The following is a 57,671-nucleotide window of genomic DNA, read 5'->3' on the forward strand; positions in this document are numbered from 1 at the left end:
GCCCCTTTCCCTGCTTTAGTGGGACTCACCCTGCGGCGTGAATCGCAGCTCAATCAGCGCGATGGCTTTCTGGATCGCACGAAGCGTAACCGGGTCAGCGGCAGCAGGATGGCTGGCGAAATCGATATTTTTCAGCTGCGTAGACATCTTCTCGCGCACTTCAACCGGCGCAATCACGTCCAGAACATCAAGGATTTGTTTGATAACCAGCTGACAGGCAACAACGTCAGAGACCAGTTCCTGATCGGCGCTCAGGTTTTGTGACATGGGTTTTCTCCTTATTTAAAGGCCGCCATAGTAGCAAAACACGCCCCCTGACATCTTCCCTTCATCGCCTGCAGGTACAAAAAAACCCGCCGAAGCAGGTTTTTTTATCAGAACATGGCGCCTGGCGGCACGTCTTTGAACGTGCGGCAGTAATTGGCCCACATGCTTTTCAGGATTTTGCGCAGTTTCACGATGATGCTCCATTAACTTGTTATACAACTTTATTGTCAACGTGCTTATAATATGACCACCATCACAAAAATCAATCATTTTGTGATGCTAATCACATCCTTATCAGGATTTGGCCTGATAGCGCTCCCCTCTCACCCGTTGCGAAGAGTGAGGGCAGATTGTCCGGCTATTCCAGGCATTGCAGCGGGCATCTGCGGGTACGATAAGGTATTTCCATCCACTCAGAGCAAACCATGAAAAGAGTCATTGTAGCCGGCACAATCCTGCTGCTCGCGGGGTGTAGTATCAACCGCCAGGCTGAAGTCAGCAGCCGCGACGCGCCGAACGGCATCGTCCGTCTCGACTACGGCCAGGCAGCGCTGCAAAATGCGTATTCCGATGAGTATGTGAATAACGGCACGGCAGCAAAAGCGTGTCAGAGCATGGGGTATGCCACTGCCTCAGCCTATGGTCAGCCCATTAAAACCTGCACCCTGACGAGCGGCTCTTTGTGCCTGAACGAGAGCGTGACTATCCAGTATAAATGTATGGGTTACGCCGTTAACCCTAAGACAAATAATCCCTGGTATTAATCAACGCTGCCAGCGTTTGCTGGCAGTTTATTTCATTACGAACAAAAACAATTCTCATTAATAAATTATAAAAATCGCCAATGCGTTTTATTCCCATTCGTATTTTAAATAAATAAAATAAAAAATTTACGTTTTGCAAATAATTAAATAACAAATTATAGTGTCGCTCATTGTGAACCAGAAATAATAATCCGGAGCGTCACCATGCTGAAAACTGAAATGATCGACAAGCTCAACGCACAAATGAACCTTGAGCTTTTTTCATCCCTGCTCTACCAGCAGATGAGCGCCTGGTGCAGCTATCACAGCTTCGAAGGTGCGGCCGCGTTTTTGCGTCGTCACGCTCAGGAAGAGATGACCCACATGCAGCGTCTGTTTGATTATCTTACGGATACGGGCAGCCTGCCGCGCATTGAAACCGTGGCTTCACCTTTTGCTGAGTATAATTCTCTCGATGAACTGTTCCGCGCCACCTACGAGCACGAGCAGCTGATCACGCAGAAAATTAACGAACTGGTCCATGCCGCGATGACCAGCCAGGATTATCCAACCTTTAATTTCCTGCAGTGGTATGTCGCTGAACAACACGAAGAAGAGAAGCTGTTTAAATCCGTACTGGATAAATTGTCTCTGGTGGGGAAATCCGGCGAAGGTCTTTACTTTATTGATAAAGAACTTTCCACCCTCGATACGCAGAATTAATTTCAGCGCGGTGCCGAAAACCGGCACCGCGTTAATTTACATACACCCCGCACAGCTGGTGCAGCGCCAGTCATGAGGATTCACCGCCTGGTAAAAATAGCGGTAGCTGGACGTCTCCAGCGGAATACCCACCTCGAAGAACATATCCGTTAACCAGTCGACATTCTCAACTATCCACTCATCTTCATGTAAGCCTTGTGCAAAGGTTTCATCTTCAGGATCGATAACCGAATAGATTGCCCAGGTGCCCATATCCTTTTCGCGGCGGGACTCGGGAAGTATCAGGGGTTGGTTCTGCCAGCTGATTATCCAGTGCCCATGGCACAACAGGTTACCTCCCCGACTCCATGCCGCGGTAAAGGGATTCTCTCCAGCCATAAAACCCTCACTTAATTTGATAATTTATATTTATTGTTTACGTTACGCCGGAATATCGCCCAGCAATATTGCCCTTATGAAGTAGGCATCCACCTAAAAAGGATCAGAGCACCAATAATCCGTAAATTATTCATTACACTACTTGTAACGGTGATTTGACGAATTACGGCTTTTCCCTTACTCTGCGCCGCAGATTTTGTCGCGGTTAAGCATCGTTGTAGAGGAAAGCGTGAAAAACAGAACCCTGGGAAGTATTTTTATCGTCGCCGGAACGACAATTGGCGCAGGAATGCTGGCCATGCCCCTGGCGGCCGCGGGCGTGGGATTTGGCATGACCCTGCTGCTGCTGGGTACGCTCTGGGCGCTGATGTGCTACACCGCCCTGCTGCTGCTTGAGGTTTACCAGCACGTCCCCGCCGACACCGGTCTGGGTTCGCTTGCGTCGCGCTATCTGGGACGCTACGGCCAGTGGATAACCGGCTTTAGCATGATGTTCCTGATGTACGCCCTGACCGCCGCCTATATCAGCGGCGCCGGGGAACTCATCGCCTCCAGCGTCAACGACTGGTTTGGCTCTGACATTACCCCGGCGACGGGGGCTATCTTCTTTGCGCTCATCGGCGGCGGCGTGGTCTGCGTGGGTACATCGCTGGTCGATCTGTTTAACCGCTTTCTGTTCAGCGCCAAAATTCTCTTCCTGATTATCATGCTGGTGCTGCTGGCCCCGCACGTGCACAAGGTCAACCTGCTGACGCTGCCGCTGGAAAAAGGGCTGGCGCTTTCCGCGATCCCGGTCATTTTCACCTCGTTTGGCTTCCACGGCAGCGTGCCGAGCATCGTCAGCTATATGAACGGCGATATCCGCAAGCTGCGCCGCGTCTTTGTTATCGGCAGCGCGATCCCGCTGATCGCCTATATTTTCTGGCAGCTGGTGACGCTGGGCAGCATTGACTCTTCGACCTTTATTGGGCTGATGGCGCAACACGCTGGCCTGAACGGTTTTCTGCTGGCACTGCGCGAGGTTGTTACCTCCCCGCACGTGGAGCTGGCGGTACACCTGTTTGCCGACCTGGCGCTGGCAACCTCGTTCCTGGGCGTGGCGCTCGGCCTGTTTGATTACCTCGCCGACCTGTTCCAGCGTCGCAATACCGTAGCCGGACGGTTACAGACGGGGGCGATCACCTTCCTGCCGCCGCTGGGTTTTGCGCTGTTTTACCCGCGCGGGTTTGTGATGGCGCTGGGGTATGCGGGGGTGGCGCTCTCTATCCTGGCCCTGCTGCTCCCTTCCCTGCTGGCATGGAAGAGCCGCCAGCAGCATCCGCAGCAGGGTTACCGCGTGGCGGGGGGAAAACCGCTGCTGTGCGTTGTGTTTGGCTGTGGGGTGGTGATTATTCTGGTGCAGGTATTGATTGCAGCCGGGATGCTGCCGGAAGTGGGTTAAATAAAAAAGGGGCTATCATCAGCCCCTTTTTTTATCAGTGCAAACAGCAGCTCTTAAACTTCTTCCCGCTGCCGCAAGGACACGGATCGTTACGTCCGACCTTCGTGCCGTTCACCGTCGGCTTCTTCACTTCCGGCTGCTGCGGATTGTTTACCCAGTATTGATATAAACGCAGTGCCGCAGGCTGGATACGCTCGATGCTGGCAATATATTCCTCTTCGGACAGTTCATCCAGCTTTTCGCTGTTCTCTTCCGTCCCGTGCAGCGCAACCACGTCAAGATCGGCCTTCAGGGCTTCCGGCAAGGCTGACCAGTCCGTCAGCGCCACGCCGCGCATGTAGCCATAACACCACTCTTCCACCACGGTATAGCTCTCACCGTCCACGTCGTTATAGCCGAACATAGGTTCAAACTGATCCGGGTACTCGCTCAGGCGCTCGGCAATATCGTTCATGTGCTTAAAGCAGAGATCGATAAAACGGTTCATTTCCCGATCGTTTTTCCAGCGCGGGATATATTTCTCGCCGCCCCACACCGCCACCAGCCAGGCATCTGGCTCAACGACAACAGGACCGGAAAGCACCGCGGTTAGCATGCCGTCCAGTTCGGACACGTCAATCACGGACGCATCATCATGACCGTAAGACATTAACGTCTCTTCAAGCCACGCCATTTCGCTTTCATTCAATGGGCCTTCAGTCATCGCTGACACTCCTGCAAAAGGAAACGATCCTAACACATATCTCACGCCTCTCCGGGCTGAAGTTTAGGTCTTTATTGCTGCAAAAACGTGCAAATCGTGACCTTTGCACAACTTATGGGCTTTATTGTTAACGATATGTGATCTCCGCTGTAATTTCTTCTCCTCCCGCAAGGCGGCATAACGCGGCGCTCTATACTCAGACATGTCACAAGCCCGTCAAAGGGTTAACCATTCTGGCAACGTTTTTGCTTAATGTTCTTCGCGCGACGCTGCGCAGGGATACCTCGCCGTACATGCAGGATGCCGTCTGTATCTTGTTCGTTTAGTGCATTTTGTTCTTGCTCGTGTTTCGGATTGGCTGCGCCGTCGGGCGTTCGGGTTTACGCCGTGGTGCAAAAACCTCTTTGCTAAGGAACATAATAATGTCGCTGAAATTTATCAGAACTCCTCTTTCTCTTGTGTTGGCCGGTTGCCTGGTGACGGCGTTTTCCGCCCGGGCAGATATTGTGATTGGCGTGGCCGGGCCGTTCACGGGTCCTAATGCCACCTATGGCGATCAGTACTGGCACGGCGCAACGCAGGCCGCTGAAGACATTAATGCCGCAGGCGGCATTAACGGCGAGAAAATCAAACTGGTTCAGGGGGATGATGCCTGCGAGCCCAAGCAAGCCGTGGCCGTGGCCAACCGTTTAGTTGACCAGGATAAGGTCAACGCCGTGGTCGGCCATTTCTGCTCCTCTTCCACAATGCCCGCCTCCGAGGTGTATAGCGACGCGGGCATTATTTCGATTACCCCCGGCTCAACTAACCCGCTGATCACCGAACGCGGCATGAGCGATATGTTCCGCATGTGCGGACGCGACGATCAGCAGGGTCAGGTGGCCAGCGACTTCATCATCGACAAGCTAAAAGCCAAACGCGTGGTCATCATTCATGATAAAGACACCTATGGTCAGGGCCTGGCTGACGCCACCAAAGCGGCGCTGGCGAAGCGCGGGGTTCAGGACGTGATGTATGAAGGGTTATCCCGCGGTGAAAAAGACTTTAACGCGCTGGTGACCAAGATCGGCGCGCAAAAACCGGACGTCGTATTCTTCGGTGGCTGTCACCCGGAAGCCGGTCCGCTGGTTCGCCAGATGCGTGAACAGGGCGTGCAGGCGAAATTCTTCTCCGGCGACTGTATTGTCAACGAAGAGATGGTGACCGCCGCGGGCGGCCCGCAGTACACCAACGGCATTTACATGACCTTCGGTAAAGATCCGCGCCTTATTCCGGACGGTAAAGCGGTTATCGAGAAATTCCGCGCTGGTAAATTCGAGCCGGAAGGTTACACCCTTTACTCCTATGCCTCCGTACAGGCGATTGCCGCAGCCTTCAAGGCCACCGGCGGCAAGGACTCTGCCAAAGCCAGCGAGTGGCTGAAAGCCAATTCCGTCGACACGGTGATGGGCAAAAAAGCCTGGGACAGCAAAGGCGATCTGAAAGTGTCTGACTACGTGGTTTACCAGTGGGACGACAAAGGAAAATATAAGGAAGTGCAGTAACGGGACGGAGTCACGCTCAACGTCGGCGGGCCTGCCCGTCGGCGCGTAATAAACATCCGGCTGCGCGCATCGCGCAGCCTATAAAACGAGCGCGCTAAGATGAGTACATTCTTCCTGCAACAGTTAATCAATGGCTTAACGCTGGGCTCCGTCTACGGTTTAATCGCCATCGGCTACACCATGGTGTACGGCATTATCGGGATGATCAATTTCGCCCACGGCGAAGTGTATATGATTTCCGCCTATCTCTGCGCCATCGGCCTGGCGCTGCTGTCGTTCTTCGGTCTGCAGTCGTTCCCGCTACTGATCCTTGGGACGCTGGTGTTCACCATCGTGGTCACCGGAGTGTACGGCTGGACCATCGAACGTATCGCCTACAAGCCGCTGCGCAACTCCACGCGCCTGGCGCCGCTGATCTCCGCCATCGGGATGTCGCTTATCCTGCAAAACTACGCGCAGCTTAGCCAGGGCCCGCGCCAGCAAGGGGTACCGACCATGCTGGATGGCGTTATTCGCCTGCATCTGGGCGACGGGTTCGTGCAGATAACCTACACCAAAGTGTTTATTCTGGTTGCCTCGTTTGCCGGCATGCTGGTGCTCACCTGGATTATCAACCATACCCGGCTGGGCCGGATGTGCCGCGCGGTACAGCAGGATCGTAAGATGGCCTCCATTCTGGGCATTAACACCGACCGGATTATTTCGCTGGTCTTTGTGATCGGCGCGGCGATGGCCGGTCTGGCGGGGGTGTTGATTACCATGAATTACGGCACCTTTGATTTCTACGTCGGGTTCGTGATCGGCATTAAAGCCTTTACTGCAGCGGTACTCGGCGGCATCGGCTCCCTCCCCGGCGCCATGCTCGGCGGCCTTATCCTGGGCGTGGCGGAAGCCCAGTTCTCGGGCATGGTGAATTCGGACTATAAAGACGTCTTCTCGTTCGGCCTGCTGGTCATGATCCTGATTTTCCGTCCTCAGGGGCTGCTTGGGCGCCCGATAGTGGCCAAAGTGTGAGGGAGAGAATGATGACATCACACGGTTTTTCACTTAAACGTTGCATCCAGGACGCGATTTTTTCCGGGCTGATTGCACTGATTATTTTCGGCCCCATTGCGGGCGTGGTGCTGGACGGATACAGCTTTAACTTCGCCGGGCAGCGACTGGCCTGGATGGTTGGCATCGTCATGCTCGGGCGTTTTCTGTTGAGCGCTTTTTTAGGTACCGCCGCGGGCGCCCGTTTTCAGGCGCGCTTCGAAGTCGATAGCGCGGGCGTATATGTCCGGCCGCCGGAATATAAAAGCCGCATGCGCTGGATTATTCCTCTGGTGATCGCCCTTGCGATTTGCTTTCCATTTGTCGCCACTAAATATGTGCTGACCGTCGCCATTCTCGGACTGATCTACGTGCTTCTCGGCCTGGGGCTGAATATCGTCGTGGGTCTGGCCGGCCTGCTGGATCTGGGATATGTCGCTTTCTACGCAATTGGGGCGTACGGTCTGGCGCTGGGATACCAGTATCTCGGCTTAGGGTTCTGGAGCATGCTGCCGCTGGCGGCCATCATGGCCGCCGCCGCAGGCGCCCTGCTCGGTTTCCCGGTACTGCGCATGCACGGTGACTATCTGGCCATCGTCACCCTCGGGTTCGGGGAGATCATTCGCCTGATACTGAACAACTGGCTGACCTTCACCGGCGGCCCAAACGGCGTCTCGGCCCCTCCCCCCACCTTTTTCGGCCTGGAATTTGGACGACGCGCGAAAGAAGGCGGCGTGCCCTTCCACGAATTTTTCCACCTGACCTACAACCCGAACATGAAGTTTATTTTTATCTACGCGGTGCTGTTCCTGGTGGTGATGCTGGTGCTCTATATCAAGCACCGCCTGACGCAGATGCCGATTGGTCGGGCGTGGGAAGCGCTGCGTGAAGACGAAATTGCCTGCCGCTCGATGGGGCTGAATCATGTTCTGGTTAAGCTCTCCGCCTTTACGCTGGGCGCGTCGACCGCGGGCATTGCCGGGGTGTTCTTCGCCACCTATCAGGGGTTCGTGAATCCCACCTCCTTTACCTTCTTTGAATCGGCGCTGATCCTCGCCATTGTGGTGCTGGGCGGGATGGGCTCGACGCTTGGCGTGGTGCTGGCCGCCTTTGTGCTCACGGTCACGCCGGAACTGCTGCGCAGTTTTGCCGAGTACCGCGTCCTGCTGTTTGGCATGCTCATGGTGGTGATGATGATCTGGCGTCCGCGCGGTTTGATCCGCATTAACCGCAGCGGGTTTGCCGTGCGTAAGGGCGTCGCGCCATGAACGGAACGATATTGCGCGTTGAACATCTGATGATGCACTTCGGCGGGATTAAGGCGTTAAACGACGTCAACCTGGACGTGCAGCGTGGCTCAATTACCGCCCTGATTGGGCCAAACGGGGCGGGAAAAACTACCGTGTTTAACTGCCTGACGGGCTTCTACAGGGCCTCCGGCGGCAACATTTTATTTAATACCCGCCATAAAACGACCAACGTTATTCAGGTGCTCGGACAAAAATTCCAGCCGGGAGACTGGATTAACCCCGCGCAGTTCGGGCAGCGTCTTTTCTACAAAATGTTCGGCGGAACGCATCTGGTCAACCGCGCAGGGCTGGCGCGCACGTTTCAAAATATCCGTCTTTTTCGCGAGATGTCTGTCGTAGAAAACCTGCTGGTTGCGCAGCATATGCGCGTTAACCGCAATCTGCTTGCCGGGATCTTAAATACGCCGGCATACCGGCGGGCGGAAAGCGACGCCCTGGACAGGGCCTTCTACTGGCTGGAAGTGGTGGATCTGGTGGAGTGCGCCAATCGCCTGGCGGGAGAGATGTCGTACGGCCAGCAACGGCGTCTGGAAATTGCGCGAGCAATGTGCACCGGGCCGGAAATGATCTGTCTGGATGAACCCGCCGCCGGGCTTAACCCGGTTGAAACGCATAAGCTCAGCAGCATTATTCGCTTTCTGCGGGATCATCATGACATCACGGTACTACTGATTGAGCATGATATGGGGATGGTGATGGAGATTTCGGACGACATTATCGTGCTCGACCACGGGGATGTTATTGCCAGGGGAAAACCCGAGCAGATCCAGCATGATGAAAAGGTTATTGCCGCCTACCTGGGTACGGATGAAAGCGAGGTCACCCTATGAGCGAACCGCTGCTGGCATTTCGCGAGGTGGACGTGTTCTACGGCGTCATTCAGGCGCTGAAGCAGGTTTCCCTCGAGGTCAATAAGGGTGAAACCGTGGCGCTGATTGGCGCAAACGGCGCGGGTAAATCGACATTGCTGATGTCCATCTTTGGCCAGCCCCGTATTCGCAGCGGACAGATCCTTTTCGGCGGCGAAGATATCAGCCATAAATCCACCCACTACGTCGCGTCCGGAGGCATTGCGCAGGCGCCGGAAGGCAGACGAATCTTCCCGGATATGACCGTTGAAGAGAATCTGCTGATGGGGACCATCCCCCTCGGCAGCCAGTTTGCCGCTGAGGATATGCAAACCATGTTCGACCTCTTCCCGCGCCTCAAGGAGCGGCGCAAGCAGCGCGCGATGACCATGTCCGGCGGGGAACAGCAGATGCTGGCGATCGCCCGGGCGCTGATGAGCCGTCCGAAGCTGCTGCTGCTGGATGAGCCCAGCCTGGGCTTAGCCCCGATTGTGGTGAAACAGATCTTCCAGACGCTGCGCGAGCTGGCCCGCAACGGTATGACTATTTTTCTGGTGGAGCAGAATGCGCACCATGCGTTGAAGCTGTCTGACCGGGGGTATGTGATGGTTAACGGACAGATCCGGCTGAGCGGCAGCGGTGAAGAGCTGCTGGGGAATCAGGAGGTGAGGAAGGCGTATTTAGGTGGGGTGTGATTTGATATCTGCCAAATGGGCTGATTCCGTGATGGATCATTTCGGCACATATGGGATAGAAGAACTGGAGTATACGTTAGTCGATATCGCCTCTTTGTTTGGATTGCTTCCGGCAATTCTTACAGGTTTCTTAGTAAGAAACGTAGTAAAAAGAATGTGATTTATGAGCCTTCAGGCTTAGCCGCGAAGGCTTTTTTGACCCGGAAACGCAAAACCCCGAAAGTTGGATACCTAACTTTCGGGGCTCACTTCATTTCGGTGGTTACACGATAACGTCGTTAAATAAAACTATCGTCGTCATTGCTGTAGTCGTCATCTACATCGTCATTCTGCCAGACGTCGTTATTACTGCCTAACGGATCGTTCTGGTTGAGGAAACGGGTGTCAGAGATGTTATTAACCTCGCCGTATTGATTACCGACAAACGGTTCGCCACCGACGGGCATTGTCGGTTCTTCGATGATGTTCACGATCTCTTCCGGCCGCGACTGATGGAACATGCTGGTAAGCATCTCGGCAAGCGCTATGCCACCGGCCACGCCAGCGGCTGTCTGGAGCGCGCCAGCCATAAAACCGCCGCCGCGAGTAGCTGGCGCCCGAGAGTAATCCTGCGCCGGTGGCTGTTGCGGCTGGGCATTCCAGCTGTTGTCAGGCTGCGGGTTATTTTTCCCGCCACCAAACAGGCCGCCGAGGAAACTGCCGCCCGTCAAGGGTTTACTTTTTTGCGCGGCTAATTCGCTTTCAAGCTCCTGAACCCGGGCCTGTAGGCGTTTCAGCGCCGCTTCCTGAATCAAAATCGACTGCGCCATATAGTAGGGGGCCGCAGGCTGCTGTCTGACAAATTCAGCGATCTGACGCTCTGCATCTGCATCCCGTTGGCTGTTTTGTTGTCCGGTCTGTTTTAGACGCTCGAAAAGGCCGTTGATAAGCTGCTGTTCTTCATATTGCATGACAATAACCTTCCGCTCTCCAGGGTGGATACCAACCAGTTTATCAGCGGCGGCAACCTGTGTCTGGCGAGTGAAATGTTTGTTTAAGATTGGTTGCAGGTTAGCTGAAAATCGCCCTGCTTTCTGGGCTTGTTATTAGAGAGTCAGGCTTAACCTTCTGGTATAACAGCAAATTCTCGGGCACAGCAGGATCGGGACGATGATGAGATACGATCACTTCGCCCTAAGCCAAAGGCACAAAAAAACCACCTTTCGGTGGTTTCACGACACTGCTTATTGCTTTGATTATTCTTTGTTTCCCATGGTACCCGGAGTGGGACCTGAACCCACACAGCGCGAACGCCGAGGGATTTTAAAAACTATAAGAGAGCCTTACGCATCATAAGCTTATGATACGTAAGACTCTTTTATATGGTAATCGCAGGTAATCACTGGTGATGGTTGCACTTCTGCTGCCACTATTTTCGGAGAGCTAAATCCAGTTTTTCTCACAATCCAGCGGAAGATCAAGCGTTTGAATGGCTGCTTCAAAATCCGCGTCTACATGGCGTCGACGCTTCGACAAAAGTGTAACTCTACAATTCACCATCAACTCGGTGGGGCTTTTGCATTTTCTTTTTCGTAGTATCCTCATTATCATTCTGTCTGTTTCACAAGCAAAACCATAAGGAAGGTTTGAATTGGACAGCGCGAAATCTCTGGCAAAAAGGATGCTGAAAAGTCTGGATGTTGGCGATTCCGGTTTCCTGGCTTCTGTAGCCCAAGGAATGCTCTCTTTCCCGGTCAGTATGTATTACCTCGGATATGACTTCATGGACACGACTCATCGTCATTCTAATTTTGATGATCGAGTGAGGATGGCTAACATGCTCAAACGAGGGATATCGGTTCATCAGGAAGCTCAAAAAATAGTTAATGCCGTAATCAGAGAGTTCATGTCAAAAGTTAACATGGACAGTATTAAGGGTATTGCACAAAATTTTACAGGCGTAATGGCTGGTAAATTCATATTCGCTGAGCTAACCGGAGTAAAGCTAGGTGCTGCCGTATCGACACGTATTATGACCTCGTTCGCCGCTGGCGTAGTCATCGGAAGTGCTCTGACGATTGGCGCAGAAACATCGAGAGCTATCTATACGGCCAGAAAGCTTGAAAACCAAAACCCTGCACTCTACTACCGACTTAAAAGTATGGGTGATTTGGATCTTCTGTATTTTCTTGTTGAAGATAAATTGAAACCTTTTCTTGACGCATGCAGCGTAGCAGATGTAAACAAGCATGAATTTAACGAAGTGTGTAAATACTTTTTTGGTGGATTATGAACACTCAGGACATTATCAAACTAATAGCATCCAGAATTCTGCGCGGGTTGGGGATGGGAATTGCTTCTGCGGGCCTATTGTCCTGTATTTATTTCTTTTCATTTTCAAAAGACGAATCCCGTTTTATCTGGGGCGCAGCGTCTGGTGCTCTCATTGTACTTGGTTACTTTATATACCGAATTGCGATACTCAAGGTATTTGACGAACGTTGAAGACCTCAATTGCTCTTACTCCAGCAAAAAGCCCACCGATTGGTGGGCCTGGCGTTAGAGGGTCAGGCTTGACTGCTTCCTGCCATAATTAGATCATGGAAAAGCATCTGATGGGATGAAATCAGCTGGTAACCTATAGCGTGGTACGCGTTTGGTTGGTGTTCGAGGGACAGTAATACCCTCTTTCTCTGGCGAAGCCGAATGGCGAAACAATGGCAATGGCGAAAAACAGATAATAAAAAACCACCTTTCGGTGGTTTATACGACACTGCTTATCATTGATTTTATTCTAGTTTTCCCATGGTACCCGGAGTGGGACTTGAACCCACACAGCGCGAACGCCGAGGGATTTTAAATTCTACGCAGGATCAATGTGTTACATAGCAACTCATTGCAACACTATGCGGAGATTGACTATCCATCTTTGCAGTAACATGCACAAAATGGATAGTTGTGGATAACGTTGAGCTCAGAAACAGCACAGATAGATAGAATCACCCAAATAGTTCGTTATATCTGTGACCCGTTCCTCGTTGTCTCTCCTAATTGCTGCCAGTTTACCTTTCCGCTCAGTAGGTCGATCAAGCCCCCTCACAACCAGACAGGCAGAAGAGAGACATTCATCTCAATGGCCTGCACGTCATGATTAAACTAATTGATAATATTAAAAAATTGATGAGCAACCGACTGATAGTTAGTTATATCTGAAACATTACTTACTGCATACAGGCTGAATATCCAGCCCCTGGTAAGCATAGCGCTCCAAGGGGGACTTTGCGATGAAGGATATTATTACAGCGTAAATTCGTTTCCAGGTTCAGTGCTCAGGTTATTTACTATATAAGCATCTATTCTCTGATCATTAAATCGCCAGCAGTCAATGGCAAGATCCATCAGCAGGCGTTGCCTTGCTGTGATGCTTTCCGCGGACCAGTCTTGATATTCATAACCATATTTCAGCTTAAAGCGATTTAATGCAGTGTTATCACCAATTGAGTACTGGGAGTGGAGTAATCGAGTCATGATGATTTCAGAGTTTAAATATTCTTTTTGTTTTTTCAAAAACCAGTCTTCACTCAAATCATTGCAGTTATTGACGGACTGGTTAATTGTACCCTCTAATAATGTTACATTACCAAGCTTGTAGAGATAACTTGTTCGATTTGCATCAGAGAACTCCCCATCTTCAGGGACGTTCCGTACCGTCTGAGGAAGAATATGCTCAATTTGCATCTGCTGAATAGCCTGCTGGCTCTTTTCCGGAAAACCGCAAAGATGGCGGATGTGATTCTCTAATCTACCCAATACATAACGTTGGCGATACTGAGGGGTAAAATTATAGTCATTAATAATTGAGAATCGTTCTTTAAATTCATCTAAACGCTCCACAACAAAAGGTATAAGTGTTGCTGAAACAACATTTGCAATCTCTGCTTTCGTTTTCACATCCCGAAGCTTTACAGCCCATTGAGTAAAGCGTTGCTCATACGTCTTCGATTGAATAGCCATTGTATTTGTAAAGAATAAAAAGCTCTCAAGTTGAGCACCTAAGAAATCCATTACATCATCAGAACAACTAATGTCCAATGCCATTAGTAAAACCAAATGCTGACGTGAGCGATATTTATTAATATATCCAATGTTACTTACATTTGGAAAACGGGAATTTTCGCGCCAGTAGGCTGCTTCATTTGTTGCATTGACCAGGTTAGCGTATCGTTCTGATAATTTTTCCAATTCTTTGACGAGAACCATAGGGTGTGTCTTATACTGCAACGACAGTTCCCCCTCAGCTGAAATGATCCATTTATATATATCATCTTCACGCAAAATCCCGTGATGATATCGTGCCATCAGAAAGTAACGTAAAAAACGAAGCGGGTTATCACTTTCGCCGCAAGATTCAAGGTTATTAGTGATGGATTTCCATGTTGTCTTTATTGCCGAAAACTGTTCTTCTTTTATCTGACTGAAAATCAAATTTTTAACAAGATCCATAGCATTAAGGCTGGCACCACGCTGATTGATCGTTTCGAAGATCTTTAATGCGCTACTTAAGTTCTCTGATTCAATGACAACCAGCTCAACTTTTGTTAAAAAAAAGCGAGCGAAGGAGATTAATCCATTCAAGCTATCTTGCAATTGGTATTTAAGATAATCACGAATGTGATCATACGCGTCAGCCATTTTTTTTACTGAAGCTGTTTCCGCAAAGGTATTGGTTTGCCCTTCAATTAACCGCGAAATAAACCCTCGACTTTCTTCATATTGAAGATCTAGTCTAATTAGATTTTCCTCACTATTAATATCATAACTAGAGAGCCATTCCTCAATAGTTTTCAGATATTCCAGCCCTTTTTTGTCAAGTGTATCCAATCTATCTTTTAATAGATCCCGTAAGGCACACATAGTGATGACAATAGTGGTCAACCGCTGCTGTCCGTCAATAACATCATGCTTTTCCCCATTCTTGACGATAATAACAGAACCGAGAAAATAACCATTTTGATCTTTCTGCTCTGGTTGGTATTCATCGTCTAAATCCATGATAAACTGTTCAACCTGATCATCAACCTTCCATACATACTCACGTTGATAATCGGGAACTAAAAAATAATAATCGCTTAATTTTGATATGTTTTTTACATCAGCTTCTATTTTCATTTTATATCCTTACATAGCTGGATGAATACCACAGATCATACTGATCCCAGATCCAATTCACAAACGAACAGGAGAGTAGACCCCTTCTACATTACAGCTATCTCCGTCATCAAAAATCAACTCTCCTGCACTATAACCATCCATGGACAAAATAGCCTTTTCATTGAGAGCCAGACTAAGGCACATTGATGTTTTTATCATATTATCTGTACCATAAACCTCATACCAGTTATCTTCTTTTTTAGAAACCTCTACCTCATACTTTCCTGAGCCAATATTAACCATGCTAAATACATTATCTACATCACATGAATCCTTGCTATCTGTAAAAATTATTTTTTTATCATAGCCATCAACCCTGAGATATGCGTCTTCAGAATAAGCATAAACATAACAATATTTAGTATTAACAAAAGCATCCTTCCCAGTAATTTGATATAAATTACTATCCTTTCTTGTGACATTTATTTCCCACGTATTGGCATGAACATAACCTGGAGTCAAAAACAGGGTTAATAAGAACAGTCCAATCTTGGCTTTAAAGTTTCTAACAATTTTGAAAAACATAAAACCCCTTCTTATATAGTTCTGTAATATTTTAATTTAGCTGGGCTCTTACTACATATCAGCCAACAACATCCCCGCCATTCCGTCGAGCCGTTTCTTGACCTTTTCCCACCCCGGCATAACCTGCCCCATCAAGCGGTAAAACTCCTCGCTGTGGTTGTGCTCAGCCACATGGCATAGCTCATGCAGCAAGACATAATCGATGCATTCTGAGGACGCTTTCACCAGCCATGGATTCAGGGTCAGACAGCCTTTTGCAGAACAGTTACCCCATTGCGTTTGCATCGCCCGCAGACGTATCGGCGGACGCTCACTGACCCAAAGGGTCTGGGGTATCAATAAATCAAGCCTGCGTTGAAAAACATCTCTGGCACGTTCCCGATACCATTCGGCCAGCAACGCTTTTACCTTTTCTGCCGATTTGTGTCTGACAGTCACTTCCAGACGCCCACGCAACATTTTCACTCGTTGCGGTACAGTAGCGTCTTCTGTCACTTTCAACTGATATTGCTTACCGAGATAATAATGGCTTTCTCCGCTGACATACTGACGCGGAACAATGTGTGTCTGTTGCTCCCTGAAATCACGCAGTTGCTGGTATATCCAGCGACTTCTTTTTTTCAGCGCAGACAACAGCTCGTGCTCCGGTGTTTCTGGAGGTACAGAGACAATAACCCGGCAGTCCGGATGCACCTTGATGAGCACCCTGCCCTTAACGACCTGACGCGAAACACACTGTACGACGATGACCTCATCACCATAGACAATGCGTAACGCTTTCATTGATGGCGATTCTTTTTCACTCATGATTTCATCAAACCAACGCGCAGTATCTGGATGATGGTTTCCACAATACGGTTAACCTGATTCATTCCGGCACCAATTTCCCGGCAGGCCGTAAACAGCAGTGGTAGCAGACTTGTCTTAACGACTTTCTCAATGTCCTGGGGGTTCAGGGAGTTTTCTGCCACCGCTTTGACGATAATGTTGTCCACTTCAAAAGCCAGCTTCGTCCACTTATCCTGCACCTGAACGTCGTTTACCGCAAAAACCTCAGGTAGCTCTTTTTTAAATACACCGTAATACGCCTGAGCATGCTTGTTTACCGCCAGTGCATCCGGGATATCGCTGAGCTTACGGGCTTCAACCTGTTCTTCAAATTCACGGAATAAGAGGTATTGTTTCAGTGGATGGTCGAACAGTTTTTCTGCTTCTTCGATAGCCATGCGCAGGAGTTTGGAAAATGCCTCCTGAGCGTACGGGTCATCACTCAGCTCCTGCTCAATCATCTTCGTCACACGGGTTTTAATGATGTCGGTTTCATTGCGGGTCTTATTGTTATCCCACTCTTCGGGCTTTTCGCTCTTGCCCATTTTACCGACTTCATACACGCCATCCGGTTCACGAACCTCAACGCCGGTGACATGCTTATCCAGTAGTTTTTTCACCTGCTCAGCGTAGTCGTCATAATTGACCTGCTCTCCACTGACCTGCATCGCCCACTGGCGCAGGCTGGACATCTGTTTTACGGTTTCTTTATAGAGATTTCGGTCTTGTTCCGTAAAGCTCTTGTCGGTGAAGAAGGTAGCGGACTGCAGTGCCACTTTCAGGCATCCGGCAAAGGCCGTTAACGCCTCGAAGAAATCATCACGGGTTTTCTGATGGATATCGACCATCTCTCCGTCACGTTCTTCCATTTTAGGCACCAGTACCGCACGTAACTGCTCAGTATCATTTTTGTTTTTAACACCGGCAAATATGGCCCACAGCTGGTTATACAGATGCGGTAGACGCTTGTATTCAGAGCTCATGGCGCTGTACAGCCCGTCAATATCTTTGATATCGTATCCGCCCTGAGTTCGGGAGGCGAGGTCCTGATATTTGCCGATAGTCGTGTCCAGCTCAGCCAGAATACCGCGATAATCAATCAGCAGACCGAACTTTTTTAGTGGATTCAGTCGGTTCACCCGCGCAATCGCCTGGATAAGGTTGTGGGACTTAAGCGGCTTGTCGATATACAGCACGGTATTCTTCGGCTCATCAAACCCGGTGAGCAGTTTATCAACGACTATCAGCAATTTGAGCTTCTCATCGGTATCGAAACGACTGATGACATTACGGGTATACACAGACTCATCCTGCGTGCCGACATTATCCTTCCACCATTTCGTCACTTCCGGCAGTTTGCTTTCATCCACTTCGGTATTCCCTTCCCGGGTATCCGGCGGGCTGATAACTACTGCTGACTCAAACAACCCGGCTTCATCAAGATACTTTTTATATTTGATGGCGGAAATCTTGCTGTCGCAGGCAAGCTGGCCTTTCAGCCCCTCATCAATATTCTTCGAGAAGTGTGTGGCGATATCGAGTGCGATCAGCCGGATGCGGTCATCTGCACTGTAAACCTCACCCTTTCGGGCATATTTACGCTTAAGGTCGGCTCTTTGCGCTTCGCTTAATCCATCGGTAATACGGTCAAACCAGGCATCTATTGCCCGGTCGTTTACCTCAAGATCAGGAATACGTTCCTCATAGAGCAGAGGCGTCACGGCCTGATCTTCTACCGCCCGCTGCATGGTATAAGCGTGGACAATCGGCCCGAATTTATTGGTGGTCTTATCTTCTTTCAGCAATGGCGTACCGGTAAACGCAACAAAGGCGGCGTTCGGCAGAGCCAGTTTCATACGAACATGGTTCTCACCCCCCTGGCTACGGTGTCCTTCATCAATCAGAACGATGATGTCGGGGCTGGTATTGACGCATTCAGGCAATTTTGTCGCTGAGTTAAATTTCTGGATAAGGGTGAAGATAATGCGTTCTTTACCAGAGCCAATCTGCTGTGCCAGTTTCTGGCCAGAGGTCGCCATTGCTTTGGCCTTATCATCCTTTCCGGCCAGTTCGCCACCAGAAGCGAAAGTGCCGCTGAGCTGCCCTTCAAGATCGACACGGTCCGTCACCACCACAATGCGACACTGCTTCAGGCTGTCATGAAGAATCAGCGCCTTACTGAGGAACACCATGGTGTACGATTTACCGGACCCCGTGGTATGCCAGATCACACCACCTTCTCTGCCCCCGTCCGGTCTGCGGGTGCTTATGCGTTCCAACAGCCTTTTAATCCCGAACACCTGCTGATAGCGGGCGACAATTTTCCCGGTCTTTTTATCAAACAGGGTGAAAAAGCGGGTCATCTCCAGCAGACGTTCCGGTGAAAGCAGGCTGATGAGCAGCTTATCCTGCCCGCTGACGGCCAGTTCACCAGCAGCTATTAACTGTTGGTACCAGTCGAGATCGGCTGAAGGACGATGATCAAACAACGCATGAATTTGTTCAGTCGATAACTTATGGTTGCGCAGCGCATACATCTGCGCGTAAGTAATATCTTCTTCGCGCCATGCCGCCCAGAATTTCATTGGTGTATGACAGGTACCGTAGCGCCCGTCATGCCCGTTAATCGACAGTAATATCTGGCTGTAAGCAAACAGCTGCGGGATTTCGTCGTTGAGCTGATTGCGGATACTCTGGGATATCCCTTCGTCAATGGTTGGCCCTTTCTTGCCGTGACCCGCCGGGCTTTTCGCTTCAATGACGGCCAGCGGGATACCATTCACAAAACAGACAATATCCGGTCTGCGGGTTTCGACGCCGCCTGACCGCAATACCGTAAACTCTTCAGTAAAATGGAACTGGTTATTTCCCGGGTGCTCCCAGTCAATCAGCGCAATCGTGGAGTTCACCTTTTTTCCATCGACAAACTCGGTAACCGCGATACCGTAGAGCAGATGGTTATACATCCGCTCATTCGCTTTCAGCAGTCCTTCATTCAGCGCCGGTGAACAGACTTGTGATATCAGGTTATCCAGTGCTTTTTCCGATAACTGGCAGGTTTTGCCACTCGCCATAAAGGAACGCTTCGACAACACCTCACGCAGAACCGGACGCAGTATTACTTCATCCTGTTTATAGCCCCGGTAATCCATAATCTGTTTCGGGGGTATAAACGTCCAACCTAGGCTGGACAGTAGCGTCAGCGCCGGGATTTTGGCGCTGTATTCTTCCTGGAATTTTGGCGTGTACGTCTGGTTCATTAGCTTTCCTTGTTCTTAGCGTTAAGCGCTCACGGCTTCTTCAGCGTCTACTTTGACACGCCGTTTTCCGGTCAGTAACTGCTGCATCAGCGCTTTTTTCTCGTCTTTGAGGCAGGCGAGTTTTTTCTCCAGGATGGAGATTTCAGCATCGGCAGCGGACAGGACGGAGGCGATTTTTTGTTGTTCTTCAATCTCTGGCGCTTCAAAAACCATTTTTTGAAACATTGGTAACCTTAAGGATTTTACCGTTGACCCTACTGCTTGACTAAGAAAGTAAGCCTTAAGATAATCGATCATATAGAACAGGAACTTCCCCGAATAACCATCAAAATCCATTATGGCGTAGGTTCGTTGATGAAGATCGAATTTACCAATGAAGTATTTTGGTACAAACCTCTGCCCCTCACCTGGAACTATAATTGCTTCAGAGTCAAATAGATAAATGCTGCTTGTTCTAATATCCTCAGAACGATCGAAGAAAGTATATTTTCCATCCAAAGTGGAATCCTGCCTATTAGAATTACCGGTTGTAATTTTGGCAATATCTCCCAGAGTAGTTTCTTCCCATTTTTTAGTAAATCTCCCCCCATTATCACGCATTAAACGTTTCTTCCCGGTAAGCAATTGCTGCATCAGGGCTTTTTTCTGCTGCTGACTGTTGGCGAGCAGCTTTTCCGTCACCGAAATCGCCTTATCCCAGGTTAACAGAATTTGAGATATTTTATCTTGTTCATAAATAGCAGGAGTTTTTATGTTTAACGCTCTAATATCAGAAAGGTTAATTCTAGAAAAGGTAGAACCACCTGCACTTTTTGCTATCTGTCGCTGGACTAAATCTGATTGTAATGTGTAGTAAATAAACCGCCAATCTGCATGGATTGGTTTAATTAAGACAGTGTCTTGCCCTAATACAAATGGCTTTTTGGAATCCACATAGCTAACAACACCGACAGACTGGTTACGACTCATAACCAAATCACCTTGTTCAACAACACAGTGATCCATCAGAGAGCGATATTCTTCTTCTGTAACTCTTTTTACAGGTGAAATCAGATCTAAGGCTCCCCATTTTATCGTCCCCGGTGAGACAAGTGGTATTCCCGATTTAACGTACTCAGGAGTCCTGTGTTTGCAATCGATTATCGACGCAACCGATGAGAGTTTCTGAGATGACCACCCCTTAGGAATCATAACCCAACTCCTTCAGATACCCCGCCATCTCCGTTTCCAGCTTCGCCAGTTCCGCCTTCAGTTGCTCGCGTTCGGCGCGTACGGCCAGCAAATCGACCTCGTCTTCTTCTTCAAAGGTATCGACATAGCGAGGGATGTTGAGATTGTAATCGTTGTCCTGAATCTCTTTCAGGCTGGCAAGATAGGCGTATTTCTCGACGTTATCGCCATCACGGTAGGTCTTGACGATTTTCTCAATATTTTCTTCGCTGAGCTGGTTCTGGTTTTTACCTGCCTTAAATTCGCGGCTGGCATCGATAAACAGCACCTTGTCATCCACTTTCTGTTTTTTGAAAATCAGAATCGCAGCAGGAATACCCGTACCGTAGAACAGTTTTTCAGGCAGGCCAATTACCGCATCGAGTAGGTTTTCATCAATCAGTTTCTGGCGAATTTTGCCTTCGCTGGAGCCACGGAACAGTACGCCGTGTGGTACCACTACCCCCATACGACCCGTTCCCGGTTTAAGGGTTTCTATCATATGCGAGATAAAGGCGTAATCGCCTTTAGTCTTCGGCGGCACACCGCGACGGAAACGACCAAACTTATCGTTCTCGGCCTCATCATGGCCCCACTTGTCCAGACTAAACGGCGGGTTAGCGGTCACGATATCAAACAGCATCAGGTCGCCATTTTTATCGAGCAGCTTCGGATTACGAATGGTATCGCCCCACTCGATTTTATGGTTGTCTTCGCCGTGAAGGAACATGTTCATTTTCGCCAACGACCATGTAGACCCAATCGCCTCCTGACCGAACAAGGCATAGTTACGACTATCATGCCCGGAGACAATTTTACGTCCGCACTTCATTAACAACGAACCAGAACCGCAGGCCGGGTCACTGATGGTGTCACCGGGTTGAGGATCAAGTAACTCAGCAATCAGGTCAGAAACTTCCGGCGGGGTATAGAACTCCCCGGCTTTCTGCCCACCGCTGGCGGCAAAGTTTTTGATCAGGTATTCGTAAGCATTACCGATAACGTCCAGCGTACCGACACGACTCGGCTTCAGGTTGAGATCTTCACCGGCGAAGTCTTCCAGTAGCTGACGCAGGATTGTGTTTTTCTGTTTTTCTTCGCCAAGACGATCGGTGTTAAACGAAATATCCTGGAACACGCTTTTCCCGGCATCTTTCAGTTTGGTTCCGTTAGCTTCTTCGATTGCATGCAGAGCCTGATCGATACGCTCACCGTTACCCGGCTCATGGCGACGTTCGTACAGCGCATAAAAGCTGGCATTTTTTGGCAATTCAAAACGCTCGTTAGCCATCATCGCTTCAATTAGTTCCGGCGCATCGCCATACTGTTCTTTGTATTCGTCATAGTGATCCTGCCAGACATCTGAAATGTACTTAAGAAACAGCATGGTAAGGATAAAGTCTTTATAGGCATCAGCACTGATGGTGCCACGGAACGTATCACACGCGGCCCACAGGGCTTTGTTGATCGTGTCCTGACTGATTTTGTCGTTCATGAATCATCCTGGTATGAAGAAAAGCTGGCGATGCAGGGCTTAGCATCGTAAAAAACTGCGTTAAATGATACCTCAAGACACGCCCCTGAACACACCAGAATCGCAGTATCTTGAAGGGAATTGTCCACTTGATACCGACAGATGACTTACGGTGCCCTCATGTTTACAAGTTAATAAATTCTAATAATATTAGCATGATAGACAAGATTTGAGCTATGGTGTAAAACTGCCGTTGGGGTAAATAGCCTACTCATGCTCTTGTAATCACAGCACCACCTTGCACACATCCATCAGTAAAAGGGTATCTAACCTGAATAACAGAGGCACATTATGTTTGAAGACTATCTTGAACACCCCGACCGGCATCCTAAAAATGCTCAGCTCCTCGCTAAATATCAAAATGATATTGATAAATTATCCGAAATTTTTACTGAGGATGATTTACTACATCTGATGACACAGGAACAACCGGATGGCATCCGTAAGATGCGTCCCTCATTAGCATCTATCGAGATATTCGCAATATCCGCATCAATGTCCAATCAGATTAATTTTTTTCAGAATACCGATTATCTTGAGAAATGGTGCGCACTACAATGTAAGGAATTCGAAGTGCTGGCTATTAATATCTACGGTCGTACATCGATTAAACAAAATAAAATACCAGATAAAACACTAAAGGAAATTGATGTATTTCTGGAGATATTGCTGGATAAGGCATCAAAAGACTCGACATATCCGTTTTCCACATTTCTAACCACCCTCAATACTCTTGTGGATGAAAAAACATATCAAAATAGTGAACTCGTCCATTGTGATGGAAAGGCTTCAGTGCTCAGCCATAACAGCACCCTCAAGGATACATGTGAAAATATCACTAAATATATCACCTCGTCAGATTTCATGAATTCTCTCCCGAAAGTTTCAAACCTGGCCCCCAGGGATACTGCCCTCCTTTTCTTTGCACGATTTTGTGATGAGTTTTATTTCACTTTCCTATTTAAAACAATAGACCTAATGAAAAATGATGGACTTATCAAAAATAACTATCTCAACCACCCTAACATGATTCAATTGATTACTCTTGCAATGATACCCTGTGAGGTTATGCGACCTGTTATTAATGAAAAGGGCTATACAGCCACTTTAACCAGCCCTGATAAGTTCGTTTTTAATGAAACCATTCCCCGAAACAAAGAAAACCTGACAGGGATCCAAAAAAACATAAACCAGATCTTATACAAAACCTATATTTACATTGCACTGCTTATCTTCCCAGAATGGAAACCCACAGCCAAAGAAATCATCCTTTTTCTTGAAGGAAAGAGCCTCGCTGTTAAAAAAAATGGCCCAACTATTAAAGGATTATTGGACTTAAAATCGACAGCGCTTGGACTACCTTCAAAGATTAACGATGTAGGTCGTCTCAGCAAAGAGGAATATGTCACCCGATTACTATCACTTGCTCAGACTAAATGAACTCATAGCGTCACGGCCCGCAGAGAAAGGCCATCTGTAGATAAAAAAACACAGTTCTAAATTGAAATGATGAACTGTGAAAACGACAACTCGCAATTATCTCACCTGACATCGTATTTTTCCTGGCACACATTCACAGGAGAACTACGATGTCCATTATTAATCTGCGTTTCAGCACTAAATCACTTCAACAACTGCCACATCCGAAGACAGGTTGTCAGGAATACCGTGATATTCACTGCCCCCATCTGCGGGCACTTGTTTATCAAAAAAGTATCACTCTGGCATTTCGGGCGACCATCAACAATCAACGTATTTATGAAACACTGGGCACTTTTCCACTCATCGGTGTAGAAGATGCCCGCCTGCATACTATGACTCTACTCGGTCGCATAAAGCGCCTTGCCATACAGTCCCGCCGTTATACCGTTGAACAGGCTATCAACGACTTATGGCTTCCTGATATGCAGCTATATAAGAAAAGCCCTCAGTCTGAACTGTCGAAGCTCAATCGTTACATCCTTCCCTTCTGGGGACAGCGTCGCCTGCGTGATATTACTGCCGGTGAAATCGAAAAATTCGCGGCTGACCTGCGTTCAACATTACGTCCGGCAACCATAAACCGCCTCCTGGCACTGCTCTCTAAGATATGCTCTCTGGCTGTACGTGCTGAATGGATAAATCATTCTCCGATGACCCACGTTCGTTATCTGAAAGAGAACAACGTCCGGTATCGCACCCTCTCTGCCACTGAAATCCCATTATTTATTGCTGCCGCTGAAGCACTGAATACGCCCGCTGCTGATGCCATATTGCTCGCACTTTATACCGGCATGCGCATTGGCGAAGTTTGTACCCTGAAATGGGATTACTGGCATCCTGATGCACAGCAGTTACTTCTCCCGGATACGAAATCAGGGCACCCATTCACCTGCCCGCTTGCAAAGCCCGCAGTGTCCATTATTCAGCGACAGGAACAACTGGCACTCAGTACGAGCTGGATTTTCCCTCGCCTTACTGACGCCACTCGTCAGTTGAGCTATCCGCGTGAAACCTTTGCCCGTATCTGTCGGGATGCCGGTATAGCAAACCTGCGAATGCACGACCTTCGCCGGACGTTTGCAACCCGCGTGCTACAGGCAACCAGCGATATCGCCATGGCCTCCCGGTTACTGAATCACCATTCACTCACTGCCACCCGCCGCTATGCCTTTCATAATACAGCGGACGCTCAGGCGGTAGTGTCACAAGTGGTTGATACATTTAAATAAAAAATCTGACGGCATGAGCTGTGAGTTTTATGCCGTGTCATCACACTGCGCCGCTCGTATGGTTAGAGCACACCACTGACTGACAGAACCTTAACTATTTTTTGCTCAGAGGAGCCCCGTTATGTACATCACCAGTAAACAGCTTGCTCTCCGCTGGGGCATTTCACCCAGCACGATTGCCAGCGATATCACCCGAAATCCGGCGAAACTCCCTCCGTTTATCAGGCTGGGCCGTGCTATTCGATTTCCAGTATCTGAGGTGGAGGCCTGGGAACGGCAGCAACTCACGAACATCCAAATTTCACGTTAATAACATTACTTCCTGATAAGGCGAAAAAATTATGACAACCTCAACAACACTCAGCACTGATTACCTGGTGAACTCAAGCGATAAGATCATCCCTGTCTCTGATGTCAGTGGCATCGGTATCGTTGAAAACCGCCTGTACTTTATTGGCCGGGCAAGCCGCGCACTGCACATTGAGCATTTTGATTCGGACGAGGCTGCGAAAGCCGCATTTACCGTCTATGCCAGCATTTTCAAAAGCGGTCTGTCTGACGAGGCTATTTACGAAGGTAATCACTGCATTGCCCGACTGAGATTCGTATACGGCATCAGCCTGTTTCAGAAAGACGAGCAGGCTATCCTGATGCTGATTAACCGCTATGGCGGCACCCTCGTCAGCGAATCAGCCAAATCTGACACTCTTGATGATGCATTTCAGGAACTGACTACCGCTCTTGGCGGTCGCGAATTTGAAGCAATGCGCTTCCGTTGGTTACATGCAAATTGCCTTATCTCCTCACGACTCCTGCCGATGGTAGAAAAGACCCCGAATGGCGTGGTTATTAAAGTAAGCGATAAGTTTGTTTCGTTCGTCGCGACCAATGACGATGAACACAAAGAGCAACTTTTTGCTGAGATTCGTACAGCTCTCATCTGATTTCCCTCCTGAATTCACGGTGCCTGTAGTGGCACCGCTCACCTGAATAAGAGAAACACCAATGATTGACATGAATGCACTGCTCGCGAATGCGGCGGGTGTGACGCAACCTGTCGCCCACACCGCTAAAACGCTTGATAACTTTCCGTTAATACCGCAAAAATCAAAAAAACGGCTGGACGTCAGTAGCCAGTTACATCTTGATATCGGCTTTGACACTGAATACGTCTATAACCCTGCAACAAAACAAAACGACATTCTGTCTTATCAGAGCTATGTCGTGCTGCCTGATAGAACGGGTGTTCCCGGAATCCTGTACCCCGCCAGCGCCCACAAAAAAGATCGCCTGTCGCTGAAAAACTTTCTCGCGAAAACCCTGACGCCGCTATTGAAGAATGAGCAGATTAACGAATGGCCGGGTTCGATTACGCTGTATGCTCATTTCCTGCGGGCTGATGTTGCCTCGTTTTCCGATTTCTGGAGCGATCACAAAATACTGCTGAAAGGAATTCGCAGCACTGTCAGCAGTTTTAAAAACCGTTACGGCATAGATTTTGATGAAGTCGAAAATCGTCGTGAAAAAAATAGCCTCATCACGTTTGATAAACGGACCAGCCCGCCCCATTGCAGCAATGTGACGTTCACCGATACGTTGTTGATCACTCCGGGTGGGATGGGGCTGGCGGAATGTGGCCAATTACTTGGCCTGCCAAAACTAACTATTCCAGCCCCTTATTCAATCAGCGATATGCGCCAGTATTTAAAAGGCGATCGACGCGGTTTCGAAGCTTATGCAGTTCGTGATGCCGAAATTGCCGTGCGCTATGCCTTACAGGTGAAATCGTTCTGCACTGAAAGTCTGATGATTGAGCGAGTCCCCACCACGATTGGTGCGATGGCTGTTTCCCGGTTTCTCAAGACCATTAAGGAAAGCGGCCAGTCTCCTGAAGTCTGTATGGGTACCCGGACAATATCGCAACAGTGCTGGAATCCGGATACTCATGGATTCAGAACGTTAAAATCGACGCAGAGTATACCCGCAAGGGAACTCTATGAGACGTTCGCCATAAACTGCTATCACGGCGGTCGAAATGAGTGCTTTATGATGGGCATCACCCCTGAAAGCCAATGGTATGACTACGATTTGGCAGGCGCATACACCACAGGCCTGTTAGATGTTTTGCAACCCGATTATGACAATCTTTATACGAGCCAAAATCCTGAGGAATTTTGCGGACATACCATGGGATTTGCGCTGGTCAGTTTTCGATTCCCCGACACAGTACGTTACCCCTGTCTGCCTGTCAGAACAGACCAGTATGGGTTGTTTTTTCCCTTGACGGGTGAGTCATGGGCGACCGCCCCGGAAATAGCCCTCGCACTGTCTCTGGGTGCGGAAATAACTATTCAGCACGGTATTATAATCCCATGGCGTCAGTATAAATCTGATAATGCCTCGTCCCCGACAAAACCAGCAAGCTCCGTGTTTTTACCCTTTGTGCAACAGGTACGCGAAAATCGTAATCGCCATGATAAAGGGTCTCTGGAGGAAAAATTCTGGAAAGAGATCGGAAATTCACTGTATGGAAAACTCGCTCAGGGTCTTCACGCAAAGACTGCATTTGATACCGCCCGTGGGCTGAACAGCCCTCTGCCGCCTTCGTCAGTCACCCAGCCATTTTTTGCTGCACATGTCACGGGATTTGTCCGCGCGGTGGTGGGCGAGTTGATGAATGCACTTCCGCCGAATGCAATAGTGGTCAGTGTGACTACAGATGGTTTTCTGACAGATGTCTCTCTCGAGAATATCGATATGTCTGGTCCGCTATCTTCACGTTTTCAGGCGTTATGCGACATTGCGGATCCGGGCTCGTCTATGCTGACCTGTAAACATCAGGTCCGACAACTGGTCGCCATGAAAACCCGGGGGCAGTTGACCTATAAGGAATCAGAAGGCTTCCCAATCGTCCACGCACGTGCAGGCGTGAAACCCCCTGCTGATATTCCACGCGACGGCTATAACCGTTATATGGTAGATCTCTATATGAACAGGGCTCCGGGTCAGAAACTTCGCAGGGGGTCACTCATTTCAACCCGTGATATGTGGTTGAATGAAAGCGATCTGGTCGCTGTTGAGTCCGAGATCAGGTTAAACCTGGAATTCGACTTCAAACGCCAATTGATAACACCCACGATGAATGAAGGGCATTTGTTAATGCATTCCCGTCCGTGGGATGATATGTCACAGGCACTTAAGCAACGCCAGCTTTTCGATGACTGGCGGCAGACACATGCTTTGAAAGATGAAGCCGACTGGGAAGACTGGTGTGATTTTCTCTATTGCAGAAACGTTTTTACCCCTCTGAAACTGAAAGTAGGACAAAATCGAAGCGATGACGTCCTTGTTCGCCTTTTCCTGCGGGCCCTGGCTCAACATCAATGGGGGCTCACGCTGGACGACAGAAAGCGACAAACCAGTGTAGAGATAGCTGCATGGCTGGTCGAAGCAGGCTACTCTGTGACATCCAGTGATGTTAAAAATGCAGGTCGGGCTAAGCTCCCACCCATTATCTTTGGTTCTCTGACTTCCCGAATGGCTCACCTGATGGACCATATAACGCTGAAATATCCTGGCTTCGCATTGCCCTCGGTAGTTTTGTAAATCCTTCACGCTGAATACCTGTTTGCTAAGCCCACGCTCCCTGTCGTGGGCGTTACTGTTTGGTAGATAATGAAGCACCGGTAATAAAGCTGCTTCCCGCAACCACCGCAATATGGACAGCATGAGTCCACAAAAAACATGATGAAAATATATCACTGAATTTTATGGTTTTTATTTTTTAGAAATCCTGCTTCAGCCTGGACTCATCCTGTCCACCACCCTGCTGAAAATATCCTTCCAGCTTCAATAAATTGGATGCCTGAATGGATAAGCATGACAAACTTGGGTATCGCCTTGGATTGATACTGACTCGCCTTAACAACGGTGAATCGGTCACGGTGAGTGGGCTCGCTGAAGAGTTTAATGTCTGTGATAAGACCATCCGGCGTGACCTTACGCAGCGGCTGGCTTATCTCAACCTTCTTCGCAGTGGTAAGAAATATCACCTTCCCGTTGGCGTTCTGGGACAGCGCAGCAATACGGACTTGCGCCGCTTTACGCGTATTCTGGGTATTGAAGGGTTATTTCCACGCTGGGATGACCGCCTGTTAGGCATATTGCTGGGCAATGCCGAAAATAATCCGTTTCTGATCAAACAGCGTCCCTACGAAAATTGTGGGGTTTTTATGTCTACGTTGAATACATTGTCAGACGCGATTCGCGGCAGCAAAAAAATAAGCTTTATGTATAAAGCGAAAAGTTACAGCGCCATTGAACCCTATCGTCTCGTCAGTGACAGAGGGATCTGGTATCTCGCTGCCATTGAGGGAGGAGTGCTGAAAAGTTTCGTTATTTCAGCGATGAAACAGGTTCTCCCCAGTAACATGTCATTTGCCATGTCGCCGGAAATTCATCTGCAAATCGAGAATGCGGAAAGTATCTGGTATGGCGCAGAGCTTACTGAAGTACTGATGTCAGTTTCTGCACGTGTAGCCCCGTGGTTCTTGCGCCGCGCGCTGTTGCCGGGTCAGGAAATTATTCACACTTCCGCAAGCGGTGATTTGCTCGTGATTTCACGGGTGGCTCACTTCGGCCAAATTATCCCTCTCATCAAATACTGGATGCCCGAGGTTGAAGTTCTAAAACCAGCATCGATTCGTAATCAGGTTACGCAAGACATACGCCTTGCCCTGAAACGATACGAGCAGAATGAAAGTACGGAATCAACCGGAGATACCTCTAATGAATAAAGATGAAAAAGCGCTCGAGAATTTTTTCGAAAACATAGCAACGGACTTACTCAGCGGTCTTCTTGACGCCAACGATAATGAACAGAATGCGCATCTTAAAGCCTGGCTTGACGCGCCATTCAATGTAGTTCCCGAAAACCTACTCAGGCATGCCGAGATGATTTGCAATCACTTCAGTGCTGGTGAAAACGGTCATTTGTTAATGCACGGTATTGATGATCAACTGGCCGCAATGAACCTTTCCCGCAAGGAACGCTTCAGCCCTATGAAAAAAGGGATCGTCGGTTACGCGGCACCCCGTGATCTGGAAAAAGTGAATGCCTTGCTAAAAGTAATTATTTCTTATTACGAGTGTGCGTTAATTAAAGCGAGAATGGAGAATGGTGCTCAAGATGAATAATACAGAAACTAAAAATCGAAATCCTGTGAAGGATGCTCTTGAAATATTACCTGAAAATATCAGGGACAGTATTGCCCGACGCATCAATGACGTTATCAGTTATGAGCCGGTCATTGGCATTATGGGAAAGACCGGAGCCGGGAAGTCCAGCTTATGTAATGCGATTTTTAAGGGTGATATTTGTGCAGTCAGCGATGTGGCCGCCTGTACCCGTGAAACGCAGGAAATGCGCATCCAGTTTGGCAAACGCTCAGTGCGGTTGATTGATATTCCGGGTGTGGGCGAAAATGCTGAGCGTGACGCTGAATATGAACAACTTTATCGTGATCTGTTACCACAGCTGGATCTGGTTCTCTGGGTGATTAAAGGCGATGATCGCGCCTTTTCTGCGGATGAACATTTCTACAAAAATGTGCTGGCCCCTGCTGGCGGTGAGGCTAAAACACTGTTTGTGCTTAATCAGGTCGACAAAATTGAGCCATTCCGTGAGTGGGATGTTGTCAACGCCCGGCCTTCTCCATCCCAGATGCAAAATATCCTCGATAAAGAAGCATATATCACACAGCGATTTGGGTTTACTGACCATCCGGTGATCGCTGTCGCCGCCAGTGAGGGATACAATGTGACCCATTTGGTGGAGGCAATGGTTCGTGCGCTCCCAAAGCACGCTCAAAGCGGCGTCGCTTCTCAGGTGAGAGACGAGCACAAAACCCGTACAGTTACAGAAGAGGCAACGGAAGGATTTGGTGATACCGTTGATCGCGTTCTTGATGATATTATTGATAATACCCTGCCAGCGCCTTTGCGCGTGGTGGTGAAAGCTGCCAAAAAAGCTGTAGTCAGTGGATTGAAAAAAGCCTGGAACTGGATCTTTGACTAACATCGCTAAAAAAAGTAACGGGAGCAGCTGCTCCCGAATTGTTTACACCTCGTTATTCATCAGAATTTTACAATCCCTGCTTTAATTGCAAGACGGACACATTTATTAGCCTCCTGCATAATGACGTCCTGCGGATATCTGTTTACTTCCCTATACCCATCAGATTTAGTCATACTGCCTTCCATTCCGGCATTATCAAGAATGGCCTTCCAAGCATCCCGAACTTTCTTTGAGTCTTTTTAACCTACGCCACCGGAGAGCGTTCCAAATAGCTCTTTGGCATTGCTGTTGAGATTTTTGTATTCCGCTGCATTTGGATCCAGTAACATCGCCATTTGGGTTGACTGGCGGGTTGCTTCATAACAACGTCCTGCTGTATCAAGCGAAACAGAAGCGGCTATTGAGGTGACAGGTATAATGGCCACAAGACTTCCCGTAATTATATTTTTCATATCATGATTATCCACTTAGGTGCGCGAAGTTATCTGTTCTGGCTACTTTCTGTTTGATGGGGTTTGGTAGAATGCTACACACTTATCTGCAAACGCTGCCTGCTGGTATGCCCGAGGCAGATCATTCTCCAGCGCTATGGTATTTTCATTAATCGACTCTTCGTCAACGCCATAACGCTGTAGCTCTCCTCCCAAATATTCATAAATTTCAGCTGTAAGTTTTTTATCTGACTGCATGAGTTGCCTGTTTGTATTGTCCATCACAAGATAACAGGCCACACGATTATTTACCTGAACAAGCCCGGCATGCGCCTGTGACAGAAAACCTGTGAACAACATAGCCACAATTATTTTTCTTTTCATCCTACATCCTTAATTAATGGGATTTATTTGGTTCATTTCAGAGCCTAATGCAATGCGAGGACAGGTTATGTCCATGTAGAGAAAATTATTTGCATATTCCTTGCCTGACTCGATCTCTTATCAGGGGAGCCAACTTCACTTTCCCGGGAGAAACTGTTTCAGTTACTGTTTCAACCCTCAATAAGTCACGTCGCCCTGTCCGACGGGAAACCGAAAACTGCTGGCAAATATCATTAACCGACAGAGAATTACCGGTATAGAGCTGGAGCAATATCCACCCCAGTCTTTCAGCGATCTTCTCGCCTCGTGACTGACGCATCATGGGTACCTTTATGGTTTCGTTTTAACAATCCATCGGACAATTCATCACCTAACATGCTGTAATTTCGATATTCTTTATGCGGTGTAAAACTGCCGTTGGGGTAATAGAGTAATCGTTATCACCATGTCACTGATGAATGCGCCATTTAGGGCTAAACCACGAGGGATCTGAGATCCCCCGTGTCTGCACTTGTTTATGCGAACAGCCAGGAAAAAGAGACATCATCTCCATGCTGTGATGCACGCCACATGCAGTAGATTACAAAGCCGCCCGCTTTCTTCCTGTTCATAACGGGTCAACAACTTTCCACAGTTACCGTTACTCGGTAAATCCCCATAGAGAGATATTCCATAAAATTACGCTCCCACAGGGACCAGAGTTCATTCTTCTCAGATACCAATGAAATATCTCCAAACAGATAATGGAAGACGTAATGACCCGACCAGCAAAAATCTATTTCCTTTTCCAGTTCCGGGTAAACTCGTCCCATGTAACTAAAGTCTGTGACATAATCGAAATACCATTCGTTATCCTGACGGATGAACCGCATTTCAACCGGATGAAATCCGCCGTATTCTGCACTGTAGTCCGGATCACGAAAATTCATGACCACAGCCCTGACCGATGTTTGCTGAGATTGTTCTGCCAGAAGCGTAGCGATGTGCTGCTGAAATAATTTGGTGACAGGCAGCGTTAATCCTGCCTGTTTTAGGGCATACTGTGTTTGCATAATAGATTTTCCTGTAAAAGGTGAGTAGAGATGTGTAGTAGTTTCTGGTTGTATAACAGTTCTGGTAAAGAATTAATTCTTCGCAATCCTTTCTCAATCGCCAACCTTACTGAGTGTTTTAAGACGCGCCCGCCAGTCAGCATATAAAACATGCGTAAACAACTTCTCAGGGTGCGCCTCAAGCAGACATATATCCGGTGAGCGTAAAACAGCGGCCAGGAAACCGGCATTATTGGCACTTGCCCCTTTAAAAAGGGTTCTGAATACACCAGATTTGAAGCCCGTTGTCGGTTGTACTTCGAGCACACTTTCAATCTTAGAAAGAGGGATCCAGTCTTTAGAAAACAATCCGCCGCTGCCATTTGCCAGGAGGCGCAGATAGAGATCATTATCTTTTTCAGACATTGCCAGTTGCCATGTCAGCATGCCACTGGCTTTAGGGCTGATTTTTTCCGCCTGTCCTGATTCAATGAGCAGCTTATAACTCTCTTCAGGTAATATTTGCCCGTTTTCAGTGATACCTTTTTCAATATCACTTAAATCATTATTTAACTCCAGCTCCTCGTATTCATTATTATTTTTTCCTGACTTTGATTTTCTCATTTTCATCTCCTGATTTTAATCTGATTTACAGACGGGATTCCGCCATAGACATTAATTTATCAATCCCGCCCAGAGGACAATTGGGATGAAACAACAGATAAATACCATTTCCATTATCTTCTGTAATTGATAGCATCAAGTAATATTCATCTGTCAGATGGACCACGAACTCAGGGTTTGCAATTAAATGATGAATTACATCCAGTACGTGTCGTTTAATATCTTCGGGAACATCACCGGGTTCAATGTACATTAATGTTACACCCACCTCGCCCCAAAAATTCATTGCGGAAAGTTCATCATCAAATGGAAGTATCAGTTCTTTTCTCAAGACAGACATAACTGAATCGGGAAGAAGGAGCGACGGCAGGTCTTGCCAGTTCGAGATAAATTTCATTGAATAATCCTCATAAACAAAAAACCCGATACGTTTTAAGTATCGGGGTTACATAGACAGGGTAAAGAATCTGGAATTGCCTTCAGTGGTCATCTATATTCTTTCATAATATCCACAATCCTTGCAGATAAGCACTGGCGCATTATTCATTTCACGCTGTTCAAGGAATCCAAATAGACGCTGTATCGCCCTGATGATTTCTTTAAGCAATTCTGGTAATTGCTCCAGGCTAATATAACCGGATGTCGATGTCAGAAACCGGTCATCGCGAGTCACCTTTGCTATATTTCCGGCAGTTTCTGTGACTGTATTCCGACTACCGCACTTAGGGCACTTTAACGGCATAATCATTCTCCACGTTTAAGAGATGCAAAAATCACTGTTCTTTACTGGTAGCTACGGGGGGTAAAAGAAGGTCGGTAACACCCTGCCCGGTCTGACGCATTCGCTCTGGTGTCAGTTTTGCGTAGCGCTCCGTACTCTGAATACTGGCATGCGCAAGCTGGGCTTTAACGTCATACAGACTGTACTGTCCGCTGGAGACAAGTAATGATGCGACGGAATGGCGCGTAGTGTGGAAACAGACTTCACTTTTATCTATCCCGCACTCTGCCAGTATTTTTTCATAGGCCCACCGGGGTTCTGATATTGGTTTTCCATTATCTTTTACGGCAAACAGATAGGGGTTGCTGCCAGCCCGTGGGATCGAATCAATAATGGATAATGCAACATCACTGAGATACACAGTTCTGCTGCGACCATTCTTAGTATAAGGAATGAATAACGACCTGTTATCTCGATCAATGTGTTTCTGCATGACGTTAAGCATTTCTGATTTGCGGGTGCCGGTTAACAGCAGCATAGCGATCAGTCCCCCGGCAGCTTTATTGGGGTATCGAGACGCAGCATCAAGGATCCTTCTGATCTCATCAGCGTCAAAAAAGCGCGTCCGCTGATTATTCTCCTTCAGCAAAGGGATCTTATCGGCTTCATTCTTCTCTAAGACATCCTGTCGTAGCGCATAACGCCCCATAGTTTTCAGAATAGCCAGTGCCCTGTTACAGGTAGACGGTGCATACTGCTGGCCGTGAATACGACCCTCAAGCATGTCGAAAAGCACCTGCTGGATTTCCCGGGCCCGAAGGTCACAGTAACGTATCTTCCCCAGACGAGGTTCAATGTATTGCGTGAAACGCTGAACATCCTTATCCCAGGACTTTTTATGGCGCTTGATGAACGGAACATAGGTCTGGTGAAAAAACTCACTAAGCGTTGGCATAGCACGATAATTATCGCGTTCTGCCTTAGGGTCATTTCCCAGTGCAATCGCCTCCTTGTGACGACGGGCTATCTGACGGGCTGTCCCCACATCAATTTCAGGGAATCTGCCAATACTGATACTTTTTTTGGTACCGTGGAATGTGTAGCGCAGGAGGAAACGTTTGTTACCCGTTCGACCTGAGAGGCATTTGAGGCCAATGACCTCGGTATCAGATACCTCAAGCTCTGTAGATCGGGTATCTGTGTTTGCCGGAAGGGCTTTGATGGATGAATTGGTGAATCGGAAGGATTTTTGCATATTTATCCTCATATATCTGATTGATATCATGAAAATAATATATATCTGAAGGTGTTTTTATTACGGGGCAGGATTGAAGAATGGAAAGGCTATTAGACGCGTACAAACGGATATTACAGGAAGTTGACGCCCAGTCATTTAACCTGAATGAAGATAAATACTCAGGCGTCTTTTTACCCGTGCCGTTTGAAGAATACTGGCATTCACCGGTAAAAATCATGCTGGTTGGACGTGAAACCGCTGGCTGGAATACGCTGAATGGTAAGAATACGATATCACGGGTGTTGGGACTTATGCCTGACGTCACCATCGGGCAGGTGGTTGAAGAAGCTGTAGATCGTTACAGGAAACATCTTCCGGTACAAAATTATGGCACCACCAACCTCAAATCACGTAGCCGCTTCACGCAATATCATTTCAGGCTGGCCCGGGAGCTTAATATTCCTCCTCAGGCTATCGTGTATGCCAATCTACTGGCGTGGGATTACGACGGACTGACCCCTCTCAATCGCCCTCAAAATGAAGTGCAGGAAGTCATATTAGCCTCGCTGAAGCTGCTGGCGGTACAAATTAAACACCTTGAGCCTGATTTCATGATCTTTGCATCCGGAGCCCGGAGAACAGACTACATCATTAAACAGGTGCTTACTGAGCTGGGCGGTTATGAGACTTCTTCAGTCATTCCGGGGAAGCTGTGGGAGTTCAAAACAGGTAATACAATCTGTTTCAGAATTGCCCATCCAAGGGCTATGCGCGGACACCAGAAGTACAGAGATGAGGTGATTGCACGAATTAAGCAACTTTGTACTAAGGGCGGCTAGAGCATTACAACTTGCTCAGCAGGCCACCCTTCCCGGAAGAGTACCGGAAAACAGGCAAAGCGGCCTGGTTCTCTATGCTGGAGGCGACACGTTCGATTCGGCATTGCCAGGCTGGAGATTGCGGCTCATTGCACCCCGTGAGCACAGGATATGCACAGGGCGTGAATTTCAGGCACAAAAAAACCACCCGTAGGTGGTTTCACGACACTGCTTATTGCTTTGATTATTCTTGTCTTTCCCATGGTACCCGGAGCGGGACTTGAACCCGCACAGCGCGAACGCCGAGGGATTTTAAATCCCTTGTGTCTACCGATTCCACCATCCGGGCTCGGGAAGAAAGTGGAGGCGCGTTCCGGAGTCGAACCGGACTAGACGGATTTGCAATCCGCTACATAACCGCTTTGCTAACGCGCCGTAAAACTTTTTAAAGTGACACCCGCTACTGCGCATGTCTTTAATCTGGAGCGGGAAACGAGACTCGAACTCGCGACCCCGACCTTGGCAAGGTCGTGCTCTACCAACTGAGCTATTCCCGCAGAACATCAAGTAAACATCTAACCACTTGATTTCATTATCGTCCGGCTGACTGTGCCGCCGTTCGATGCGTTGCATTCTACTGATATGACGTTATGAGTCAACGTTATTTTTTGCATCCCCGGATCGTTTGCTGAAAATTACGGCGAAACGATCACTGATCAAGCAAATCCCCGCGCGCAGCGTTCAAATATTGCAGCATGGACCACAGCGTCAGCACTGCCGCCACCCACAGCAGACCAATTCCCGCCCATTCAACCCAGGCGTTCGGACGCCAGAGCATCCAGACCAGCGCCGCCATCTGCGCCGTCGTTTTGACTTTACCAATCCACGAGACCGCCACGCTGCTGCGTTTGCCCAGTTCCGCCATCCACTCGCGCAGCGCAGAGATAATGATCTCGCGGCCGATCATGGTTGCCGCAGGCAGCGTCACCCACCAGGTGTGATAGTGCTCGGCCACCAGCACCATGGCGATCGCGACCATCACTTTGTCCGCCACCGGATCGAGGAAGGCGCCGAAACGGGTGCTTTGATTCCAGCGGCGCGCCAGGTAGCCATCAAACCAGTCTGTTACCGCTGCGATAAGGAAGATCAACGCGCAGGCGAAGGGTGCCCAGACAACCGGCAGGTAAAATGCCAGTACAAAGAACGGGATGAGTACGACACGGAAGAGAGTGAGCAACGTAGGGATATTATATTGCATAGTGACGGTAACTATTTGTTGTCAGTAAAATTTAGCTCTATGTTGCTACAGAGCCCTCAATGTTTCAACGAGTAGTAGATCTTTTCTGCCAGCCCTTGCGAAATACCCGGCACTTTTGCAATTTCCTCCATGCTGGCGTTGAGTAATCCTTGCAATCCGCCCATATATTTCAGCAGCATCTGGCGACGTTTTGGCCCCACGCCTTCAATCGTTTCCAGGCTACTGGTGTTTTTCACCTTCGCCCGTTTTTTGCGGTGACCGCTGATGGCATGATCGTGTGATTCATCGCGAATATGCTGGATGACGTGCAGCGCCGGGGAGTCCGGCGGCAGGCTGAAGCCCTCACCTTCCGGCTCGAAGAACAATGTCTCCAGACCGGCCTTACGATCGGCCCCTTTTGCGACACCCAGCAGCAGCGGATGGTTTTTATCCCAGCTGACATCAAGCGATTCAAATACCGCTTTCGCCTGGCCGAGCTGCCCTTTCCCGCCGTCAATCAGGATCACATCCGGGATTTTGCTCTCTTCTATGGCTTTACCATAGCGACGACGCAGCACCTGATTCATGGCCGCATAGTCATCGCCCGGCGTGATCCCGGTGATGTTATAGCGGCGATACTCGGCGCGCAGTGGGCCATTCGCATCAAACACCACGCAAGACGCCACCGTCTGTTCCCCCATCGTGTGACTGATGTCGAAACACTCCATCCGTTTCACTTCCGGAAGCTTCAGCAGCGCCGCCAGGGCCGCTAAGCGCTGGTGCACCGTCGACTGCTGCGACAGCTTAGTGGTGAGTGCCGTCGCTGCGTTGGTGCGTGCCAGCTTCAGATAACGCGCACGATCGCCGCGCGGTTTTGTTTGAACATTGACCCGACGGCCCGCCAGTTCAGAGAGCGAATCGGCCAGCAGGGTTTTATCGTCAAGATTAAAATCGAGCAGGATCTCAGAAGGCAGCGTGCGCATCTGGCTTCCCTGCAGATAGAACTGGCCGACAAAGGTTTCCACCACTTCACCCAGTTCGGTACCGCCGGGCACTTTCGGGAAATAGCTGCGGCTGCCGAGCACTTTGCCCTGGCGAATAAACAGAACGTGCACGCAGGCCATCCCGGCGTCAAAGGCTACGCCGATGACGTCGAGATCGTCACCGGTATTCGAGACAAACTGTTTCTCAGTGACTCTGCGCACCGCCTGGATTTGGTCGCGGATACGCGCGGCCTCTTCGAACTGGAGTGCGGCGCTGGCTTTTTCCATGCGCGCGATCAGCTGCGTTAAGACCTGATCGTCTTTTCCGGCTAAGAACAGGCGCACATAATCCACCTGCTGGGCATACTCTTCTTCACTTACCAGCCCTTCCACGCAGGGCCCCAGGCAGCGTCCAATCTGGTACTGCAGGCACGGGCGCGAGCGGTTACGGTAAACGCTGTTTTCACACTGGCGGATCGGGAAGATTTTTTGCAGCAGCGCCAGCGTTTCTCGCACGGCATAGCCGTTAGGGAACGGCCCGAAATATTCGCCCTTGGCGTGTTTTGCACCGCGGTGCATGGCGAGGCGCGGATGGGTGTCGCCGCTCAGAAAAATAAACGGGTAGGATTTATCATCACGCAGCAGGACGTTATAGCGCGGCTGGTAGAGCTTTATATAGTTGTGCTCAAGCAGCAGCGCTTCTGTCTCGGTGTGCGTGACGGTGACATCAATATTCTGAATGAGTGAGACCAGCGCTTCGGTCTTACGGGAAGCCAGGTTACTGCGAAAATAGCTGGAGAGGCGTTTTTTAAGATCTTTTGCCTTCCCCACGTAGATAACCGTACCGCCAGCGTCATACATGCGATAGACGCCAGGCTGGCTGGTTACGGTTTTCAGAAATGCTTTTGAATCGAACACATCACTCACTGACTTAACAACGTCTCCGCATTACACAAACCGTGCCGGATGGCCAGGTGCGTCAGTTCGACGTCGCCGTGAATGTTCAGTTTACTGAACATCCGGTAACGATAGCTGTTCACCGTTTTCGGGCTGAGATTCAGCTGTTCCGAGATCTCATTCACCTTCTGACCTTTGGTGATCATCAGCATAATCTGCAATTCACGCTCGGACAAACTGGCAAACGGTGATTCTGTTTTCTCGGGCTCTATCTGACTCAGCGCCATCTGCTGGGCAATGTCGGAAGCAATGTAGCGCTGTCCGGCAAACACGGAACGGATTGCATTGACGACTTCCTGCGGCGCAGCACCTTTACTCAGGTAGCCCGCTGCGCCCGCCTGCATCACTTTCGCGGGCAGTGGGTTTTCGGTATGTACGGTCAGCATGATGACTTTTGTATCGACAAAGGTACGCGCGATTTTGCGTGTTGCTTCAAGACCACCGATACCGGGCATATTCATATCCATCAGTACCACATCGGCCGAGTTTGTGCGGCACCATTTTACCGCATCTTCGCCGCAGCACGCCTCACCGGCAACTTTAATACCTTTAATATCTTCAAGAATGCGTCGTATCCCTGCGCGCACCAGTTCGTGGTCATCAACAAGAAGGACGTTGATCAAAGGAAATGTCTCCAGAATAGGGATAACGCTACTGAGTGATAATTTGGTTTATATTAACGGTTTTCCTCACAAGATTAAAACGTTAAAAAACCGGCTATTCGATTTTGCTCTCGTTTTTGGAAATTAGGCTGTACAGTCCGTGGAAAGAGAGACCATGCATTCAGGGCTTTTGCAGCTTTTTTTAAGCATCTGTATTCAAAAAGTTACAAAAAACTTGCAGGCTTTTCCTGCAAAAAAACAGATCTCAAATTTTTGTAACAATAATTAACGGCAAGCGAACCGGGCATAAACAATTAATAGCCTTTGACGAAGGTACAGTTTACCGGTACGTTCTGTTTACGCAATTAAACATCCACGTAAAAGTACAAAAAACAACCGCTGCATTTTTTGCTTCAGCTTGTGGTATACTCCGCCGCCTTGACTTTCGTCGTCGCGCTTTAGCGCCGTTAAATAATGAGGAAAATAAATGAGCACACCTGAATTTGCCACTGCGGAGAATAACCAGGAACTGGCACAGGAAGTAAACTGCCTGAAAGCACTGCTGACGCTGATGCTGCAGGCGATGGGCCAGGCGGATGCCGGTCGTGTGATCATTAAAATGGAAAAACAAATCGCGGAGATGGAAGACCAGGCTGAATCTGCGGTATTTGCTAACACCGTTAAGCAAATCAAACAAGCCTACCGCCAGTAACAAAAAACGGCTGGATGCAGTGCATTCAGCCGTTTGTTCGTCTGTCACGCAGAACGTAGTATCCTGTCAGATCAGTCCCGTTGCCGCCGCGTAGCACGCAATCTGGGTTTTGTTGGGCGCGTTGAATTTCTTCTGCATATTTTTCTGATGGAAGTTAACGGTATTCTCAGAGATAGAGAGAATGATCGCTATTTCCGCTGACGTCTTCCCTTCCGCAGTCCATTTCAGAATTTCGCGCTCGCGTTTGCTGAATTTCATTTCGGGTGGCATAACCATCCCATCTTCAAAACGCATCAGAGAAGTTAAGGCCATTTGCACCAGCATTTGCAGCCTCAGTTCTATTTCCTCACGGGCAAAAGGCCCTTCCTGTACACTAGTACGAGAAACAGACAGGAAGCCAAGCGCATGATTAGGCAGCATCAGGCACTGCGTTATTCCCGCGCGTAAACCGTGGTCCTGGGCGCTATGCCATAATTCCTGCGCCTCGGCAAATAATGCGTCTGTCCAGGGCAAATGACCCTGGATGAAATTTTCCGCTTTTAAAACAGGATCGATAGCGAAATAGTTCGCGGATTGATATTGCGCCATCCACGGCTTTGGATAAGTGGTCTGCAAAGAGATTTTAGGGCGCGTAAAGGGCACGGGATGTCGCACGCAGAGCGCGTAATAATCGAATTCCAGCGCCTGAGTTTGCCGCTCTAACTCCCGATATACCTCATCGGTATTCGTCAATTCCTGAAACCGGAGGGAGCAATCCCGTCGCCAGGTGAAAAAGTCTGAATCCTTCATACTTACTAAATGAAGCCTCTGAAAAGATAATCATTATTATGGTGAATATAACCTAACACATAAAACTTTTTTCTAACTACAAAATATCGGCATTAGCACAATTAACTTTACTATTGATAAGGTTTATCCGGGCCGGATGGAATAAAAAAACAAACGACTGCCCCCGAAGGGAGAATAATTTGCTCCAGCCTAACTTTCCGGAGCAAATTAGTGCAAAAATTCTACTGCATAAGGAATTTTTCAAGGAACTGACGGGTTCTCGGCTGTTGAGGGTTAGCGAACAGGCTTTTCGCTGGCCCCTGCTCCACAATCCGCCCCTGATCCATGAAAATGGCTCTGTCAGCAACATCGCGCGCAAAGCTCATCTCATGCGTCACGATCACCATCGTCCGTTTCTCCTGCGCCAGCTGGCGAATGGTGTTCAGCACCTCACCCACCAGTTCCGGATCGAGCGCAGAGGTCGGTTCATCAAAAAGGATCACATCAGGGCGCATCGCCAGCGCGCGCGCTATCGCTACGCGCTGCTGCTGCCCTCCCGACAGACGGCGTGGATAGCTGGTCTCTTTCCCCGCCAGCCCGACTTTAGCGAGCAGTTCACGCGCGCGTACCGTCGCTTCCTCTTTCGATTCACCTTTTACAATCACCGGCCCTTCAATAATGTTCTCCAGAACCGTACGGTGAGGGAAGAGATTGAAGTTCTGGAATACAAAGCCGACATGCTGGCGCAGGCGGCGAATTAACCCTTTCTGCTGGCTGATGGATTTCCCGGTATCAATCGTTATCTCCCCAACCCGAATCGTGCCGCCTTCCGGCTGTTCAAGCAGGTTAATACTGCGCAGCAGCGTTGTCTTTCCCGAACCGCTCGGTCCGATAATCGCCACCACTTCACCCTGCTCTACTTCAAGATCGATCCCGTGGAGCACCGTTTGACCGTGGAACTTTTTCACCAGGTTTTTGACGTCGATAGCACTCATTTTGGATCACGCTCCTGGCGGTTAAGCTGGTTTTCGAAGTAGTTTTGCAGAGCAGAAAGCACCGTCGCCATCACCCAGTAAATCAGCGAGGCGGCCAGATACATGGTAAAGACTTCAAGCGTGCGCGAAGTAATGAGCTGCGCCTGACGGAACAGTTCCGGTACCTGAATCGTTGCCGCAAGGGAGGTATCTTTCACCAGACTGATGAAGCTGTTGCTGAGTGGCGGAAGCGCCACGCGGGCCGCCTGCGGCAGAATGGCTCTGCGCAGCGTCTGCCATGGCGTCATCCCGATACTGGCAGCAGCCTCCCACTGCCCTTTGTCAATGGAGGAGATCGCCGCTCGCAGGGTTTCTGACGTGTACGCCGCGGTATTGAGCGACAGACCAATCATCGCTGCGGGGATCGGATCCAGCTCGATACCAAACTGCGGCAAGCCGTAGTAGATCATAAAGAGCTGGGCGATAAGCGGCGTGCCGCGAAATACGGAGATATAAAAGCGCGCCAGCCAGCGCACCGGCAGGATGGGTGACATGCGCATTAATGCCAGCACAAATCCCAGCACCAGGCCGAAGAACATCCCGCCGATACTGAGCTGTAACGTAAATACCGCTCCTTTCAGCAGATACGGCAGAGAATCAATAACCAGTTGAATACTTTCTTGCATTATTATTTTTCGACCTGATTTTTAGACATGAGGATGGTAGGCAAACAGCGCAGGCGCCCCGCCGGTATGGACAAATAAAATCGGCCCTTCATCCTTAAAGCGTTTCTGCGCAATGCCGTCAATCAGTCCGGCCATCGCTTTGCCGGTATAGACCGGATCGAGCAGTATCCCCTCGAGGCGCGCCAGCAGCTTCACCGCCTCCATGCCCTCTTCGTTAGGCGTGCCGTAACCCGGCGCAAAATAGTCGTCCCAGAGCAGAATGTCGGCCCTGGCCTTCAGCTCCAGCTGCTCGGCTACCGCCTGCTGTAAGGTGACCACTTTCGGCTTCTGCTCGGCGACGCTGCGGGACACCGTCACGCCAATCAGCTCGACGTCCGGCAGCAGTTGTTCCAGCCCTACCGACAGCCCGGCATGCGTGCCCGCGCTTCCGGACGCGACAACCACGGAGGAGAGGCTTACCGCGCCTTCGCACTGCTGCGCAATTTCCAGCGCACTCTCCACATACCCCAGCGCGCCCAGCGCGTTCGAACCGCCGACGGGGACAACGTAGGGGCGGAACCCCTGCGCTTCCAGACGCGTCGCCAGCTCGTCGAGCTGGGCGGCCGGATCGGTCAACGCATCCACCATTTCGACCTGCACGTTAAACAGGTCCAGCAGCAGACGGTTGCCGTTGGTGAGATAGTTTTCTGCCCGCGTGCCAATCGGGTTTTCCAGCAATGCCACGCAGTGGAGCCCGAGCTTTGCCGCCACTGCCGCCGTCTGACGAACGTGGTTGGACTGGATAGCCCCGGCGGTAATGAGCGTATCCGCGCCTTCGCGCAGTGCATCAGCCGCCAGAAACTCCAGCTTGCGCAGCTTATTGCCCCCCATCGCCATCGGCGTCACGTCATCACGCTTAATAAAAATATCGCGCCCTAAATAATCAGAAAATCGCGGCAGGTACTCCAGCGGCGTCGGCGCGCCGATGAACTCCAGGCGGGGAAAGCGCGTTAAATTCTGTAGTGACATGGGTTCTCCGGTAACTCTGACAAAATGTGATATTTTTCATTATGCACGCAGACGCGAAAGAAATAAAAAAGGCGCTTTTAAAAGCGCCTTTTTTTACGGCAGAAACTTATTTCGTGACGTCTGCACCGAACCACTTCTCGGAGAGCGCTTTCAGGCTGCCGTCTTTTTGCATGTCGGCAATCGCGGAATCAATCGCTTTGACCAGGTCTTCGTTACCTTTACGAATGGCAACGCCTGATTCCTGACGAGAGAACGCATCACCCGCTACCGCCAGGGTATTGTTGGTTTTCTTCACCAGATCCAGCGCGGCCAGGCGGTCAACCAGAATGGCGTCGATACGGCCCACGCGCAGATCCTGGTATTTCGTAGGGTCATCATCATAAGTGCGGATATCCACGCCCTGCACGTTCTGGCGCAGCCACTCTTCGTAGTTGGTACCCAGACCGACACCGACTTTCTTCCCTTTCAGGTCCGCGGCAGTTTTAATTCCGCCTTCGTTGCCTTTCTTCACCAGCGCCTGAATACCGGACACGGTGTACGGCGTAGAGAAGTCATATTTCTTCTTACGCTCGTCAGAAATGGTCACCTGATTAATCACCACATCAATACGTTTGGAATCCAGCGACGCCAGCATACCGTCCCATTTGGTCGGTTTCAGTGACGCTTTAACGCCGAGGTGCTTCGCCAGTTCTTCAGCAAACTCCACTTCAAAACCGGTCAGCTTACCGTCATCGCCCTGGAAGCTGAACGGAGGATAGGTTCCTTCCAGCCCGACCAGCAGCGTACCGCGCTCTTTTACTTTATTCAGCAGGTTTTCTGCGGCGAACGTTTTCACGCTCATGCCCGCAACCAGCGCAACGGCCATAACACCCATCAGCGCCTGACGACCCAGAAGTGCAAATTTCATAAATACCCCGATATAGTGGAATTTTTACGTAGTGTAGAGAAATCGCCTGCCACGTCAAAGGCGACTGCGCTACATCTTATTCTTTTTTAATATATATCAGAAGTTGTTCCGGCGTGGGCTTTCTGCTTTATGGCACCCGGCATTTGCACCTTGTATTGCGCATACTTGCGCAGCGCAATTCGGTAGTTATTGGTGCTGGTCGCAGGCAGCCACGGCTCCAGATTTTCATCCAGATAACCGGTTTTCAGCAGATCGCGAGAAATATTGTTTACGGTCAGATGTTGCCCAAGGCGGCGCAGGCGAACGACATATTCGCGAACGGTGCCGTGGCTCATCTCCGTTTGTTCAAACAGGAACTGCTTGAAGCCGATAATATCGAAGAAGTCGCTTTGCTCTTTGCAGTGGAGATCCCCACAGAAACGGCAAAGCGCCACCCACTCTTTTTGCTCTTCGAGCCATGCTGCTTCGTCCATCAACGTGTCGAGACGCGAAATCGCAATCTTATTGACGATTTCGCCCCGGCGAACCAGCGTGATACGATCGAGTAACTTGTTACAGTGGGCGCAATGCGTCTGGCTGTGTTTAAAGTCTTTCAGGTAGCGGCTTAAAGGCCGTCTTTTAGATTGCTGCACCGTCATGATAACTCCTGGTTGTCAATACGTTGTGCGGCATTTTTAAGGTGAATCAATCACCTATAACTTACCCAGCTTGGTTCGTAAGCGTTTAATGGCCTGGCTGTGCAGCTGGCTCACCCGCGACTCTCCCACCTCCAGAACAGCGCCAATCTCTTTGAGGTTAAGCTCTTCCTGGTAATAAAGGGTCAATACCAGCTGTTCGCGTTCAGGCAGAGCTTCAATAGCCTCCATGACGCGCTGGCGTAAATTCCCTTCCATTAAATGGTGTAACGGGTTCTCCTGCTGGTGCTCGTCCGTCACCAGCTCGATGCTATCGCCATGCTCTTCTCGCCACTCGTCATAAGAGAAGAGTTGGCTATTATTGGTATCGAGCAACATCTGACGATACTCTTCAACAGCAATGCCAAGACGTTCCGCCACTTCGGTTTCCGTTGCGTTACGTCCCAGTTCCTGTTCCAGTTGCCCCATCGCATGCGCCACTTCGCGCGCGTTGCGGCGAACGCTGCGCGGCACCCAGTCTCGGCTGCGCAGCTCGTCCAGCATCGCACCACGAATACGCTGAACTGCGTAAGTCGTAAATGCCGTTCCTTGCAGAGCGTCGTATCGGTCAACTGCATTCAATAACCCGATACCGCCCGCCTGTAGCAGATCGTCGAGTTCCACGCTCGCCGGCAAGCGCACCTGGAGGCGCAATGCTTCGTGACGCACCAGCGGGACATAACGCTGCCACAGCGAGTGTTTATCCATTACACCTTCAGCGGTATAGAGTGAATTCACGATAAACAGCCCTGCGTTAGTTGAGTTATCGGCATGATTATCCGATTCTGCAGGGCGTTCAATTGGATGAATAATGGGTGAAATGGGGGGTTATTTTGAGATTAGAACAGGAAATTCTGCAGCCAGTCGTTTTTCCTCTACTGGCTTGCTGAACATTTTATTGTACCATTTAGTGTTTAACTGTATATTTGCTATGGATTTTTTCCAGCATCCGGGTAACTTTCTTTGTGTTCTCAATAGTAATATCTGCAGGCACGAAACCACGCTTTTGTTTAAACCGTTGCAAAGCAACTGTAACTATTGCTCTGAAAGTGAGCTCGCCTGAAATTGTAGATTGCTTAGTGCTCCATCCCTCATCGCCAATATAGTCTTGTGAATCTGCTATATCTGCAAAATAACCAAACGGAGGATGCATGCCAGCATCTATGACCGCAATGGTATGGTCTACATGTTCAAGCGCATTATAGAAACGTTCATCCATGAGCCCCACTGTATCAAGCGCCAGCGCGGTGTAGTAGCTAAATGCCCCGACACAGGAAGGGAACATAAATAGTTTTTCTCCGGCATAATCGCAGCGCATCCGTAAGAGTGGCTGCCCCTGCTGATTAACATTCAGTAACCCATGCTGACTGAAATTGAAGTGTTGTACCCCCGTGAGGCGGGACATTTCAATGTAGCGATGAAAAACATCATTCCGTTTGACAAACACGTCATCCTCAATGAGGAAATAGTGATCAACGCCCTTCTCTCGCAGGTAAGATAGCGCCCGATTTTTGCTGCATCCTACCCCAAGATTCTCTTCATTCAATATATAGTGGCAATCCAGACCGGAATACTCAGGAAAATGTTGTCCATCATTAATAATGACCAGTTCATCAATACATTGGCGCGGAAGAGAGTTTAATAATTTAAGCAAACCGTCTTTACGATTATAAGTGACGATCCCCACTCCAATTTTTTCACCTTGATACATACATCATTTACCTATTCTTCGTTTCAGACACCGCCAGTTTCTGGCGCTCTTCCCCTGGGTACAAGCATTAGCCTATCCATGCACGCTGCCAATCATCCAGACCGCCATCTCTTAACATCCAGTCGCGATGCACTGCTTTGCGCAGTTCTTCACCAGCCTTCTCAAGCGCGTTCCAGTCGTGAATGTATTCACGAACTGCAGCAATCCACGCATTAGGGGTATTTTTTACCCGATGAACGGGCAGGCCACAGCGATAAGGCTCGATATCCGTGCAGATAATGGGGAATCCGCAACTTCCCAGTTCTAAGAGACGTAGATTACTTTTACATTCGTTAAACAGATTCTGTTCGAGCGGGACCAATGCCAGATCAAGATCAAGTTCACTCAGCTTTTGCGGATAATGCTCAAAAGGCACAGGTAAATGGAACTCGCACGCGACGCCTTCAGGCTTCATCCCCATAAACACCCATTCCACTTCATCTTTTAATTCAGAAATGATCGGTAATAATATTTCGAGATCGCCCGTATGGCTCGCCCCCCCCGCCCAACCTACACGCGGTTTTTTACCGCGGCGTTTAGCGGACTTGAGGTTCCCCCACAGTTCTATATCCAAGCGATTTTTGGCCACGCGGATATCCGAATGAAAACGAGAATAGGCTTCAGCCAGCGGCTCAGTTGATACGACAACCCAGTCAGCCTGGGCCAGAGCCGAGGTCAGTCGATTCTGGATGTCTTTTGGTACATTTTCCCTGAAGATATTTTTCTCAGGGACGTCTAAATAGTAATCATCAAATTCCATAATAATTTTGGCATTACAGACCTGACGATAGCGTTGTACTGTCTGGGGAATATCATCGGCGATAGGCACTTCAAGGATCAGGCGATCGGGCTGGAACTGCGCTACTTCCATCACCGTAGGCAGGCCGAGGATCAAACCTCCATCAGCCTTCAACTCTTGCTGAAGCGCGTGAAGAGGTTTAATGACGCGATAATTTCCGCATCCTGTCCAGTTAATGTGGGTCCCCATGATCACAGGTAACGGCTTTCCGGGCAGCGCATGCGGTAAGCGCGACATGCGTGTGTTCAGGCTGAATGTCGACCCGAGACGATTCATATTTGGATTGTAATAAGGATCACGTGCCAGTTCTGCTCCCCACTTCTCCAACAGCACATCATTGCATGCTTCATCCGCATGAGTAGCGACTGCAAATTTTTCAGGGAACAAACGCGAAGCTCCGCCAAGGTGCTTAACTCGGCTAAACGGTGTCCATAGGGTTATATACCCTTGCGCTTTCGCTTTTAATGCCAAATCAACGTCAGCATAGTAGATCGGGAAATTCTCCTCATCGAATCCGCCAAGCTCATCAAATACGTCTTTACGCACCATCATGCATGCTGCACTTACTGCATGAGCGCCCCGAGGGATCTTCAGCCGGCTAAGGAAGCCAGTGTCATCCGGTGAGCTCCCTTTCCCACAGACAACCACGCCGTCATTGATGCCTGTAATATACCCACCATGCTCCAGCGTACCATCCGGATATTCAAGTTTACTCCCGACAATAGCGACTTCCGGGCGTTGAGTGAGTTCGACTAAAGCCCCCATCCAGTTGCCATCGTGAATTTCAATATCATTGTTCATGAACAACAGGTACTCACCTGTTGCATAACGGCTAGCGTAGTTGTTGATAGCAGCAAAGTTGAATGCAGTTTCCCAGCGCAGAACTCTAATTTGAGTCAGTTGCATCGACTCTAGCTGATCCAGATACCTTCTCGCATCCTCATCAGTTGAACCATTATCAACAATGATGATTTCATACTGATGGTAAGCAGTTTTCTCCATCAAAGAATCAATACAGCGCTGGAGCAACACCAGACGGTCCCTGGTCGGAATAATCACCGACACCTTCGCGATAGCGGGAAGTTGATACGTCACGAACTGGACGCCAGGCTCTTCGCCGAATGCGATCGTTGCACGTATGCCGCAGCGTGAGAGATGTGCGGCGGTGATAATTTTCATTTCATCAATGATAGCGGGTTTTTTACACCATTCGCTCATACTGATGGTTCTGGCGACCAGCGCCTCAGGAATATGACCGACCGCGAACGGTCCTTCTTCTTCAATTAATTTCCAGCAAAGATCGATATGACTGAGATACAGGCAGTCTGGATTAAATCCATTGCGCCGACGTAATGCATCTGTCGAAATAAAGGCACTGGAGCCGATATAAGGATGCGCACGCAACATATCTATATCGCATTCCGGCTTAAGAATTAAGCCATCTTCCTTATCATCACGGATAATGAGTTCATCAAAATACCAAAACGCCTTCTGCGGATCCCGCATCGTAAACTCGGCACAGGTAAGTAGTGCATGCTCTTCCAGGATATCGCCTGCCTCTATAATGAGCAAATTAGCGGATGCGATCCCGTCCACCGCCAGATTCAGATCACCCACGAAGCGTATTGTCGAATCGTCAGTAATAGAATGCGATGATTGCTTACCTACGACGATGAGTGAATCGGCAGTTAATGTCTGGTTATTAACAGAGCGTAAACTCGCACGCAGCTTATCTCGTTCGCCTTCACGATCGATGATTATGACCGAAATACTGGCGCAGGCAGGGAAAGACTGAAGCAACGTACCTATAATTGCGGAACGCAATGATGTCGGTTTTCTATCATTCATCCAGCTACCGACTGACCGCGTTGTTTCTTCCCCGAAACTGTCCATAACCTTGCGGTGAAACTCGAGATTGCGGTACTGTTCTTGCGAAATTTTTAATACTTTTGGCGCAGGCAGACGTTCGAGTATCCGTCCAACACAGGCGTCTAAAGAAAGCTGCGCGTTTGCTTCAGCCCGGTATTCCCAAGCCCATTGGGCTGCCTGAGAGTAACCGTCAAGGATCTCTTTTATCCAACGGTTTTGGTTAGCGATTTTGGGAGCACCTGTCAGTGCAAAGTGATAATCACTGCGTTCCAGCAGATTTGCTTCTGTTAGATAACCGTGTGAGGAAATACCGTCTGATATCACAACTGGTAAACCCATGCCCATGGCAAGTACAACTCGGGCTTCATCACCAATAATAAGCTGATATTGTGACAGCAACGCTGGCGTTACAGGACCTGGCGCAGAGTCGAGATTATAGTAATCCAGTTCAATATTTCTGGTCTGGAATGACTCGGTGAGCTCAACTAAATTTTTATTATACCCACTGGAGATCAGCAGTGCTTTTTCGAGTTTATCAGTGAATACACCTGAGGCAGACGCAAATTGATTATTAACGGTGAGCGGGAAAATCTTGATTCGAGGTTGTTTAATTCCCTTTTCAACTAAGCGGACATAGCTAGCGGTAGAGCAGGCAAAACTGTTGCAGGAAAGCGCATTTTCCACATCAGCGCCGTAGGGTAAATCATAATCAGCGTAACTGTAAAAGTGATGGAAGAAGACTCTGGAAACCCAGTCTCCTTGCATAAAAATCGTGTTCAGCTCGGCGGGTATATAGCCGTTAAATATCCACATCAGGTCATAGAAAGCGTGCAACTGACCATCGGGTTGTTCCAACAAGCGAATGGTTTTATTTTCGTTTATAACATTCAAATTGTTGAGCCAATACCGACCCGTGGTTTTGGCAAAAACATCGACCTGCCAGTTGTGACGATGAAAATATTCTATCAAATCAAAAAAGATACTCTCGTGTTGACCATAGTGTTCAAACCTGTCAATGGTAAGTAAAATTTTGCGCATAATATTTTCAAGTCTATCAACATTTAATTGGAGTTGGAGAATATAACAAAAACCCGGCAACGCCGGGTTTTTGAATATTAAGGACGTAAGAATTAACGCAGCAGAGACAGCATAGACTGTGGAACCTGGTTTGCCTGAGACAGAACAGAAGTACCAGCCTGTTGCAGGATCTGTGCACGTGACATGTTAGACACTTCGGTTGCGTAGTCAGCATCCTGGATACGAGACTGTGCTGCAGACAAGTTAGTTACTGAGTTGTTCAGGTTGTTAACGGTAGATTCGAAACGGTTCTGCATTGCACCCAGGTTGCTACGCGCACCGTCGATACCTTTAAGCGCAGTATCAACTGCGTCAATAACCGCTTTTGCAGTGGTGTTGTCGCTGATAGATGCCGTGCCGCCGGACAGGGCAGTACCAGATGCCAGAGAGCTGAGCTTAGCATTGATCAGAGAGTCAGAACCGATGCTGATGGTATCGCCAGCTTTGGTGTTTGCACCAACCTGAATGGTTACGCCGCCGCTCTGAGAACCATCCAGCAGGTTTTTACCGTTGAAGTTTGCAGCACCTGCGATACGGTCGATTTCAGACAGACGCTGGTTGATCTCGGTGTTGATGGAGGTCATGTCAGTGTCTTGGTTAGTGCCGTTTGCTGCCTGTACGGACAGTTCACGGATACGCTGCAAGTTGGTGTTAATTTCGTTCAGGTTGCCTTCAGCAGTCTGAATCATAGAGATGCCATCGTTGGCATTACGAGCAGCCTGAGTCATGCCCTTGATCTGAGAATTCATGCGGTTAGCAATCGCCTGACCAGCAGCATCGTCTTTAGCGCTGTTGATACGCAGGCCAGAAGACAGACGCTCAATCGCGGTACCCAGAGCAGACTGAGATTTGTTCAGGTTGTTCTGAGTAGACAGGGATAACAGGTTAGTATTGATTACTGACATAATTTAATTCCTTCAAATTGGATTCTAGGGTCGGTGCTTAACACTCACGGCGTCTCTCACCGTCAAAAAGGTTATCGACGAACGTTTTGAAGACTTTAGAATTTTCATTGAATTTTTTTTAACGAGTTAATTTGTAAGGAAAAAATTTAAATCACCATACCAAAAACAGAATTATTTATGGCGTTCATCTTTGTCGGGCTATACGCAATACCCTAGGGCTGCATCCTTCATACCGTTAACGAAGAGGGTATATGCCGAGGAGAATACCGCTTATTCAACCGATAATTTTCTTAGCTAATGGTTAAACTATTTTCTCAAGCCGCCGATAACTAGCTGAAACTACCATTGACTAAAGGAAACAATCTAATGGCAAGTGCAACAATCAGTAGTCTTGGCGTAGGCTCAGGTTTGGATCTACAGACGCTCTACACGAATCTTGAAAATGCTGAAAAAACAAAATTAACGACAATAACGAATCAGCAAACCTCTTATAACGCGCAACTCAGTGCGTTCAGTAAGCTGCAAAGTGCGATGCAAACGCTCAATACCGCCACTGCAGCGCTTTCTAAAACTGATACATGGAACGCAACAGCCGTAGGATCGACCAATAACTCCTTCACGGCAACCACAGCCACGGGCGCTACCGTCGGTAGCTATACCGTTCAGGTCAAAGCGCTGGCAAAAGCGCAGGTACTGACCACTGCCAGCCAGACTAGCGCGACTTCACCGTTAGGCGCGACAACGGGTGCAACCCGTACAATAACCATTGCACAAGCCGGCTCAACAACGCCGCTGACCGTTACACTCGGCGATTCCGATACCTCATTAAATGGAATTGCCAGCGCGATTAACAAAGCGAACGGTAACGTTACTGCTACCGTCGTTAAAGCGAAAGACGGTGACTATACTTTAATGCTGACATCAAAAACATCTGGTACAGCAAATGATATGACGGTGAGCGTCTCAGGTGACAGCACATTACAAAACGTCATTGGCTATGATTCATCGACTCACACAGGGGTGATGAATCAACAGACGGCATCCCAAAATTCGCAAGTCATTATCAACGACATTACGATTGAGCGTTCAACTAACACGATTACTGATGCCCTACCGGGTATTACCCTGAGCCTTAAAAATGAAAGCACGAGCAGTGAAAATCTAAATATCACCCGTGCTGCTGACACCACACAGAAAGCCATTACTGACTGGGTAACGGCCTACAACGCTTTACAGTCCACCATTACGTCCGTCACAAAATATGTAAAGGTTGATGCCGGTGAGAGCCAGTCCGCAAATAATGGCGCGTTAATTGGTGATAGTACGGTACGTTCGGTGCAGTCGCAGTTACGTGGATTATTAACTGAGGTGCAGTCAGGCTCTTATGCAATCCTGGCTCAGCTTGGCGTGACGCAGGATACCGCAACGGGAGCAGACGGTTCATTAGGCAATCTTAAGGTTGATTCCAGCAAATTGAGCAAGGCGTTAACGGATAATCCAGAAGCGGTACAGGAATATTTTGCCGGTGATGGCAAGACAACCGGACTCGCGACACAAATGGGTACGATGCTCACGAATATGTTGAGCACAACAGCGGGCAAAGAAGGGATTATCAAGAATGCTACTGATGGTATTAACACGACACTGAAAACGCTTGACAAACGCTATGATGCGATGGAAGCCAATATAGAAGCCACAATGGCGCGATATAAGGCGCAATTCACTAATCTGGATACGTTGATGAGCAAAATGAACAATACATCCACCTATCTGAAACAGCAATTTAGTTCCTCTAGCAGTTAAGGAATAATCATGTACTCACAAATTGGTGCACGTGCATATCAACAAATTGGTCTTGAAAGTGCGGTAATGAGTGCAAATCCGCATCAACTTGTGACCATGCTATTTGACGGGGCACTCAGTGCCCTTGTCCGTGCCCGGCTTTTCCTCAACGAAGGTCGTATTGCCGAGAAAGGGGAAGCACTGTCGAAAGCAATAAATATCATCGACAATGGTTTAAAGGCTGGCTTGAATATGGAGATCGAAGGTCCGCTTTCCGCGAACCTTGCTGCACTGTATGACTATATGATTCGTCGTCTGTTACATGCTAATTTACGTAATGACGAAGGGGCTATCCTCGAAGTTGAGGAATTATTGAATAACATTGCTGACGCGTGGAAACAAATTGGCTCTAATGTCTCCTCTAACCAGGATAATCTTTAATGAACACCCCCAACTCTGTACTTAGCGCCTGGCAGGCGCTACATAATCTCAGCCTTTCCATGCTTAAGCTGGCTAAAGCCGGTCAATGGGACGATCTAATCACACATGAAATTACTTATGTTCAACTTATTGAACATATATCGCAGAATCCAATAACATCAGCTCCGCGGCCTCACATCGAACAGGCCAGATTGTTGCTTGAAAATGTGCTTAAAAATGAAAGCGAACTCAAAGAGTTACTGGCTATGCGTATGGAAGAGCTCCGCATTCTTATTGATCAAACCGGCAAACAGCAATCCATCACGTCTACCTATGGAAAGCTGTCAGGGAATATTCTTTATCCAGAAAGTTTTACCCGCGACACACAACTATGATTTCTTCATCCATACTCCAGAAGTCTGCCAATGGCTTCTGGAGCAAGGATGATGAAAAACCCCACCCTGTTACAATGTTTTCACTGGTACTACCCTGCTGGCGGTGAATTGTGGCGAGAGGTCACGGCGTTAGCTCCCAATCTTAACGAAATCGGCATCAACATGATCTGGCTGCCGCCCGCCTGTAAAGGGGCATCCGGCGGGTATTCTGTCGGCTATGACACCTATGACCTGTTCGATCTTGGCGAGTTTGACCAGAAAGGCAGTATCGCCACGAAATACGGCGACAAGGCGCAGCTGCTGGAGGCCATTGATGCCCTCAAAAGCAACGACATTGCCGTGCTGCTGGATGTGGTGGTCAACCACAAAATGGGCGCCGATGAAAAAGAGCCCGTGCGCGTTCAGCGCGTGAACGAACAGGACCGCACGCAAATCGATGACGAGGTCATTGAGTGCGAAGCCTGGACTCGCTACACCTTCCCTGCCCGGGCCGGGCAGTACTCACAGTTTATCTGGGACTACAAATGCTTCAGCGGCGTCGACCATATTGAAAACCCCGATGAAGACGGCATCTTTAAAATCGTCAACGACTACACCGGCGAAGGCTGGAACGATCAGGTTGATGATGAGATGGGCAACTTCGATTACCTGATGGGCGAAAATATCGACTTTCGCAACCACGCCGTGACCGAGGAGATCAAATACTGGGCCCGCTGGGTCATGGAACAGACGCGCTGCGACGGTTTTCGTCTGGACGCCGTTAAGCATATTCCCGCCTGGTTTTACAAAGAGTGGATTGAGCACGTCCAGGAAGTCGCCGACCAGCCGCTGTTTATCGTGGCGGAATACTGGTCCCATGAGGTGGATAAACTTCAGGCCTATATTGACCAGGTCGAAGGCAAAACCATGCTGTTTGATGCCCCTCTGCAGATGAAATTCCACGAGGCGTCACGTCAGGGCCGGGATTACGACATGAGCCAAATCTTCACCGGCACCCTGGTAGAAGCCGATCCGTTTCATGCGGTCACCCTCGTCGCGAACCATGACACCCAGCCTCTGCAGGCGCTTGAAGCACCGGTCGAAGCCTGGTTTAAACCGCTGGCGTACGCGCTGATCCTGCTGCGGGAAAATGGCGTGCCGAGCGTCTTTTATCCGGATCTTTTCGGCGCCAGCTATGACGACGCGGGAGGAGACGGTGAAACGTACCATATTGATATGCCGGTCATTGAGCAGCTTCACGAGCTGATCCTCGCACGCCAGCGTTTTGCCCACGGCGTGCAGACGCTGTTTTTCGACCATCCAAACTGCATCGCCTTCAGCCGCAGCGGTACGGAAGACGATCCCGGGTGCGTGGTAGTGCTGTCGAACGGGGATGATGGTGAAAAAGTGATTTGTCTTGGGGAAAACTACGGCAACAAAACGTGGCGGGATTTTCTCGGCAATCGCGAAGAAACCATCACCACGGCGGCGGATGGCGAAGGGACGTTTACCTGTAATGGGGGAAGCGTCAGCGTTTGGGTGATAGAGGATGCGCTGTAGTACTGGCAAAGTGCGGCCTGATGCCCTCACCCCGTCCCTCTCCCACAGGGAGAGGGCGCAAACACCAAAAACGGCAACGAGGTTGCCGTTTTGCTTTTAACCGCAGGGTAAGCGTCAGCGCCACCCTGCAATAAACGGCTACGGTTGTTTACTCTCGAGCGGATTCTTGCTCAGGTAATCGGCACACTCAACCGTTGGGCGGTCGACCTTCTGCAGTTCCAGCCCGTCGTACTCAAGCGTCGAGCCGTCGCGCTCCAGCGGATAGATATCCAGCTTACGCGTCACGTTGTAATAACTGTCTGAACGCAGCATGATTTTACCCGGCACGGCAATCACGCGCTGCCACTGACGGCAGTCCAGCGTATCGCCCTCTTCCGTCACCACCAGCGTGGCAATCGCCTTCGGGCTGACCATGTTGCTCTGCGGCCCTTTCGACTGCCAGTATCCGGCCAGATTTGCCGGGACAGGATGTTTGATCACATCTTGATAGTTATCCACCTGGACACACCCGGCAAGGATTATCAGAGCGCCTGTGACTGCTAACTTTTTCATGAAAAATCCAGGTTAATGAAAAAATTCATTTTGGCATTAAAACGCGCGCAACTCTAGTCAGAACCCTTTATGAAATAAGAATTACCTATTGCAGATGACTCATAGACTTTATGCCACACGTACGACGCGAGTCAGTTGATCATTTTGATCGCGAAGGAAATCAACTTTCGCCTCATTTTTAGGATGGTGAGCCAGATAATCATCAAACTGAATATGTTCTACTGTGTATCCCAGCTCAAGAATAAAGGTCATCAATGCCTCACGCTGTTCCTTAAACCAGGGTAAATCCCATGCTTCGAAAGAAAAGGGAGGGAAATTATTATGCTCAAGGAATCCGACGGCACCTTTTAAAACTTCCAGTTCCAGGCCTTCGACATCAATCTTCAAAAATCGCGTTTTCTGTTCAAACAGAACATCATCAAGTTTGATAATTTGAACGACATCTTTTTCTCCGCTCATCGCCGCCTCTACTCCCGTGTTTGAACGATATTGCTCAATCATGGAAAAACCACCAACGTTATACATTTTATGGTAGTCAGGTACTGGCAACTCAAGTATCCCATTTGCCGCACCAACCCCTTTGTTCAGGGCTGTTACATTATTGAGACGATTGAGGAAAATATTTCCGCAGAGCTGATAATACACAACCTTTTGTGGTTCGAAAGAATAAATATGGCCATTTTGCTCATTCAGCATGAGTGCTGTAGGTATGGTATACGCCCCCAGATTTGCCCCGAGATCGAACACTATAGGCTTATCAAAACCTCTGGTGAATTCACCTGTAATAGCAAAAAGCCAGTTTTCCCAGTTGT

At 49.0% G+C, this 57,671-nt stretch carries 56 protein-coding genes and 3 tRNA genes (1 of these 59 cut by a window edge); 23 read left to right on the forward strand and 36 right to left on the reverse strand.

Annotated elements, in window-relative coordinates; all coding sequences use genetic code 11:
* Positions 1-15: 15 nt before the first annotated feature.
* The gene (locus SPG90_RS09330) at positions 16-267 is read right to left on the reverse strand and encodes a DUF2766 family protein (protein WP_008500405.1); all 252 of its coding nucleotides are present in this window, start codon (positions 265-267) and stop codon (positions 16-18) included.
* 107 nt (positions 268-374) lie between these two features.
* Positions 375-458 (reverse strand): stress response protein AzuC, encoded by an 84-nt coding sequence (gene azuC / locus SPG90_RS09335; RefSeq protein WP_014884364.1) that lies wholly within the window; start codon positions 456-458, stop codon positions 375-377.
* A 234-nt stretch (positions 459-692) separates the two neighbouring features.
* On the opposite strand from azuC, the gene yecR reads away from it, so the two are divergent.
* Both yecR and ftnA read left to right on the forward strand, forming a co-directional pair.
* Positions 693-1,031 (forward strand): YecR family lipoprotein, encoded by a 339-nt coding sequence (gene yecR, locus SPG90_RS09340; protein WP_023312272.1) that lies wholly within the window; start codon positions 693-695, stop codon positions 1,029-1,031.
* 204 nt (positions 1,032-1,235) lie between these two features.
* Positions 1,236-1,733, forward strand: coding sequence for a non-heme ferritin (ftnA, locus tag SPG90_RS09345; RefSeq protein WP_014884366.1), 498 nt, complete (start codon positions 1,236-1,238; stop codon positions 1,731-1,733).
* Positions 1,734-1,769: 36 nt separating this feature from the next.
* On the opposite strand, the gene SPG90_RS09350 is transcribed toward ftnA, so the two are convergent.
* Positions 1,770-2,111: a hypothetical protein gene (locus SPG90_RS09350; protein ID WP_126303807.1), complete on the reverse strand. Its 342-nt coding sequence runs from the start codon at positions 2,109-2,111 to the stop codon at positions 1,770-1,772.
* A 229-nt stretch (positions 2,112-2,340) separates the two neighbouring features.
* On the opposite strand from SPG90_RS09350, the gene tyrP reads away from it, so the two are divergent.
* Positions 2,341-3,552, forward strand: coding sequence for a tyrosine transporter TyrP (tyrP, locus tag SPG90_RS09355; RefSeq protein WP_126303809.1), 1,212 nt, complete (start codon positions 2,341-2,343; stop codon positions 3,550-3,552).
* Positions 3,553-3,586: 34 nt separating this feature from the next.
* Here the strand turns inward: tyrP and SPG90_RS09360 are convergent, their stop codons facing one another.
* On the reverse strand, positions 3,587-4,255 hold the full coding sequence (locus SPG90_RS09360) for a YecA family protein (RefSeq protein WP_047173104.1): 669 nt from the start codon (positions 4,253-4,255) through the stop codon (positions 3,587-3,589).
* A 422-nt stretch (positions 4,256-4,677) separates the two neighbouring features.
* Here SPG90_RS09360 and SPG90_RS09365 point away from each other — a divergent pair, with 422 nt between their 5' ends.
* The 5 genes from SPG90_RS09365 to SPG90_RS09385 all read left to right on the forward strand — a co-directional run bounded on the left by SPG90_RS09365 (position 4,678) and on the right by SPG90_RS09385 (position 9,684).
* Positions 4,678-5,799, forward strand: a complete 1,122-nt coding sequence (locus SPG90_RS09365) for a branched-chain amino acid ABC transporter substrate-binding protein (protein WP_059445062.1) — start codon at positions 4,678-4,680, stop codon at positions 5,797-5,799.
* A gap of 99 nt (positions 5,800-5,898) precedes the next feature.
* Positions 5,899-6,813, forward strand: coding sequence for an ABC transporter permease subunit (locus SPG90_RS09370; protein ID WP_023312278.1), 915 nt, complete (start codon positions 5,899-5,901; stop codon positions 6,811-6,813).
* A gap of 11 nt (positions 6,814-6,824) precedes the next feature.
* Positions 6,825-8,099 carry a high-affinity branched-chain amino acid ABC transporter permease LivM gene (gene livM, locus SPG90_RS09375; RefSeq protein WP_322408159.1) on the forward strand — a complete coding sequence of 425 codons (1,275 nt, stop codon included), beginning with the start codon at positions 6,825-6,827 and terminating at the stop codon, positions 8,097-8,099.
* Complete coding sequence (locus SPG90_RS09380; RefSeq protein ID WP_045356847.1) at positions 8,096-8,971, forward strand: ATP-binding cassette domain-containing protein; 876 nt, start codon at positions 8,096-8,098, stop codon at positions 8,969-8,971. Before livM ends, SPG90_RS09380 begins: the two co-directional genes overlap by 4 nt.
* A complete protein-coding gene (locus SPG90_RS09385) occupies positions 8,968-9,684 on the forward strand; it encodes an ABC transporter ATP-binding protein (protein WP_126303811.1) in 717 nt (238 codons plus the stop codon). The genes SPG90_RS09380 and SPG90_RS09385 overlap by 4 nt, the downstream gene beginning before the upstream one ends.
* A 278-nt stretch (positions 9,685-9,962) precedes the next feature.
* Here SPG90_RS09385 and SPG90_RS09390 read toward each other — a convergent pair whose 3' ends face one another.
* A complete protein-coding gene (locus tag SPG90_RS09390; protein WP_322408090.1) occupies positions 9,963-10,634 on the reverse strand; it encodes a DUF2076 domain-containing protein in 672 nt (223 codons plus the stop codon).
* 680 nt (positions 10,635-11,314) lie between these two features.
* On the opposite strand from SPG90_RS09390, the gene SPG90_RS09395 reads away from it, so the two are divergent.
* On the forward strand, positions 11,315-11,956 hold the full coding sequence (locus SPG90_RS09395) for a hypothetical protein (protein ID WP_241238609.1): 642 nt from the start codon (positions 11,315-11,317) through the stop codon (positions 11,954-11,956).
* A 1,004-nt stretch (positions 11,957-12,960) separates the two neighbouring features.
* On the opposite strand, the gene SPG90_RS09400 is transcribed toward SPG90_RS09395, so the two are convergent.
* From SPG90_RS09400 to SPG90_RS09425, 6 genes are read right to left on the reverse strand one after another with little or no spacing between them, the layout of a single operon-like run.
* On the reverse strand, positions 12,961-14,832 hold the full coding sequence (locus SPG90_RS09400; RefSeq protein WP_322408091.1) for a DUF262 domain-containing HNH endonuclease family protein: 1,872 nt from the start codon (positions 14,830-14,832) through the stop codon (positions 12,961-12,963).
* Between the two features lie 57 nt (positions 14,833-14,889).
* On the reverse strand, positions 14,890-15,399 hold the full coding sequence (locus tag SPG90_RS09405; protein ID WP_322408092.1) for a hypothetical protein: 510 nt from the start codon (positions 15,397-15,399) through the stop codon (positions 14,890-14,892).
* 51 nt (positions 15,400-15,450) lie between these two features.
* Positions 15,451-16,206 (reverse strand): M48 family metallopeptidase, encoded by a 756-nt coding sequence (locus SPG90_RS09410; RefSeq protein ID WP_262797814.1) that lies wholly within the window; start codon positions 16,204-16,206, stop codon positions 15,451-15,453.
* Entirely contained in the window at positions 16,203-19,487 is a 3,285-nt protein-coding gene (locus SPG90_RS09415) for a type I restriction endonuclease subunit R (RefSeq protein ID WP_322408093.1), read from the reverse strand. Before SPG90_RS09415 ends, SPG90_RS09410 begins: the two co-directional genes overlap by 4 nt.
* A gap of 21 nt (positions 19,488-19,508) precedes the next feature.
* The gene (locus SPG90_RS09420) at positions 19,509-20,678 is read right to left on the reverse strand and encodes a restriction endonuclease subunit S (RefSeq protein ID WP_322408094.1); all 1,170 of its coding nucleotides are present in this window, start codon (positions 20,676-20,678) and stop codon (positions 19,509-19,511) included.
* Positions 20,668-22,191: a type I restriction-modification system subunit M gene (locus SPG90_RS09425; protein WP_322408095.1), complete on the reverse strand. Its 1,524-nt coding sequence runs from the start codon at positions 22,189-22,191 to the stop codon at positions 20,668-20,670. The genes SPG90_RS09420 and SPG90_RS09425 overlap by 11 nt, the downstream gene beginning before the upstream one ends.
* 330 nt (positions 22,192-22,521) lie before the next feature.
* On the opposite strand from SPG90_RS09425, the gene SPG90_RS09430 reads away from it, so the two are divergent.
* The 8 genes from SPG90_RS09430 (at position 22,522) to SPG90_RS09465 (ending at position 31,017) form a co-directional block, all read left to right on the forward strand.
* Positions 22,522-23,670, forward strand: a complete 1,149-nt coding sequence (locus tag SPG90_RS09430) for a hypothetical protein (protein ID WP_322408096.1) — start codon at positions 22,522-22,524, stop codon at positions 23,668-23,670.
* Positions 23,671-23,819: 149 nt separating this feature from the next.
* On the forward strand, positions 23,820-24,941 hold the full coding sequence (locus tag SPG90_RS09435) for a site-specific integrase (protein ID WP_322408097.1): 1,122 nt from the start codon (positions 23,820-23,822) through the stop codon (positions 24,939-24,941).
* Between the two features lie 121 nt (positions 24,942-25,062).
* Positions 25,063-25,251 carry a helix-turn-helix transcriptional regulator gene (locus SPG90_RS09440; RefSeq protein ID WP_048206749.1) on the forward strand — a complete coding sequence of 63 codons (189 nt, stop codon included), beginning with the start codon at positions 25,063-25,065 and terminating at the stop codon, positions 25,249-25,251.
* Positions 25,252-25,282: 31 nt separating this feature from the next.
* On the forward strand, positions 25,283-25,885 hold the full coding sequence (locus tag SPG90_RS09445; RefSeq protein WP_322408098.1) for a hypothetical protein: 603 nt from the start codon (positions 25,283-25,285) through the stop codon (positions 25,883-25,885).
* A 61-nt stretch (positions 25,886-25,946) separates the two neighbouring features.
* Entirely contained in the window at positions 25,947-28,547 is a 2,601-nt protein-coding gene (locus tag SPG90_RS09450) for a hypothetical protein (protein WP_416208400.1), read from the forward strand.
* 263 nt (positions 28,548-28,810) lie between these two features.
* Positions 28,811-29,737 (forward strand): helix-turn-helix transcriptional regulator, encoded by a 927-nt coding sequence (locus SPG90_RS09455; RefSeq protein WP_023314385.1) that lies wholly within the window; start codon positions 28,811-28,813, stop codon positions 29,735-29,737.
* Positions 29,730-30,137, forward strand: a complete 408-nt coding sequence (locus tag SPG90_RS09460) for a hypothetical protein (protein ID WP_021536926.1) — start codon at positions 29,730-29,732, stop codon at positions 30,135-30,137. Before SPG90_RS09455 ends, SPG90_RS09460 begins: the two co-directional genes overlap by 8 nt.
* Complete coding sequence (locus SPG90_RS09465) at positions 30,130-31,017, forward strand: GTPase family protein (protein ID WP_181595582.1); 888 nt, start codon at positions 30,130-30,132, stop codon at positions 31,015-31,017. Before SPG90_RS09460 ends, SPG90_RS09465 begins: the two co-directional genes overlap by 8 nt.
* Before the next feature lie 239 nt (positions 31,018-31,256).
* On the opposite strand, the gene SPG90_RS09470 is transcribed toward SPG90_RS09465, so the two are convergent.
* The 7 genes from SPG90_RS09470 to SPG90_RS09495 form a co-directional block, all read right to left on the reverse strand.
* Entirely contained in the window at positions 31,257-31,469 is a 213-nt protein-coding gene (locus SPG90_RS09470; protein ID WP_322408099.1) for a hypothetical protein, read from the reverse strand.
* A 42-nt stretch (positions 31,470-31,511) separates the two neighbouring features.
* Positions 31,512-31,832, reverse strand: coding sequence for a hypothetical protein (locus SPG90_RS09475; protein WP_097428801.1), 321 nt, complete (start codon positions 31,830-31,832; stop codon positions 31,512-31,514).
* An 85-nt stretch (positions 31,833-31,917) separates the two neighbouring features.
* Positions 31,918-32,154: a DeoR family transcriptional regulator gene (locus SPG90_RS22375; RefSeq protein ID WP_077252932.1), complete on the reverse strand. Its 237-nt coding sequence runs from the start codon at positions 32,152-32,154 to the stop codon at positions 31,918-31,920.
* 295 nt (positions 32,155-32,449) lie between these two features.
* The gene (locus tag SPG90_RS09480) at positions 32,450-32,884 is read right to left on the reverse strand and encodes a DUF2787 family protein (protein WP_322408100.1); all 435 of its coding nucleotides are present in this window, start codon (positions 32,882-32,884) and stop codon (positions 32,450-32,452) included.
* A 93-nt stretch (positions 32,885-32,977) separates the two neighbouring features.
* Positions 32,978-33,487 carry a hypothetical protein gene (locus SPG90_RS09485; protein WP_322408101.1) on the reverse strand — a complete coding sequence of 170 codons (510 nt, stop codon included), beginning with the start codon at positions 33,485-33,487 and terminating at the stop codon, positions 32,978-32,980.
* A 25-nt stretch (positions 33,488-33,512) separates the two neighbouring features.
* A complete protein-coding gene (locus SPG90_RS09490; protein ID WP_225622112.1) occupies positions 33,513-33,884 on the reverse strand; it encodes a hypothetical protein in 372 nt (123 codons plus the stop codon).
* A gap of 376 nt (positions 33,885-34,260) precedes the next feature.
* Positions 34,261-35,463 (reverse strand): site-specific integrase, encoded by a 1,203-nt coding sequence (locus tag SPG90_RS09495; RefSeq protein WP_001172376.1) that lies wholly within the window; start codon positions 35,461-35,463, stop codon positions 34,261-34,263.
* 80 nt (positions 35,464-35,543) lie between these two features.
* On the opposite strand from SPG90_RS09495, the gene SPG90_RS09500 reads away from it, so the two are divergent.
* Positions 35,544-36,284 carry a hypothetical protein gene (locus SPG90_RS09500; protein ID WP_154999906.1) on the forward strand — a complete coding sequence of 247 codons (741 nt, stop codon included), beginning with the start codon at positions 35,544-35,546 and terminating at the stop codon, positions 36,282-36,284.
* 241 nt (positions 36,285-36,525) lie between these two features.
* Here SPG90_RS09500 and SPG90_RS09505 read toward each other — a convergent pair.
* The 6 genes from SPG90_RS09505 to uvrY form a co-directional block, all read right to left on the reverse strand.
* Positions 36,526-36,612: transfer RNA gene (locus SPG90_RS09505), tRNA-Leu, on the reverse strand.
* 12 nt (positions 36,613-36,624) lie between these two features.
* Positions 36,625-36,698 (reverse strand) — tRNA-Cys (locus SPG90_RS09510).
* Between the two features lie 46 nt (positions 36,699-36,744).
* Positions 36,745-36,820: transfer RNA gene (locus SPG90_RS09515), tRNA-Gly, on the reverse strand.
* A 152-nt stretch (positions 36,821-36,972) separates the two neighbouring features.
* The gene (gene pgsA, locus SPG90_RS09520; RefSeq protein WP_008500348.1) at positions 36,973-37,521 is read right to left on the reverse strand and encodes a CDP-diacylglycerol--glycerol-3-phosphate 3-phosphatidyltransferase; all 549 of its coding nucleotides are present in this window, start codon (positions 37,519-37,521) and stop codon (positions 36,973-36,975) included.
* Positions 37,522-37,577: 56 nt separating this feature from the next.
* The gene (uvrC, locus tag SPG90_RS09525) at positions 37,578-39,410 is read right to left on the reverse strand and encodes an excinuclease ABC subunit UvrC (RefSeq protein WP_126303815.1); all 1,833 of its coding nucleotides are present in this window, start codon (positions 39,408-39,410) and stop codon (positions 37,578-37,580) included.
* Entirely contained in the window at positions 39,407-40,063 is a 657-nt protein-coding gene (uvrY, locus tag SPG90_RS09530; protein ID WP_013096026.1) for a UvrY/SirA/GacA family response regulator transcription factor, read from the reverse strand. The genes uvrC and uvrY overlap by 4 nt, the downstream gene beginning before the upstream one ends.
* 466 nt (positions 40,064-40,529) lie before the next feature.
* Between uvrY and SPG90_RS09535 the strand changes: the two genes are divergently transcribed.
* A complete protein-coding gene (locus tag SPG90_RS09535; RefSeq protein ID WP_008500345.1) occupies positions 40,530-40,754 on the forward strand; it encodes a DUF2594 family protein in 225 nt (74 codons plus the stop codon).
* A 66-nt stretch (positions 40,755-40,820) separates the two neighbouring features.
* On the opposite strand, the gene sdiA is transcribed toward SPG90_RS09535, so the two are convergent.
* The 10 genes from sdiA to SPG90_RS09585 all read right to left on the reverse strand — a co-directional run bounded on the left by sdiA (position 40,821) and on the right by SPG90_RS09585 (position 52,171).
* Positions 40,821-41,543 (reverse strand): transcriptional regulator SdiA, encoded by a 723-nt coding sequence (sdiA, locus tag SPG90_RS09540; protein ID WP_045356857.1) that lies wholly within the window; start codon positions 41,541-41,543, stop codon positions 40,821-40,823.
* Between the two features lie 221 nt (positions 41,544-41,764).
* The gene (gene tcyN / locus SPG90_RS09545) at positions 41,765-42,517 is read right to left on the reverse strand and encodes an L-cystine ABC transporter ATP-binding protein TcyN (RefSeq protein ID WP_063408388.1); all 753 of its coding nucleotides are present in this window, start codon (positions 42,515-42,517) and stop codon (positions 41,765-41,767) included.
* Positions 42,514-43,182: a cystine ABC transporter permease gene (gene tcyL / locus SPG90_RS09550; RefSeq protein WP_014884380.1), complete on the reverse strand. Its 669-nt coding sequence runs from the start codon at positions 43,180-43,182 to the stop codon at positions 42,514-42,516. Before tcyL ends, tcyN begins: the two co-directional genes overlap by 4 nt.
* Positions 43,183-43,203: 21 nt before the next feature.
* On the reverse strand, positions 43,204-44,190 hold the full coding sequence (dcyD, locus tag SPG90_RS09555) for a D-cysteine desulfhydrase (RefSeq protein WP_322408102.1): 987 nt from the start codon (positions 44,188-44,190) through the stop codon (positions 43,204-43,206).
* A gap of 106 nt (positions 44,191-44,296) precedes the next feature.
* Positions 44,297-45,097, reverse strand: a complete 801-nt coding sequence (gene tcyJ, locus SPG90_RS09560; protein ID WP_047173112.1) for a cystine ABC transporter substrate-binding protein — start codon at positions 45,095-45,097, stop codon at positions 44,297-44,299.
* An 86-nt stretch (positions 45,098-45,183) separates the two neighbouring features.
* Entirely contained in the window at positions 45,184-45,735 is a 552-nt protein-coding gene (gene fliZ, locus SPG90_RS09565; protein ID WP_008500339.1) for a flagella biosynthesis regulatory protein FliZ, read from the reverse strand.
* A gap of 54 nt (positions 45,736-45,789) precedes the next feature.
* Positions 45,790-46,509, reverse strand: coding sequence for an RNA polymerase sigma factor FliA (locus tag SPG90_RS09570; RefSeq protein ID WP_014170714.1), 720 nt, complete (start codon positions 46,507-46,509; stop codon positions 45,790-45,792).
* A gap of 169 nt (positions 46,510-46,678) precedes the next feature.
* Positions 46,679-47,482 carry a glycosyltransferase gene (locus SPG90_RS09575; RefSeq protein WP_052671441.1) on the reverse strand — a complete coding sequence of 268 codons (804 nt, stop codon included), beginning with the start codon at positions 47,480-47,482 and terminating at the stop codon, positions 46,679-46,681.
* Positions 47,483-47,549: 67 nt separating this feature from the next.
* On the reverse strand, positions 47,550-51,227 hold the full coding sequence (locus tag SPG90_RS09580; RefSeq protein WP_126303817.1) for a glycosyltransferase: 3,678 nt from the start codon (positions 51,225-51,227) through the stop codon (positions 47,550-47,552).
* A 92-nt stretch (positions 51,228-51,319) separates the two neighbouring features.
* A complete protein-coding gene (locus tag SPG90_RS09585) occupies positions 51,320-52,171 on the reverse strand; it encodes a flagellin domain-containing protein (protein ID WP_045356863.1) in 852 nt (283 codons plus the stop codon).
* A 366-nt stretch (positions 52,172-52,537) separates the two neighbouring features.
* Between SPG90_RS09585 and fliD the strand changes: the two genes are divergently transcribed.
* Genes fliD through amyA form a run of 4 tightly spaced genes read left to right on the forward strand, consistent with a single transcriptional unit; the run spans position 52,538 to position 56,307 of the window.
* The gene (gene fliD / locus SPG90_RS09590) at positions 52,538-53,974 is read left to right on the forward strand and encodes a flagellar filament capping protein FliD (RefSeq protein ID WP_045356865.1); all 1,437 of its coding nucleotides are present in this window, start codon (positions 52,538-52,540) and stop codon (positions 53,972-53,974) included.
* Between the two features lie 9 nt (positions 53,975-53,983).
* A complete protein-coding gene (fliS, locus tag SPG90_RS09595; protein WP_045356867.1) occupies positions 53,984-54,394 on the forward strand; it encodes a flagellar export chaperone FliS in 411 nt (136 codons plus the stop codon).
* Complete coding sequence (gene fliT, locus SPG90_RS09600) at positions 54,394-54,768, forward strand: flagella biosynthesis regulatory protein FliT (protein WP_045403218.1); 375 nt, start codon at positions 54,394-54,396, stop codon at positions 54,766-54,768. The genes fliS and fliT overlap by 1 nt, the downstream gene beginning before the upstream one ends.
* A 51-nt stretch (positions 54,769-54,819) precedes the next feature.
* On the forward strand, positions 54,820-56,307 hold the full coding sequence (amyA, locus tag SPG90_RS09605; RefSeq protein ID WP_045356878.1) for an alpha-amylase: 1,488 nt from the start codon (positions 54,820-54,822) through the stop codon (positions 56,305-56,307).
* 138 nt (positions 56,308-56,445) lie between these two features.
* On the opposite strand, the gene yedD is transcribed toward amyA, so the two are convergent.
* Positions 56,446-56,859 (reverse strand): lipoprotein YedD, encoded by a 414-nt coding sequence (gene yedD, locus SPG90_RS09610; protein WP_126303819.1) that lies wholly within the window; start codon positions 56,857-56,859, stop codon positions 56,446-56,448.
* 108 nt (positions 56,860-56,967) lie between these two features.
* Positions 56,968-57,671, reverse strand: partial view of an FkbM family methyltransferase gene (locus SPG90_RS09615; protein WP_045403211.1) — the 3' portion only. It continues 91 nt past the right edge of the window; 704 of the gene's 795 nt are visible here — the last part of the coding sequence; its start codon lies off the right edge, out of view; it ends in the stop codon at positions 56,968-56,970.

Origin of the sequence: Enterobacter sp. D2, assembly GCF_034427575.1 — a bacterium.
Taxonomy (GTDB): Bacteria; Pseudomonadota; Gammaproteobacteria; order Enterobacterales; family Enterobacteriaceae; genus Enterobacter; species Enterobacter cloacae_M.

What these genes read in the sequence shown, in the direction of transcription:
- SPG90_RS09380 (WP_045356847.1), top strand. Translation starts at nt 8,096, where the DNA reads ATGAACGGAACGATATTGCGCGTTGAACATCTGATGATGCACTTCGGC.
- SPG90_RS09400 (WP_322408091.1), bottom strand. Translation starts at nt 14,832, where the DNA reads ATGAAAATAGAAGCTGATGTAAAAAACATATCAAAATTAAGCGATTAT.
- SPG90_RS09470 (WP_322408099.1), bottom strand. Translation starts at nt 31,469, where the DNA reads ATGAAAAATATAATTACGGGAAGTCTTGTGGCCATTATACCTGTCACC.
- livM (WP_322408159.1), top strand. Translation starts at nt 6,825, where the DNA reads ATGACATCACACGGTTTTTCACTTAAACGTTGCATCCAGGACGCGATT.
- SPG90_RS09495 (WP_001172376.1), bottom strand. Translation starts at nt 35,463, where the DNA reads ATGCAAAAATCCTTCCGATTCACCAATTCATCCATCAAAGCCCTTCCG.
- SPG90_RS09460 (WP_021536926.1), top strand. Translation starts at nt 29,730, where the DNA reads ATGAATAAAGATGAAAAAGCGCTCGAGAATTTTTTCGAAAACATAGCA.
- ftnA (WP_014884366.1), top strand. Translation starts at nt 1,236, where the DNA reads ATGCTGAAAACTGAAATGATCGACAAGCTCAACGCACAAATGAACCTT.
- SPG90_RS09440 (WP_048206749.1), top strand. Translation starts at nt 25,063, where the DNA reads ATGTACATCACCAGTAAACAGCTTGCTCTCCGCTGGGGCATTTCACCC.
- tcyN (WP_063408388.1), bottom strand. Translation starts at nt 42,517, where the DNA reads ATGAGTGCTATCGACGTCAAAAACCTGGTGAAAAAGTTCCACGGTCAA.
- SPG90_RS09415 (WP_322408093.1), bottom strand. Translation starts at nt 19,487, where the DNA reads ATGAACCAGACGTACACGCCAAAATTCCAGGAAGAATACAGCGCCAAA.
- sdiA (WP_045356857.1), bottom strand. Translation starts at nt 41,543, where the DNA reads ATGAAGGATTCAGACTTTTTCACCTGGCGACGGGATTGCTCCCTCCGG.
- fliD (WP_045356865.1), top strand. Translation starts at nt 52,538, where the DNA reads ATGGCAAGTGCAACAATCAGTAGTCTTGGCGTAGGCTCAGGTTTGGAT.
- SPG90_RS09585 (WP_045356863.1), bottom strand. Translation starts at nt 52,171, where the DNA reads ATGTCAGTAATCAATACTAACCTGTTATCCCTGTCTACTCAGAACAAC.
- SPG90_RS09435 (WP_322408097.1), top strand. Translation starts at nt 23,820, where the DNA reads ATGTCCATTATTAATCTGCGTTTCAGCACTAAATCACTTCAACAACTG.
- SPG90_RS09535 (WP_008500345.1), top strand. Translation starts at nt 40,530, where the DNA reads ATGAGCACACCTGAATTTGCCACTGCGGAGAATAACCAGGAACTGGCA.
- SPG90_RS09490 (WP_225622112.1), bottom strand. Translation starts at nt 33,884, where the DNA reads ATGAAATTTATCTCGAACTGGCAAGACCTGCCGTCGCTCCTTCTTCCC.
- SPG90_RS09350 (WP_126303807.1), bottom strand. Translation starts at nt 2,111, where the DNA reads ATGGCTGGAGAGAATCCCTTTACCGCGGCATGGAGTCGGGGAGGTAAC.
- SPG90_RS09360 (WP_047173104.1), bottom strand. Translation starts at nt 4,255, where the DNA reads ATGACTGAAGGCCCATTGAATGAAAGCGAAATGGCGTGGCTTGAAGAG.
- amyA (WP_045356878.1), top strand. Translation starts at nt 54,820, where the DNA reads ATGAAAAACCCCACCCTGTTACAATGTTTTCACTGGTACTACCCTGCT.
- dcyD (WP_322408102.1), bottom strand. Translation starts at nt 44,190, where the DNA reads ATGTCACTACAGAATTTAACGCGCTTTCCCCGCCTGGAGTTCATCGGC.
- tcyL (WP_014884380.1), bottom strand. Translation starts at nt 43,182, where the DNA reads ATGCAAGAAAGTATTCAACTGGTTATTGATTCTCTGCCGTATCTGCTG.
- pgsA (WP_008500348.1), bottom strand. Translation starts at nt 37,521, where the DNA reads ATGCAATATAATATCCCTACGTTGCTCACTCTCTTCCGTGTCGTACTC.
- SPG90_RS09580 (WP_126303817.1), bottom strand. Translation starts at nt 51,227, where the DNA reads ATGCGCAAAATTTTACTTACCATTGACAGGTTTGAACACTATGGTCAA.
- SPG90_RS09465 (WP_181595582.1), top strand. Translation starts at nt 30,130, where the DNA reads ATGAATAATACAGAAACTAAAAATCGAAATCCTGTGAAGGATGCTCTT.
- SPG90_RS09425 (WP_322408095.1), bottom strand. Translation starts at nt 22,191, where the DNA reads ATGAACGACAAAATCAGTCAGGACACGATCAACAAAGCCCTGTGGGCC.
- yecR (WP_023312272.1), top strand. Translation starts at nt 693, where the DNA reads ATGAAAAGAGTCATTGTAGCCGGCACAATCCTGCTGCTCGCGGGGTGT.
- tcyJ (WP_047173112.1), bottom strand. Translation starts at nt 45,097, where the DNA reads ATGAAATTTGCACTTCTGGGTCGTCAGGCGCTGATGGGTGTTATGGCC.
- SPG90_RS09475 (WP_097428801.1), bottom strand. Translation starts at nt 31,832, where the DNA reads ATGAAAAGAAAAATAATTGTGGCTATGTTGTTCACAGGTTTTCTGTCA.
- SPG90_RS09390 (WP_322408090.1), bottom strand. Translation starts at nt 10,634, where the DNA reads ATGCAATATGAAGAACAGCAGCTTATCAACGGCCTTTTCGAGCGTCTA.
- SPG90_RS09445 (WP_322408098.1), top strand. Translation starts at nt 25,283, where the DNA reads ATGACAACCTCAACAACACTCAGCACTGATTACCTGGTGAACTCAAGC.
- SPG90_RS09420 (WP_322408094.1), bottom strand. Translation starts at nt 20,678, where the DNA reads ATGATTCCTAAGGGGTGGTCATCTCAGAAACTCTCATCGGTTGCGTCG.
- fliT (WP_045403218.1), top strand. Translation starts at nt 54,394, where the DNA reads ATGAACACCCCCAACTCTGTACTTAGCGCCTGGCAGGCGCTACATAAT.
- SPG90_RS09485 (WP_322408101.1), bottom strand. Translation starts at nt 33,487, where the DNA reads ATGAGAAAATCAAAGTCAGGAAAAAATAATAATGAATACGAGGAGCTG.
- SPG90_RS09450 (WP_416208400.1), top strand. Translation starts at nt 25,947, where the DNA reads ATGATTGACATGAATGCACTGCTCGCGAATGCGGCGGGTGTGACGCAA.
- SPG90_RS09370 (WP_023312278.1), top strand. Translation starts at nt 5,899, where the DNA reads ATGAGTACATTCTTCCTGCAACAGTTAATCAATGGCTTAACGCTGGGC.
- SPG90_RS09365 (WP_059445062.1), top strand. Translation starts at nt 4,678, where the DNA reads ATGTCGCTGAAATTTATCAGAACTCCTCTTTCTCTTGTGTTGGCCGGT.
- SPG90_RS09500 (WP_154999906.1), top strand. Translation starts at nt 35,544, where the DNA reads ATGGAAAGGCTATTAGACGCGTACAAACGGATATTACAGGAAGTTGAC.
- SPG90_RS22375 (WP_077252932.1), bottom strand. Translation starts at nt 32,154, where the DNA reads ATGATGCGTCAGTCACGAGGCGAGAAGATCGCTGAAAGACTGGGGTGG.
- fliS (WP_045356867.1), top strand. Translation starts at nt 53,984, where the DNA reads ATGTACTCACAAATTGGTGCACGTGCATATCAACAAATTGGTCTTGAA.
- SPG90_RS09385 (WP_126303811.1), top strand. Translation starts at nt 8,968, where the DNA reads ATGAGCGAACCGCTGCTGGCATTTCGCGAGGTGGACGTGTTCTACGGC.
- yedD (WP_126303819.1), bottom strand. Translation starts at nt 56,859, where the DNA reads ATGAAAAAGTTAGCAGTCACAGGCGCTCTGATAATCCTTGCCGGGTGT.
- fliZ (WP_008500339.1), bottom strand. Translation starts at nt 45,735, where the DNA reads ATGACGGTGCAGCAATCTAAAAGACGGCCTTTAAGCCGCTACCTGAAA.
- SPG90_RS09405 (WP_322408092.1), bottom strand. Translation starts at nt 15,399, where the DNA reads ATGTTTTTCAAAATTGTTAGAAACTTTAAAGCCAAGATTGGACTGTTC.
- SPG90_RS09455 (WP_023314385.1), top strand. Translation starts at nt 28,811, where the DNA reads ATGGATAAGCATGACAAACTTGGGTATCGCCTTGGATTGATACTGACT.
- SPG90_RS09480 (WP_322408100.1), bottom strand. Translation starts at nt 32,884, where the DNA reads ATGCAAACACAGTATGCCCTAAAACAGGCAGGATTAACGCTGCCTGTC.
- SPG90_RS09410 (WP_262797814.1), bottom strand. Translation starts at nt 16,206, where the DNA reads ATGAGTGAAAAAGAATCGCCATCAATGAAAGCGTTACGCATTGTCTAT.
- SPG90_RS09575 (WP_052671441.1), bottom strand. Translation starts at nt 47,482, where the DNA reads ATGTATCAAGGTGAAAAAATTGGAGTGGGGATCGTCACTTATAATCGT.
- SPG90_RS09330 (WP_008500405.1), bottom strand. Translation starts at nt 267, where the DNA reads ATGTCACAAAACCTGAGCGCCGATCAGGAACTGGTCTCTGACGTTGTT.
- SPG90_RS09430 (WP_322408096.1), top strand. Translation starts at nt 22,522, where the DNA reads ATGTTTGAAGACTATCTTGAACACCCCGACCGGCATCCTAAAAATGCT.